Annotated in this window: 54 protein-coding genes (1 of these 54 only partly in view); 21 read left to right on the top strand and 33 right to left on the bottom strand. The window is 63.7% G+C overall.

Annotated features, from left to right (window positions below; genetic code table 11):
- Both purL and purQ read right to left on the bottom strand, forming a co-directional pair.
- Positions 1 to 1,760, bottom strand: partial view of a phosphoribosylformylglycinamidine synthase subunit PurL gene (gene purL / locus GSQ89_RS35405; protein WP_158932811.1) — the 5' portion only. Its footprint begins 439 nt before the window's first position; the window shows 1,760 of its 2,199 coding nt (coding positions 1-1,760); the start codon lies at positions 1,758 to 1,760; its stop codon lies off the left edge, out of view.
- A 9-nt stretch (positions 1,761 to 1,769) separates the two neighbouring features.
- Positions 1,770 to 2,453, bottom strand: coding sequence for a phosphoribosylformylglycinamidine synthase subunit PurQ (gene purQ / locus GSQ89_RS35400; protein WP_158932810.1), 684 nt, complete (start codon positions 2,451 to 2,453; stop codon positions 1,770 to 1,772).
- An 807-nt stretch (positions 2,454 to 3,260) separates the two neighbouring features.
- Between purQ and GSQ89_RS35395 the strand changes: the two genes are divergently transcribed.
- On the top strand, positions 3,261 to 6,869 hold the full coding sequence (locus GSQ89_RS35395) for a Hint domain-containing protein (protein WP_158932809.1): 3,609 nt from the start codon (positions 3,261 to 3,263) through the stop codon (positions 6,867 to 6,869).
- Between the two features lie 135 nt (positions 6,870 to 7,004).
- Positions 7,005 to 7,838: an HpcH/HpaI aldolase/citrate lyase family protein gene (locus GSQ89_RS35390; RefSeq protein ID WP_158932808.1), complete on the top strand. Its 834-nt coding sequence runs from the start codon at positions 7,005 to 7,007 to the stop codon at positions 7,836 to 7,838.
- 495 nt (positions 7,839 to 8,333) lie between these two features.
- Here GSQ89_RS35390 and GSQ89_RS35385 read toward each other — a convergent pair whose 3' ends face one another.
- The 7 genes from GSQ89_RS35385 to GSQ89_RS35355 all read right to left on the bottom strand — a co-directional run bounded on the left by GSQ89_RS35385 (position 8,334) and on the right by GSQ89_RS35355 (position 14,810).
- Complete coding sequence (locus tag GSQ89_RS35385; protein WP_158932807.1) at positions 8,334 to 8,708, bottom strand: VOC family protein; 375 nt, start codon at positions 8,706 to 8,708, stop codon at positions 8,334 to 8,336.
- A 79-nt stretch (positions 8,709 to 8,787) separates the two neighbouring features.
- Positions 8,788 to 9,492 (bottom strand): DUF2461 domain-containing protein, encoded by a 705-nt coding sequence (locus tag GSQ89_RS35380; RefSeq protein WP_158932806.1) that lies wholly within the window; start codon positions 9,490 to 9,492, stop codon positions 8,788 to 8,790.
- A gap of 214 nt (positions 9,493 to 9,706) precedes the next feature.
- The gene (gene purS / locus GSQ89_RS35375) at positions 9,707 to 9,949 is read right to left on the bottom strand and encodes a phosphoribosylformylglycinamidine synthase subunit PurS (protein ID WP_158932805.1); all 243 of its coding nucleotides are present in this window, start codon (positions 9,947 to 9,949) and stop codon (positions 9,707 to 9,709) included.
- Positions 9,946 to 10,710 (bottom strand): phosphoribosylaminoimidazolesuccinocarboxamide synthase, encoded by a 765-nt coding sequence (purC, locus tag GSQ89_RS35370; RefSeq protein WP_158932804.1) that lies wholly within the window; start codon positions 10,708 to 10,710, stop codon positions 9,946 to 9,948. The genes purS and purC overlap by 4 nt, the downstream gene beginning before the upstream one ends.
- Positions 10,711 to 10,891: 181 nt before the next feature.
- Positions 10,892 to 11,593, bottom strand: a complete 702-nt coding sequence (locus tag GSQ89_RS35365; RefSeq protein ID WP_158932803.1) for an NRDE family protein — start codon at positions 11,591 to 11,593, stop codon at positions 10,892 to 10,894.
- A gap of 60 nt (positions 11,594 to 11,653) precedes the next feature.
- The gene (locus GSQ89_RS39925) at positions 11,654 to 13,423 is read right to left on the bottom strand and encodes a Hint domain-containing protein (RefSeq protein ID WP_158932802.1); all 1,770 of its coding nucleotides are present in this window, start codon (positions 13,421 to 13,423) and stop codon (positions 11,654 to 11,656) included.
- Between the two features lie 112 nt (positions 13,424 to 13,535).
- Positions 13,536 to 14,810, bottom strand: coding sequence for an MFS transporter (locus GSQ89_RS35355; RefSeq protein ID WP_216856583.1), 1,275 nt, complete (start codon positions 14,808 to 14,810; stop codon positions 13,536 to 13,538).
- Here GSQ89_RS35355 and GSQ89_RS39845 point away from each other — a divergent pair.
- Positions 14,809 to 14,934, top strand: coding sequence for a hypothetical protein (locus GSQ89_RS39845; RefSeq protein ID WP_256367372.1), 126 nt, complete (start codon positions 14,809 to 14,811; stop codon positions 14,932 to 14,934). The two genes, GSQ89_RS35355 and GSQ89_RS39845, sit on opposite strands and share 2 nt — an antisense overlap.
- On the opposite strand, the gene GSQ89_RS35350 is transcribed toward GSQ89_RS39845, so the two are convergent.
- Positions 14,935 to 16,509 carry an ABC transporter substrate-binding protein gene (locus tag GSQ89_RS35350; RefSeq protein ID WP_158932801.1) on the bottom strand — a complete coding sequence of 525 codons (1,575 nt, stop codon included), beginning with the start codon at positions 16,507 to 16,509 and terminating at the stop codon, positions 14,935 to 14,937.
- A 123-nt stretch (positions 16,510 to 16,632) separates the two neighbouring features.
- Positions 16,633 to 18,000 carry a glutathione-disulfide reductase gene (gorA, locus tag GSQ89_RS35345; protein ID WP_158932800.1) on the bottom strand — a complete coding sequence of 456 codons (1,368 nt, stop codon included), beginning with the start codon at positions 17,998 to 18,000 and terminating at the stop codon, positions 16,633 to 16,635.
- Positions 18,001 to 18,194: 194 nt separating this feature from the next.
- Here gorA and GSQ89_RS35340 point away from each other — a divergent pair, with 194 nt between their 5' ends.
- The 4 genes from GSQ89_RS35340 (at position 18,195) to GSQ89_RS35325 (ending at position 23,057) form a co-directional block, all read left to right on the top strand.
- Positions 18,195 to 19,478, top strand: coding sequence for an MFS transporter (locus GSQ89_RS35340; protein ID WP_158932799.1), 1,284 nt, complete (start codon positions 18,195 to 18,197; stop codon positions 19,476 to 19,478).
- Between the two features lie 116 nt (positions 19,479 to 19,594).
- Positions 19,595 to 20,605 carry an ABC transporter substrate-binding protein gene (locus GSQ89_RS35335; protein ID WP_158932798.1) on the top strand — a complete coding sequence of 337 codons (1,011 nt, stop codon included), beginning with the start codon at positions 19,595 to 19,597 and terminating at the stop codon, positions 20,603 to 20,605.
- 1 nt (position 20,606) lies between these two features.
- Positions 20,607 to 21,713 carry a mandelate racemase/muconate lactonizing enzyme family protein gene (locus GSQ89_RS35330; RefSeq protein WP_158932797.1) on the top strand — a complete coding sequence of 369 codons (1,107 nt, stop codon included), beginning with the start codon at positions 20,607 to 20,609 and terminating at the stop codon, positions 21,711 to 21,713.
- Positions 21,714 to 22,142: 429 nt separating this feature from the next.
- Positions 22,143 to 23,057, top strand: coding sequence for a hypothetical protein (locus GSQ89_RS35325; RefSeq protein ID WP_158932796.1), 915 nt, complete (start codon positions 22,143 to 22,145; stop codon positions 23,055 to 23,057).
- Between the two features lie 52 nt (positions 23,058 to 23,109).
- On the opposite strand, the gene GSQ89_RS35320 is transcribed toward GSQ89_RS35325, so the two are convergent.
- Both GSQ89_RS35320 and GSQ89_RS35315 read right to left on the bottom strand, forming a co-directional pair.
- Positions 23,110 to 23,550, bottom strand: coding sequence for a cupin domain-containing protein (locus GSQ89_RS35320; RefSeq protein ID WP_158932795.1), 441 nt, complete (start codon positions 23,548 to 23,550; stop codon positions 23,110 to 23,112).
- 38 nt (positions 23,551 to 23,588) lie between these two features.
- The gene (locus GSQ89_RS35315; protein ID WP_158932794.1) at positions 23,589 to 25,241 is read right to left on the bottom strand and encodes a long-chain fatty acid--CoA ligase; all 1,653 of its coding nucleotides are present in this window, start codon (positions 25,239 to 25,241) and stop codon (positions 23,589 to 23,591) included.
- A 144-nt stretch (positions 25,242 to 25,385) separates the two neighbouring features.
- On the opposite strand from GSQ89_RS35315, the gene GSQ89_RS35310 reads away from it, so the two are divergent.
- Entirely contained in the window at positions 25,386 to 26,441 is a 1,056-nt protein-coding gene (locus tag GSQ89_RS35310) for a D-2-hydroxyacid dehydrogenase (RefSeq protein ID WP_158932793.1), read from the top strand.
- 123 nt (positions 26,442 to 26,564) lie between these two features.
- Here GSQ89_RS35310 and GSQ89_RS35305 read toward each other — a convergent pair whose 3' ends face one another.
- From GSQ89_RS35305 to GSQ89_RS35265, 9 genes are all read right to left on the bottom strand, one after another.
- Positions 26,565 to 27,485 carry a threonine/serine dehydratase gene (locus GSQ89_RS35305; RefSeq protein ID WP_158932792.1) on the bottom strand — a complete coding sequence of 307 codons (921 nt, stop codon included), beginning with the start codon at positions 27,483 to 27,485 and terminating at the stop codon, positions 26,565 to 26,567.
- A 103-nt stretch (positions 27,486 to 27,588) separates the two neighbouring features.
- Positions 27,589 to 28,344 (bottom strand): DNA repair protein RadC, encoded by a 756-nt coding sequence (radC, locus tag GSQ89_RS35300; protein WP_158932791.1) that lies wholly within the window; start codon positions 28,342 to 28,344, stop codon positions 27,589 to 27,591.
- A 52-nt stretch (positions 28,345 to 28,396) separates the two neighbouring features.
- Positions 28,397 to 29,203 (bottom strand): type I methionyl aminopeptidase, encoded by an 807-nt coding sequence (gene map, locus GSQ89_RS35295; protein WP_158932790.1) that lies wholly within the window; start codon positions 29,201 to 29,203, stop codon positions 28,397 to 28,399.
- A gap of 108 nt (positions 29,204 to 29,311) precedes the next feature.
- A complete protein-coding gene (gene polA, locus GSQ89_RS35290) occupies positions 29,312 to 31,990 on the bottom strand; it encodes a DNA polymerase I (RefSeq protein ID WP_254073535.1) in 2,679 nt (892 codons plus the stop codon).
- A gap of 109 nt (positions 31,991 to 32,099) precedes the next feature.
- Positions 32,100 to 32,300: a zinc-finger domain-containing protein gene (locus GSQ89_RS35285; protein ID WP_158932789.1), complete on the bottom strand. Its 201-nt coding sequence runs from the start codon at positions 32,298 to 32,300 to the stop codon at positions 32,100 to 32,102.
- 246 nt (positions 32,301 to 32,546) lie between these two features.
- Positions 32,547 to 33,062, bottom strand: a complete 516-nt coding sequence (locus GSQ89_RS35280; RefSeq protein WP_158932788.1) for a hypothetical protein — start codon at positions 33,060 to 33,062, stop codon at positions 32,547 to 32,549.
- 495 nt (positions 33,063 to 33,557) lie between these two features.
- A complete protein-coding gene (locus GSQ89_RS35275) occupies positions 33,558 to 34,178 on the bottom strand; it encodes a histidine phosphatase family protein (RefSeq protein WP_158932787.1) in 621 nt (206 codons plus the stop codon).
- Positions 34,175 to 34,990 (bottom strand): ABC transporter permease, encoded by an 816-nt coding sequence (locus tag GSQ89_RS35270; RefSeq protein WP_254073534.1) that lies wholly within the window; start codon positions 34,988 to 34,990, stop codon positions 34,175 to 34,177. The genes GSQ89_RS35275 and GSQ89_RS35270 overlap by 4 nt, the downstream gene beginning before the upstream one ends.
- On the bottom strand, positions 34,987 to 35,727 hold the full coding sequence (locus tag GSQ89_RS35265; RefSeq protein ID WP_158932786.1) for an ABC transporter ATP-binding protein: 741 nt from the start codon (positions 35,725 to 35,727) through the stop codon (positions 34,987 to 34,989). The genes GSQ89_RS35270 and GSQ89_RS35265 overlap by 4 nt, the downstream gene beginning before the upstream one ends.
- 95 nt (positions 35,728 to 35,822) lie before the next feature.
- On the opposite strand from GSQ89_RS35265, the gene GSQ89_RS35260 reads away from it, so the two are divergent.
- From GSQ89_RS35260 to GSQ89_RS35245, 4 genes are all read left to right on the top strand, one after another.
- Complete coding sequence (locus GSQ89_RS35260; RefSeq protein ID WP_158932785.1) at positions 35,823 to 36,539, top strand: metallophosphoesterase family protein; 717 nt, start codon at positions 35,823 to 35,825, stop codon at positions 36,537 to 36,539.
- Positions 36,540 to 36,838: 299 nt separating this feature from the next.
- The gene (locus tag GSQ89_RS35255) at positions 36,839 to 38,323 is read left to right on the top strand and encodes a PfkB family carbohydrate kinase (RefSeq protein ID WP_158932784.1); all 1,485 of its coding nucleotides are present in this window, start codon (positions 36,839 to 36,841) and stop codon (positions 38,321 to 38,323) included.
- Positions 38,324 to 38,646: 323 nt separating this feature from the next.
- A complete protein-coding gene (locus GSQ89_RS35250) occupies positions 38,647 to 38,982 on the top strand; it encodes a type II toxin-antitoxin system RelE/ParE family toxin (RefSeq protein ID WP_254073533.1) in 336 nt (111 codons plus the stop codon).
- 36 nt (positions 38,983 to 39,018) lie between these two features.
- On the top strand, positions 39,019 to 39,429 hold the full coding sequence (locus GSQ89_RS35245; RefSeq protein WP_254073532.1) for a helix-turn-helix domain-containing protein: 411 nt from the start codon (positions 39,019 to 39,021) through the stop codon (positions 39,427 to 39,429).
- Between the two features lie 478 nt (positions 39,430 to 39,907).
- On the opposite strand, the gene GSQ89_RS40450 is transcribed toward GSQ89_RS35245, so the two are convergent.
- Positions 39,908 to 40,045 carry a helix-turn-helix domain-containing protein gene (locus GSQ89_RS40450; RefSeq protein WP_158932783.1) on the bottom strand — a complete coding sequence of 46 codons (138 nt, stop codon included), beginning with the start codon at positions 40,043 to 40,045 and terminating at the stop codon, positions 39,908 to 39,910.
- A 320-nt stretch (positions 40,046 to 40,365) separates the two neighbouring features.
- Between GSQ89_RS40450 and GSQ89_RS35235 the strand changes: the two genes are divergently transcribed.
- The 7 genes from GSQ89_RS35235 to GSQ89_RS35205 all read left to right on the top strand — a co-directional run bounded on the left by GSQ89_RS35235 (position 40,366) and on the right by GSQ89_RS35205 (position 46,004).
- Positions 40,366 to 41,292: a 3-keto-5-aminohexanoate cleavage protein gene (locus GSQ89_RS35235; protein ID WP_158932782.1), complete on the top strand. Its 927-nt coding sequence runs from the start codon at positions 40,366 to 40,368 to the stop codon at positions 41,290 to 41,292.
- 143 nt (positions 41,293 to 41,435) lie between these two features.
- A complete protein-coding gene (locus GSQ89_RS35230) occupies positions 41,436 to 42,566 on the top strand; it encodes a thiolase family protein (RefSeq protein WP_158932781.1) in 1,131 nt (376 codons plus the stop codon).
- 15 nt (positions 42,567 to 42,581) lie between these two features.
- Entirely contained in the window at positions 42,582 to 42,983 is a 402-nt protein-coding gene (locus GSQ89_RS35225) for a Zn-ribbon domain-containing OB-fold protein (RefSeq protein ID WP_158932780.1), read from the top strand.
- An 8-nt stretch (positions 42,984 to 42,991) separates the two neighbouring features.
- Positions 42,992 to 44,005, top strand: a complete 1,014-nt coding sequence (locus tag GSQ89_RS35220; protein ID WP_158932779.1) for an adenosine deaminase — start codon at positions 42,992 to 42,994, stop codon at positions 44,003 to 44,005.
- Between the two features lie 114 nt (positions 44,006 to 44,119).
- Positions 44,120 to 44,353, top strand: coding sequence for a hypothetical protein (locus GSQ89_RS35215; protein ID WP_158932778.1), 234 nt, complete (start codon positions 44,120 to 44,122; stop codon positions 44,351 to 44,353).
- Between the two features lie 105 nt (positions 44,354 to 44,458).
- Positions 44,459 to 44,941, top strand: a complete 483-nt coding sequence (locus GSQ89_RS35210; protein WP_158932777.1) for a CHRD domain-containing protein — start codon at positions 44,459 to 44,461, stop codon at positions 44,939 to 44,941.
- Positions 44,942 to 45,020: 79 nt separating this feature from the next.
- Positions 45,021 to 46,004 (top strand): D-2-hydroxyacid dehydrogenase family protein, encoded by a 984-nt coding sequence (locus tag GSQ89_RS35205; protein WP_158932776.1) that lies wholly within the window; start codon positions 45,021 to 45,023, stop codon positions 46,002 to 46,004.
- A gap of 318 nt (positions 46,005 to 46,322) precedes the next feature.
- Here GSQ89_RS35205 and GSQ89_RS35200 read toward each other — a convergent pair whose 3' ends face one another.
- The 4 genes from GSQ89_RS35200 to GSQ89_RS35185 are packed head-to-tail and all read right to left on the bottom strand — an operon-like array spanning position 46,323 to position 50,523.
- Entirely contained in the window at positions 46,323 to 46,952 is a 630-nt protein-coding gene (locus GSQ89_RS35200; protein WP_158932775.1) for an NUDIX hydrolase, read from the bottom strand.
- A 15-nt stretch (positions 46,953 to 46,967) separates the two neighbouring features.
- Positions 46,968 to 47,750 carry an arginyltransferase gene (locus GSQ89_RS35195; RefSeq protein WP_158932774.1) on the bottom strand — a complete coding sequence of 261 codons (783 nt, stop codon included), beginning with the start codon at positions 47,748 to 47,750 and terminating at the stop codon, positions 46,968 to 46,970.
- Positions 47,747 to 48,253, bottom strand: coding sequence for an RDD family protein (locus GSQ89_RS35190; protein WP_158932773.1), 507 nt, complete (start codon positions 48,251 to 48,253; stop codon positions 47,747 to 47,749). The genes GSQ89_RS35195 and GSQ89_RS35190 overlap by 4 nt, the downstream gene beginning before the upstream one ends.
- A complete protein-coding gene (locus GSQ89_RS35185; RefSeq protein WP_158932772.1) occupies positions 48,250 to 50,523 on the bottom strand; it encodes a penicillin acylase family protein in 2,274 nt (757 codons plus the stop codon). The genes GSQ89_RS35190 and GSQ89_RS35185 overlap by 4 nt, the downstream gene beginning before the upstream one ends.
- 230 nt (positions 50,524 to 50,753) lie before the next feature.
- On the opposite strand from GSQ89_RS35185, the gene GSQ89_RS35180 reads away from it, so the two are divergent.
- Entirely contained in the window at positions 50,754 to 51,239 is a 486-nt protein-coding gene (locus GSQ89_RS35180; protein WP_158932771.1) for an Lrp/AsnC family transcriptional regulator, read from the top strand.
- Positions 51,240 to 51,315: 76 nt separating this feature from the next.
- Here the strand turns inward: GSQ89_RS35180 and GSQ89_RS35175 are convergent, their stop codons facing one another.
- Positions 51,316 to 52,452 (bottom strand): acyl-CoA dehydrogenase family protein, encoded by a 1,137-nt coding sequence (locus tag GSQ89_RS35175; protein ID WP_158932770.1) that lies wholly within the window; start codon positions 52,450 to 52,452, stop codon positions 51,316 to 51,318.
- 1 nt (position 52,453) lies between these two features.
- The gene (locus GSQ89_RS35170; RefSeq protein WP_158932769.1) at positions 52,454 to 53,659 is read right to left on the bottom strand and encodes an acyl-CoA dehydrogenase family protein; all 1,206 of its coding nucleotides are present in this window, start codon (positions 53,657 to 53,659) and stop codon (positions 52,454 to 52,456) included.
- 135 nt (positions 53,660 to 53,794) lie between these two features.
- Here GSQ89_RS35170 and GSQ89_RS35165 point away from each other — a divergent pair, with 135 nt between their 5' ends.
- Positions 53,795 to 54,262, top strand: a complete 468-nt coding sequence (locus GSQ89_RS35165; RefSeq protein ID WP_158932768.1) for an FKBP-type peptidyl-prolyl cis-trans isomerase — start codon at positions 53,795 to 53,797, stop codon at positions 54,260 to 54,262.
- A 45-nt stretch (positions 54,263 to 54,307) separates the two neighbouring features.
- Here the strand turns inward: GSQ89_RS35165 and GSQ89_RS35160 are convergent, their stop codons facing one another.
- The 4 genes from GSQ89_RS35160 to GSQ89_RS38895 form a co-directional block, all read right to left on the bottom strand.
- Positions 54,308 to 54,790 carry a DUF2721 domain-containing protein gene (locus GSQ89_RS35160; RefSeq protein WP_158932767.1) on the bottom strand — a complete coding sequence of 161 codons (483 nt, stop codon included), beginning with the start codon at positions 54,788 to 54,790 and terminating at the stop codon, positions 54,308 to 54,310.
- Positions 54,791 to 54,805: 15 nt separating this feature from the next.
- A complete protein-coding gene (locus GSQ89_RS35155) occupies positions 54,806 to 55,066 on the bottom strand; it encodes a hypothetical protein (protein WP_158932766.1) in 261 nt (86 codons plus the stop codon).
- Between the two features lie 654 nt (positions 55,067 to 55,720).
- Positions 55,721 to 56,215, bottom strand: a complete 495-nt coding sequence (locus tag GSQ89_RS38900) for an IS5 family transposase (RefSeq protein WP_216856582.1) — start codon at positions 56,213 to 56,215, stop codon at positions 55,721 to 55,723.
- Positions 56,124 to 56,468, bottom strand: a complete 345-nt coding sequence (locus tag GSQ89_RS38895) for a transposase (RefSeq protein WP_216856580.1) — start codon at positions 56,466 to 56,468, stop codon at positions 56,124 to 56,126. The genes GSQ89_RS38900 and GSQ89_RS38895 overlap by 92 nt, the downstream gene beginning before the upstream one ends.
- Positions 56,469 to 56,539 lie beyond the last annotated feature (71 nt).

The raw sequence follows: 56,539 nt of genomic DNA, 5'->3' as shown, positions 1-56,539 counted from the left end.
CGCAGCCAGAGGGATTGGCCGAGCCAGCCGGTGGTGGAGCCGATGAGGACGATGTCGAGCCAGGGGGGCAGGGCGAGGCCGACGGCTTGTGCGGCGTCATCCAGGACGCCGAGGCCGCCGATGGCGGGGGTGGGCAGGATGCCTTTGCCCTCGGTTTCGTTGTAGAGGCTGACGTTGCCGGAGACGACGGGGAAGTCCAGCGCCTCGCAGGCGGCGGCCATGCCGCGGATGGCGGCAGCGAATTGGCCCATGATCTCCGGCTTTTCCGGGTTGCCGAAGTTCATGTTGTCGGTGATGGCCAGCGGGCGGGCGCCGACGGCGGTGAGGTTGCGCCAGGCTTCGGCGACGGCCTGGGCGCCGCCGGTTTCCGGGTCGGCCAGGCAGTATCTCGGGGTGCAGTCGGTGGTGAGGGCTAGGGCGCGTTTCAGGCCTTCGAGCTTCACCACGGCGGCGTCGGCAGCGCCGGGGCGTTTGACGGTCTGGCCGCCGACGGTGCTGTCATACTGGTCCCAGACCCAGGCTCGGGAGCACAGGTCAGGGCAGGCGATCAGCTTCACCAGGGCGCCGGTCAGGCCGAAGCGGTCTTCGATGCGGGCGGGGTTCAGCTTTTCGGGTTTGGGGGTGTCGACGGTCGGTCTTGTGTAGAGCGGGGCTTGGTCGTTTAGCGGCGCCAGGGGGATGTCGGCCTCGGTTTGGCCGTGGTGGCGGACGACGATGCGGCCGGTGTCGGTGATGCGGCCGATGATGGAGAAATCCAGGTCCCACTTGGTGAAGATGTCGCGGGCGAGCTGCTCGCGATCGGGGCGCAGGACCATCAGCATGCGTTCCTGGCTTTCGGACAGCATGAATTCGTAGGCGGTCATGCCGGTCTCGCGCGCGGGCACGTGGTCGAGATCGAGTTCGATGCCGACGCCGCCTTTGCCGGCCATTTCGACGGCGCTGCTGGTCAGGCCGGCGGCGCCCATGTCCTGGATGGCGACGATGGCGTCGGTGGCCATCAGTTCGAGGCAGGCTTCGATCAGCAGTTTTTCCGTAAATGGGTCGCCGACCTGGACGGTGGGGCGCTTGTCCTCGGAATCGGCGGCGAATTCGGCGGAGGCCATGGTGGCGCCGTGGATGCCGTCTCGGCCGGTTTTCGATCCGACGTAGACGACGGGGTTGCCGATGCCGGCGGCGGCGGAGAGGAAGATTTTGTCCTTGCGGGCGATGCCGACGGTCATGGCGTTGACCAGTGGGTTGCCGTCGTAGGACGGGTGGAAGTTGATCTCGCCGCCGACGGTGGGGACGCCGACGCAGTTGCCGTAGCCGCCGATGCCACGGACGACGCCGTCGACGACGCGCTTGGTGCGCGGGTTTGTCGGGCTGCCGAAGCGGAGGGCGTTCAGGTTGGCGATCGGACGGGCGCCCATGGTGAAGACGTCGCGGAGGATGCCGCCGACGCCGGTGGCGGCACCCTGGTAGGGCTCGATAAAGCTGGGGTGGTTGTGGCTTTCCATCTTGAAGATGGCGGCCAGGCCGTCGCCGATATCCACAACGCCGGCGTTCTCACCCGGGCCGTGGATGACCCAGGGGGCTTTGGTGGGGAGCTGTTTCAGCCAGACTCGGCTGGATTTGTAGCTGCAATGCTCCGACCACATGACGCTGAAGACGCCGAGTTCGGTGAAGCTGGGGGTGCGGCCCATGATGGCGAGCACGCGGCCGTATTCTTCGGCGCTGAGGCCGAAGCTGCGGGCGAGGGATTCGTTGACGTCCTGGGTCATGCGGCCGGTTTACGCTGCCGCGAGGGCGTCGAATAGCGGCTTTCCGTCGGTGCCGCCCATTAGCGGGTCCACCAGGTCCTCGGGGTGGGGCATCAGGCCGAGGACGCGCAGGTTGGGGCTGAGGATGCCGGCGATGGAGCGGGCGCTGCCGTTCAGGTTGGCTTCCGGCGTGACGGCGCCGGTTCTGTCGGCGTAGCGGAGGGCGACGAGGTTTTCGGATTCGAGGCGGTCAAGGGTGGCGTCGTCCGCAAAATAGTTGCCGTCGCCGTGGGCCATGATCGCCTGGAAGGTCTGGCCGGTCTGGTAGCGGCCGGTGAAGATGGTGTCGGCGCGTTCCACCCGCAGGTGGCAGTTCATCGACAGGAAGCGCAGCGAGGCGTTGCGGAGCAGGGCGCCGGGCAGGATGCCGGCCTCGGCCAGGATCTGGAAGCCGTTGCAGACGCCCAGGACGTAGCCGCCTTTGTCGGCGTGGGCCTTGACGGCCTGCATGATGGGGGACTGGGCGGCCATGGCGCCGCAGCGGAGGTAGTCGCCGAAGCTGAAACCGCCGGGGATGACGATCAGGTCGACGCCGGCGATGTCGGTGTCCTTGTGCCAGAGCATCCTGGGCTTGGTGCCGAAGGAGGCCTCCAGGGCGATCGCCATGTCGCGCTCGCGGTTGATGCCGGGGAAGATGACGATGCCAGCTTTCATGGGACCCGTGATGGTGGTGCTGGCGGGGTATTAGCGTTGTTTGGCGGGAGGGACAATGAAGGGGGGGGTGGAGAACAGTGAGGTGGTGTCAAATGATCATATATTGGGCCAATGCGGCATGGGGAGAACCGCATAACGGCCGTTTTTAGTGAGTCGGGGCAGACGCTCAACGTCGTCGCCATCAGGTGGGTCACATCCCACCGAGGCTGTTATTCCGCGTGGTCATTGCCCGACGTGTGGCCAAGGCATGAACCGGCACGGATGAAAGGCCAGGCGATGCGCAACAATAACGCTTCAGGCCGTTGGCCCTATCCGGCCGTCATGGCCCGGCGTGTTGGAGCCACCCGGTGCGGCAGGTGCGGGAACAGCTGGCCGGGATCCTTCCCCAATCAAGTCGGTGGAGGGCCATGACGTAAAGAAGTGGCGGCCCGATCCGCTTGTGGTTTTGGAGTCCTACTGTGGACCAGCCCGACCAGCGCATACGAGAACGAGGGGCGAAGAAAACGGCTCTGTCTCAAAGCGCGATATATAGCTATATCAGAATAACTAAATTATGTAGAATCAATAAGATATACTTTGTGGATCGAAACAGAAAACCAAAGCGCCAGAACTGACCACTGATCCGCACGCGGTACATTCCATCATCTGCTCGGCCTCCTCGTCGCGGCTTATCGCCGCACCAGACAGCAATCGAACAGGGGCGGTGGCGCGAACGCTGACGGAGCCCATGACAAGGGCCCGGACAATTCGGATGGGCACAGTACCCACTGTGCTGTAACGAGGTGGTCGAGCAAATGGAACTGACTGATGACCGTCTCGATATCGGGTACTTATTCCGGCCTCGTCACCCTGTCCGGAGCGGCTGACGACCCGGCGACGATAACCGCGAACGGTCTGCTCAACGCCGGCCTCTACGCCTCGAGCCTCGCCGCGGTCTGGTCCATCACCAACGCCGGCACCATCCTTGGCCTCGGCGCCACGCTAAGGAGCGCCGGCACGGTGCTGAATATCGGCGATATCGCCGGAGCCCCGACGGCCAGTCCGGGGATTTACCTTTTCGCGGGCGGCGGGGTCATCAACTTCGGCCTGATCAGCGGACTCTATGGCATTCAAGCCCGCCTGGGTGCCGCGAACGTCCAGAATACGGGCCGCATCACGGGCGGCACGGTGGGGCGGTTCGGGCGGGGCATCGTCCTCGACGCGGGCGGTGGCGTCACCAATGAATCGTCCGGTGTGATCGGCGGGTATGACGGGATCGATGGCGGGTCCGTCGACCCGGTGACCGTGGAGAATTTCGGTAGCATCACGGGGAACGCGACTGCGTCCGGCGGCAACGGCATCACCCTCAATGCAGGCGGCCGTGTCGCCAATGAAATTTTCGGCGTGATCGGCGGGTATGACGGAATCGACAGCGAACTTGTCGACACGGTGACCGTGGAGAATTCCGGCAGCATCGCGGGGAATGCGACTGTGTCCGGCGGCAAAGGCATTCTTCTCGGTGCCGGCGGCGTTGTCACCAATCAAAGTCTCGGCGTGATCAGCGGGTATGACGGGATTTATGTCCTTGGCGGCGCCATGACGGTGGCGAACCTGGGGCGCATCGCCGGGAACACGACCGCCACCCACGGCAGCGGCGTGACGTTCATGATCGGTGGCGTCCTCACCAATGCTTACGGCGGCACCATCAGCGGACATGTGGGGGTCTATAGCGGCCACAGCGGCGCGACGATCGTGAATGACGGGCTGATCATGGGCTACGCGACAAAGTACGGCGGCAGAGGCGTCAGCTTCGACGATGGCGGCAACATCACCAACCAACAACTTGGCTCGATCAGCGGGAATTACGCGATTTTTGGCGGCGCCGGGGGCGCTGTGACCGTGGTGAATGCCGGACTCGTGGCCGGCGATATGACGTCCCGGTTCAACCGCGGCATCGTTTTGCAGGACGGCACAGTCACCAACACCGGTTCGATCATCGGGTTTGACGGCTTGTATGGCCGCGATGGGGGAGTCATAACGGTGGTGAATGCTGGCACCATCGCCGGGAACGCATCGCTGGGTGGCAACGGAATCAGACTCGGTGGCGGCAGCATCGACAATCAGCAATCCGGTTCGGTGAACGGATTTTACGGTCTTTTCGGCAGCGGTACCATAACCGTATCGAACGCGGGCCGTATTGACGGCAACCAGAATGTCACGGGTGCCGCGGGCATTATCATCGGAACCGGGAGCGTCACCAACCAGGATAGTGGCACGATCAACGGATTTTGGGGGATTTTGGGCGAACTCTCCAGCGACCCGACGGTGGTGAATTCCGGTTACATCGAAGGGAACACAGCGGCGTCGCGCGGCGTGGGCGTTTACCTCCAGGACGACGGCAGTGTCATCAACGACTCGTCCGGCACGATCATCGGGCGCACCGGGATCTTGGCCGGCGGTGCCTACGCCTCCATCGTGAACAGCGGCAGCATCCTGGGAAATGCGACGCTTGCCGGCGCCAGCGGCGTGAGCGTTGCAGTGCGCGGCAGCGTCACCAACCAGAGCAATGGGACGATCGGCGGCTATTACGGCGTCTTCGGCGGAACAATCGTGGTGAACGACGGCCTGATCACAGGCAACACGACAGCGCCGAACGGCAGGGGCGTTCGGTTCACCAATGCCAGCCTGAGCCTCACCAACCAGAGCCAGGGCACCATCAGCGGATATGACGGGATCCTGGCAGGGTCGGCGAGCGGTGTGACCATCACCAATGCCGGCACCATTATCGGCACCAAGGACGCCGTGATTTTCCGCAGCGGTACCGCGAGCCGCCTGATTATCGACCCGAATGCGGTTTTTGTCGGAACGGTGACCGGCCTCAACCTGGTCAATGCGGCGACGCTGGAACTTGCGTCTGCCGCCTCGGCCGGCACGCTGTCGCAGTTGGGCACACAGTTCGTCGATTTCAGCCAGGTCCTGGTGGATGAAGGGGCGTCGTGGACATTGGCTGGATCGAACACGCTTCCCGTCGGCGCGACGCTGAGCAACGCCGGAACGCTGACCCTGTTGGATGCCACGCTGACCGCCGACGCCGTGGTCAACAATGGCGGGATCGTCCTGGACCCGAGCACGATGACTGTTGCGAGCCTTGACGGGAGCGGTACGGTCACGATCGCGGCTGGTGGCACGCTGGATGTGCAGGGTACGGTCGCGAGCGGCGAAACGATCGTGTTCGGGGGCGCCGGCGCTTACCTGCATGTGCGTGCGCCAGACAGCTTCTCCGGCAGTATCGTCAATTTCGCGGCGGGAGAAACGATCGACCTGGCAGGCGTGGCGCCGGCGACGGTCGCCTATGCCGCGGGCCGGCTGAGTTTCGGCACCAGCGGCGGCTCGATCGCGCTCGCGGCCTCGCCTGAGGTTCCATTGGCCGGGTTCGCCAGCGCCGACGGGTCCGATGTCACGGTGCTTTGTTTCTGTACCGACACTTTTATCCTGACCGAAGGCGGGGAGCGCCCGGTGCAGGATCTTGTCGCCGGCGACCGGGTCGTCACATACGACGGCAGCGTGCGGCCGATCGTCTGGATCGGCATCGGCAAGGTGCTGGCGACCCACGGGCGGCGCAACGCGGCGACGCCGGTGATCGTGCGCAAAGGGGCGTTGGGGCCAGATATGCCGCATACCGATCTGCGCGTGACCAAGGGGCACGCGCTGTGGTTCGATGGACTGCTGATCCCGGTGGAATTCCTGGTCAATCATCGGTCGATTCTGTGGGACGATCGGGCACAGGAGGTGTCGCTCTATCACGTGGAACTGGCGACGCACGATGTGCTGCTGGCGAATGGGGCGGCCACGGAGAGTTACCGCGATGACGGCAACCGCTGGCTGTTCCAGAACGCTCGTTCGGGTTGGGAACTGCCGGCGCAGGCGCCGTGCGCGCCGGTGCTGACGGGTGGTCCGGCGGTGGACGCGGTGTGGCGGCGGTTGCTGGACCGTTGCGGTCAGCTTGTGGTGGGGCCGCTGACCGAGGAACCGGATCTGCATTTGCTGGTTGACGGACACCGGCTGAACCCCACGCGGGTGAGCGGGCAGGCGTATCTCTTCACGCTTCGGACGCTGCCCGGTTCGGTGCGGATCGTATCGCGCGCCGCTGTGCCGCAGGTTTTGGGTTTTGCCCGTGATCCACGCTGCCTCGGTGTGGCGCTGCGGCGCGTGTCGGTGGGATGGGGTGCCGAACTGTTGGTGACCGAGGCGGATGATCCTCGGTTTAACGAGGGCTTCCACGATTTCGAGCCGGAAAACTGGTGTCGCTGGACCTGTGGCGACGCGGCGTTGCCGGCCGCGTTGTTGGAGGGGTGGCCGGGACCGTTGCAGATCACGCTGACGCTGGGCGGGGTGACGCGTTATCCGGTTGGGGTGTGTGGGTCACGCGCGGCCTGAGGGCGATCGCGGGGTTCTGCGTCATGTTTTACGTCGGAGATATGGCGCGGCGGTTTCAACCTGGTCCAGCACTTGCGTACCCGTCGGGAAACCCCGACCATGTCACGGACCTCAACCCGCAAAGGGAATGCTGCCATGCGTCCGAACCGTCTCCGCGCCTTGCTGAATGCCGACCAGCCGACGCTGGGCACCCATTTGCTGTCGACCTGGCCGACGCTGGTGGAACTGGTGGGGTTCGCCGGGGCGTATGATTATGTCGAGTTCACCGCTGAATATGCGCCGTTCGGCATGGCCGACCTGGACAACCTGGGGCGGGCGCTGGAACTGAAGAACCTGACGGGGATGATCAAGATCGAGCAGACGCAGTGGACCCATCAGGCCATGCGGGCGATCGGGTCGGGGTTCCAGAGTATCCTGTTCGCTGACCTGCGCACGGTCGAGGACGCGCATGCCTGCGTGGCGGCGGTGCGGGCCGAAACGCCGGGCACCGGCGGGCGGCTGGGCGTCGGCATGCGGCGTGATGTGGGCACGGTGATGGAAGGCGGGTCTCCGGCCTATGTCGAGGCGCTGAATGACGTCGTGATCGCGATCATGGTCGAGAAGCGGGAATGCGTGGAGGACCTGGACAACATCCTGTCGGTCAAAGGTATCGACATGGTGCAGTTCGGGAGTTCCGATTACTCGATGAGCCTGGGGCTGACGGGGCAGCGGAACCATCCGGACGTGAAATCGGCGGAGCGGAAGACGATCGAGATGGCGCTGAAGAAGGGGCTGCATCCGCGGATCGAACTCGCCAACATCAAGGACGCGGCGCCGTATCTGGAGATGGGCGTGAAGCATTTCTGCATCGGCTGGGATGTGCGGATTTTGCACGAGTGGTGGCGGGTGAACGGCGAGGGGATGCGGGCGATGCTGGAGGGTGGCGCGACGAAGGCTCCGGCCCAGAAGGAACGTGTCGGGACGTATTAGTTTCCGCCGGCAGTCCGACCGGCGGGAGGGGGCGGCCACGGCTTCTCATTTTTAAGGCGGATTAAGCGGGATAAGGGGGGATGAAAGGGGATTGTCTTCGCGATCTGGCTTGGGCGGTGATGCGGCGGATTCCGATTTTGGGCTGACCGAAATTGATCTGTATACGCAACAATTTGTCGGTCGCTCGTGGATAGTTTCGGGTTGCGGCACGTGCACGTCGCTCAGCCCGGACTTTCGTATCTCGTGCGCAAGGGCATTCTCATAGACCGTCTCAACGAACCCATTGGCAAGCCGAAAAGCTCACCCAATGGCCTGCTCGGTCACCGGCGCCTACAACCGTACATCCCCTTTATCCATCTACATCCCGCTAATCTGCCTTATAAAAATTGTCTTGACGTCCGTATCGACATCTGGAGGGGCGCAAAGGCCTTACGCCGCTTATACTAACGCACCGTGAAGCCCTACGAACACGGACAACCCGTGGAGCGTTTCGATTTAGGCTCGGGCGAGATTGGAGGCGAAGCAGATCAGGTTGCCGTCGAGGTCGCTGACGATCAGGCTGCGCATGGCCCAGGGCTCGTCGCGCGGCGGCTGGCGGATGTTGGCGCCGGCGGAATGCAATTGCTGGTGCAGGGCATTGACGTCGGTGACTTCGATGAAGGCGCTGAGGAGATCCTCGCCGGCGGTGTGGTCGATGACGGGTTTGGTGACGCAACGGAGGGCCAGGATCGCCTCGTCGCGGGCGATATGGGCGTAGAACGGGACGTCGCCGTAGACGAAGAGCGGGTGAAAACCGAGCGGGCCGGTGTAATAGGCGAGGGCGGCGGGGAAATCTTTGACGAAGACGTTCGGAATGGCTGGTTTCAGCATCGGACGGTCTCCTGATCGCTTATTTCGTGGAGACTAATCGGTTCGGCTGTTTTTGCTTGTTACATACTGTGCCGAACTATCATCCGTCGACTGCTTGCCAACCGAAATCCAGTAGCGGCCGAACGGCGGTGAACCGATCGAGCAGGAGCGTCGGCAAGGACGAGGCGAGGACGTCGGCGTCGGTCAGCGCGTGGCGGGCGACCAGGTTCCGGCGTTTCAGGAATGGCTCGATGGGTGTGCCTTTGGCGGCCTCGCAGCCGCGTGGCAGGCGTTTGGTGCTTTCTTCGTCCGGATCAAGCGGCATGGCTTTGGCGTCGAGCGCTCGCACTACGTTCAGGAACCGTTTGGGGTCGGCGATGATCCGCTGGCGCAGGCGGTCGAGTTGGGGTGGTTCCGGGTGCCAGAATCCGGCGGCGGTGAAGCAGCCGCCGGGCTCGATGTGGATGTAGAACAGGCCGAACGCCAGTTTGGCTCCGGTCCGGCTGAGCGAGGCGCCGCAGTGGGTCTTGTAGGGTCGTTTGTCCTTGGCGAAACGGACGTCTCGGTGGACGCGGAATACGGCCTTTGCCGGATCGCCGGTCAGGGGCAGTTTGCGGGCGGCGGCGAGTGTCAGCAGGTCCGCGACCAGGGCCAGCATCGGGCCACGCACCAGTGATTCGTAGTCGTCGCGGCGGGGCTTGAACCAGGCGGGATCGTTGTTGGCGGCAAGGTTGCGCAGGAATTGCAGCCCCTCGGTGGGGAAGCCGGTGAAATTCATCACGGCGGGGGCGGGAGCGGGTGCCACTCGGGCTGCCTACGGACGGGGGACTAGTAATGTGAGGTGACGTTGATGCCGACCCAGCGGTTGGCCCGGTATGCCATGCTGATGAAGATCGGCTTCCATGCCTTCTGCATTCGAAAACACAGGCGTGGATGGCGGGCCTCCGCCCACCATGACGGGGGTACGACGGTGCCGGCGAGTCGAGGACAACGCCGATGGGGGCGAACATGCCACCCGCTTATCCCGCGACCGATACCTGGAAGCTTTCGATCACCGTGTTGGCCAGTAGTTTGCGCGCCATTTCCTCGGCGGTGGCTTTGGCTTTCTCGGGATCGGTTTCGGACAATTCGATTTCGAGGACCTTGCCGGCACGGACGTCGTTGACGCCGGTGAAGCCGAGGGTGCCGAGGGCGTGGGCGATGGCTTTGCCCTGGGGATCCAGGACGCCGGATTTCAGCATCACCGTGACGGTCGCTTTCACTGCATCAACTCCGGGCCTTTGAGGTCTCGGGTGCCGGCTTCCGGCAGGATGCCCAGGCGGCGGGCGACTTCCTGGTAGCCTTCCTCGACCTTGCCGAGGTCGCGGCGGAAGCGGTCCTTGTCCATTTTCTCGTTCGTCTTGCTGTCCCACAGGCGGCAGTTGTCGGGGCTGATTTCGTCGGCGAGGATGATCCGCATCTCCTCATTTTCCCACAGACGGCCGAATTCCAGCTTGAAGTCGACCAGGGTGATGCCGACGCCCAGCAACAGGCCGGACAGGAAGTCGTTGATCCGCAGGGTCAGCGCGACGATGTCGTCGAGGTCGGCAGTGTTGGCCCAGCCGAAGCAGGTGATGTGCTCCTCCGACACCATCGGGTCGTTCAGGGCGTCGTTCTTGTAGTAGTATTCGATGATGGAGCGGGGCAGGCGGGTGCCCTCGGCGATGCCGAGGCGGGTCGCCAGGCTGCCGGCGGCGACGTTGCGGACGACGACCTCCAGCGGGATGATCTCGACCTCGCGGATCAGTTGCTCGCGCATGTTCAGGCGGCGGACGAAATGGGTGGGCACGCCGATGTCGTGCAGGCGCATCATCAGATATTCGCTGATGCGGTTGTTCAACACGCCCTTGCCGGTGATGATGCCCTTCTTGGCGCCGTTGCCGGCGGTGGCGTCGTCCTTGAAATACTGCACCAGCGTGCCGGGTTCAGGACCCTCGAACAGGATCTTGGCTTTGCCCTCATAGAGTTGTCGGCGGCGGGCCATCGCGAGGTTCCTTTGGTGGTCACCGCGTCGCGCTGCGGCGCGGTTGTCATGATCGTGCCGGGGCACGTGGGCGTTTATCGTGCGGAGGCACGTGGGCGTTGATCGTGCCGGGGCACGTTGGAGGCTATCGAGCGGCGGGGCGGGTATAGCAGCGGTATCGCGGACGCAAAAGGCCGGGCTGCTACGGCAGTGTGACAGGCAGGAATGGCGCCTGGTGCGGCGGGCCTGCCGCGAACAGCCATATTGGGTCGCCTTCGGCCGGAAGCGCGATGAAAGAGGAGCTTACGGTGCCGAATCCGCCGCGGGGCTCCACGTTCAATTGTTCCGCCGGCCCGCCGCTCTGGTCCGACAGGATGGCCTTCCAGGTCTCCCAGTCGGGTTCCGCCGCCTGGAAGCGGGGCAGGTGGGCGGCGGTCCGCGGGCTGTCCATGTCGTTTGGATCGAGTGCGGTGACCATGGAGACGCCTGGCGGCAGGCGTTCGGCGCTGGGGTAGCCGTAACCGACACCTCGGACGAACCAGGCGCCCGAGCGGTCCGCGAGGACCATGTTGAAGCCTCGCCACAGGCTGGCGTCCAGGCTGGTGAGTGCCGCGGCGGCGGCGGTGGCCGTGGGGTGTTCCAGCGCCATCAGCGGCAGGTCGCCCCGGCTGCGCTTGCCGATGGCGGGACCCAGGGTGCCGGGCCGGTTCAATACGGTGGCGACGACTCCGTGGCGGTTGATGCCCATCCAGGTGCCGCCTGCGGTGCGGTCCCGGCCGGCGATGATGCCGGGTCGGTCGGGCCACCAGGCGGCGGGCGGGTCCCAGGGGCGGTCCATCCGTTCATCACGATTGGCGGCGAGGAGGATCTGGTCGGGGCGGACGAGGACGACGACGGTACACACAGGAACAACATGGCGTGTGACGGCGGGAAAGGCCAGGGTGGGGCGATACCAATTTGCGGCTCAGGCCGCGGTGCGTCCTGCGTCAACCGGAGAAGCGTACGCCGCCTGATCGACGGGCATCGGATAGCGGAGCAGGCCGTTGACTGTCAGCTCCACGGTCGCACCGGCGCGCCACGTCGACAGCAGCGCCGGCGGCAATACCGCTTCGCCGTTGGTCCAACGATGGCGTTCCGCTGGCTCAGGCCCGTGGAAGCCGGCGCCGAGGCTCTCGTCGTCCCATCCCACCTCTAGCCGCAGGCCTTGCTGCGCCAGCACGATGCCTCGCAAGGCGACACCGAGCCGGCGCTGATCCTGGGCGATGCCGAGCATCGACGGGATGGCGCTGCGTGAGACGATGCGCAGATCGGCGACCGGATTCGGCAGGCGGAAACGCCAGATTCCGGCTTCGGTCTGTTCGGCGTCCAGCCGTACGCCGTCGGCGAGCAGATGCAGGTCGGGATCGTCGGTCAGTGCCAGATCAGGTGGGCCGGCGCGATCGGACAGTTGGCGCCAGATCCGTCCGACCGTCGGATGATCGTGCAGCACCGGCGCATATGGTGGCATCGGCGGGACCAGCGGACGGGTCGCGGCATTTTGAAACTGCGCGCTGTTGCCGTCCTCGCGGTAACTCTCCGCGGCGACGCGCTCGGCCACCACCACGTCGTGGCTGTCCAACTCCAGGTGGTAATATTCCACCACCTGTGCTTCCTCGACCCAGGCGATCGAGCGGTGATTGATCAGTTCTTCGACGGGGATCAGTACGCCCTGCAGATACAGGCTGTGCCCGCGCGTGATGTAGAGGTCGCGGTGCGGCCGGAACTCACCCAGCGCGTGGCGGAGGATCACCACCGGGGTCGCTCGGTCGCGGTTGCGGGGGGTGACCAGCGTGCGACCGAATCCGACCCAGCGCAGCGGGCGGTGTGCGCCGGAAACAGTGGTGACCAGGTCACCAGGCCGCAGCGTCTCCACCGGCACCTCGCCGGCCGGCGTCAGGATATGTGTGCCGCGCAGAAAGCAGGGCGGTTCAAGGTCGATGGTGACCAAACCGCTGCCGGAATTCTCGGCCGCGACCAGCGTCTGGCTCGTACCGTTGTCCAACGAACCACCGCCGCCGCCGCCGTAGTAGCCGAAGCGGGCGTAGCCGCCGCCGCCGCCACCGCTGAAACCGCCGCCGCTGCCGCCGCCGTCGTAACCGCCGGCGCCACCGCCGCCGAATCCACCGGCGCCGTAGTTGCCGACGCCACCGCTGTATCCGCTGCCTCGGGCGTTGCCATTGGTGGGGAGGATGCTGGTTGACTTGCTGGTGGATCCGTTCCCGCCACTGTATCCACCACCACCGCCGCCATATTTGCCGCCGTTACCGCCGCCACTGCCGCCGACACCACCGGCACCACCGCTGTAATTGCCGGTTTGCCCGGAACCGCCGGTCTGGCCGCCGCCGCCCAGGAAGCCCGGCAAAGTTTTATTGAATGCGCTGCCGCCGCCGCCGCCGGCGATCACCAGCGGAATATCGACAGCGCTGCTGCCGTCGAACGTCTCGATGACGAAGGTGCCACCGCCACCACCACCGGCGCCGGCACCGCCACTACCGCCGGTATCGCCGACGACGACCTGTAGCACCTCGCCTTGCGTGAGGCTGAAGCTACCGCCGATTTCCGCACCGAGCCCACCGGCGCCGCCATTGCCGCCCTGGCCACCTTGGCCGCCGAAGGCTGTGATGTCGTAGGTACCGGTTGCCGCGACCGTGTAGGTTTGGATTATGCCAGTGGAAGTCAACGTCGTACCGGACATCGGGAACCTCTACAGTCGAGAAGGACACAACCGCACTAAACAGTTACGCCACCGTATGGAAAGTGCCCGCGTCTACGTTCACGCCTTCCCGATGATCGTTCCGGGGACCGGGTCAGCCTCCGGCTGGACGCAGCATCGGCCTGATTGGGTCGGACGCCGGTGCCCTGACGAACACCGCCACGCCTGCCGCGCCCAGCACCGCCACCGCGCCGATCAGCATGAAGGCGGCGTAGAAGGACCCGGTCGCCTGGACGATGAAGCCGGTGACCAGCGGGGCGACGATGCCGCCGCAGTTGGCGATGAAGTGGACGAAGCCGGACACGCCGCCGACCCGATCCTGCTCCACCGTGTCGAGGACGATCGCCCAGTAGGTGTTGCCGGTCATGTACATGAAGAACACCGACACGGTCATCAGGGTGATCGCGGCGGTCACGGTTTCGACGGTTCCGGCCATCGCGATGCCGGCGGCGGCGACCAGTAGGCACACCACCAGGACCAGCTTGCGGGCCAGGATCGCATTGCCGGTGAGACGGAAGATCAGGTCGCAGACCGGGCCGCCGACGAGCAGCCCGACGAAGCCGACCAGCCAGGGGATCATGGTGGCGAAGCTCATGCTGGCGAGGCTCAGATGGCGCGCCGAGACCAGATAGGTGGGGAACCAGGTCAGGAAGAAGAACAGGATGCAGGAATAGCCGAAGAACGCGAACGCGGTGGCCAGGATCGCCGGCCGCATCAGGAATTCGCCGAGTGGCTTGCGGGTGCCGCTTGGCGGCGGCTGGGTCTTCTGGCCGGCCTCGAATTCAGCGAGTTCCTCGGGGCTGACGCGGGGGTTTTCGGATGGATGGTCGGTGGCGATGGCGAACCAGGCGATCGTCCAGACGAGGCCGATCAGGGTGATGATGACGAACGCGACGCGCCAGCCGAAATTCAGTGCCAGCAGCCCGACCACTGGTCCTGATACCGCCGCCCCCAGTGGTGTGCCGGCGTTGCCGACGCTGACGGCGGTGGCCTGCTGGCCGTGGGGGAACCAGTTGCGGACGGTCTTGTTGAAGGTCGAGCCGATCGGGCCCTCACCCATGCCGAACAGGATGCGGGCGATCAGCAGCGAGGTCAGGTTCCAGGCGCCCGCGGTGAAGCCGCAGAATACCGACCACAGCACCATGGAGACGCCGAGCACGCGGCGGGGGCCGTAGTGGTCTGACGCGTAGCCGCCGACGAAGCAGAATATTGCGTAGCCGAACGAGAAGCTGCTGAACACGATGCCAAGCTGCGCGGCGTCGAGGTGGAGGTCGGCTCGCACCAGGGGGGCGGCGACACCGAGTGCCGACCGATCGAGATAGTTGATCATGCCGGCCAGGAACATCAGCGCGCCGAGTACCCAGCGCATGCGCAAGCCCATCATTGTCGTTTCCCCTGATCCTGTTGTCGGCGTTGGTTTGCCGGTCGTCCTTGATCGTCAAGCGTTATTTGCCGCCTTTGGTGAAGTCAAGGCCAAGGTCCGACATTTGTGACTACGCTTTCTTTGCTCCCCAGAACACCGGTGCCGATCCTTTCACCAATCCCGTCACGTTCGACCGCCATGCGGCGTGCGGCAGATATTGCCCCAACGGTATGCTGGGCACCGAGGTGAACGCCGCGGCCTGGAATGCGATTTCCTGCTTGCGGCGTTCGGCGTCGTTCGGGGCGTCTATCCATGCCTCGTAGGCGGCCTCCAGCGCCGGATCGTCGGGCCAGCCGAACCATGCCTTCGATCCGTTGCTGCGCAGCGTGTTGGCCAGCAGGGGATCGACATATTCGGGACCCGGCGCGCCGGCGGGGAACATCGACCAGCCGCCTTTGTCGAGTGGTTCCTTCGAGGGGCGCCGTTGCACGATGGTGCCCCAGTCGGTCATCTGCTCGTCCACGTTCAGGCCGGCCTTGTGGAACGCGTCCACCACCACCGTGCTGAACGCGTTGTAGGCAATCTGGTCGGTGGGGTGCATGAAGACGATCTTCTCGCCGCCGTATTTGGCCGCGTCGAGCATGCGCTTCACCTCATCGATGCTGTGCCGCTTGCGGACGAAGTCCATGCCGGCGTCGTTGGCGCACGGCGACGTCGGCAGGAAGTAGCCCATCGGCGCGCGCCACGTCGTCGGGTCGTCGCCCATCGTTGCCAGCATGGCTTCCTTCTGGTCGACGGCGGCGAACATGGCGCGCCGCACCCCGACGTTGCTGGTGGGCGCGTTCAGGTGATTGGGCCGCAGGATGGCGACCGTGCCGTAGAGGTCGAGCAGGCCGGTGGTGATGCCCGATTTTCCCTTCAGCATGGGGATCAGGTCGGGCTGGGGCAGTTCCACCCAGTCCACCTCACCCGCCGCCAGCGCATTGGCGGCGGTGGCGCTGTCGGGGATGACGCGCCATTCCACCCGATCCAGAAGTACGTGATGGCCGCCGGCGGTGTAGGAGGCGGGTTCGTTGCGGGGGACATAGCGGTCGAACTTCGCGAACGCCGCCGTACTGCCGGAGACGTATTCCTTCTCCAGAAACCGGAACGGCCCGCTTCCGACGATCTCGGTCACTTGCTTGTACGGATCGGTGGCGGCCAGGCGGGCCGGCATCATCACCGGTTGCGGTTGCACCTTCGACAGGAAATGCGCCAGCAGCGGGAACGGCTTGCGCAGCCGCCAGACCAGGGTGCGGTCGTCGAGTGCCTCGATCGCGTCGACGCGCAGGTTGATGGTGACGCCGACGGCATCGCGTTTCATCCAGCGCTGCAGACTGGCGAGGCAATCACGCGCGAGCACCGGTGTGCCGTCATGCCACATCAGGCCTTCACGCAGCTTCATCGTCCAGCGCTTGCCGTCGTCGTCGATCACGTGGCCCTCGACCATCTGCGGACGCGGGACGAAGGCCTGATCGCGGCCATACAGCATGTCGTAGACCATCAGCGCGAAATTGCGGGTGACCGTGGCGGTGGTCCAGACCGGGTCGAGGCTGGTCAGATTGGCCTGCGGCACAAAAATCAGTGGCTTGGTGCCGGCGGCGATGGCGGGGCGGGCCAGTGCCGTCAACGCCGTGGCGGCAGCCAGGAATGTGCGTCTTTTCATCGTTTCCTCCGGTTCGGTCTTTGCCGAACTTTTTGTCGTTGATCGTGGGCATCACGAAGAAACCCGGTCGGAGTTCTTCGTGATGCCAGTAATATTAGGTTGTTGTCAGTCGATGTGGGGTTTTTACTCCGCCGCCTTCGCCAGATCCGTTGTCCGGGTTCGGGTGCGCAGCGTCACGAATTCCTCCGCTGCCGTCGGGTGAATCCCGATGGTGCGGTCGAAATCCGCCTTGGTCGCGCCCATCACGACGGCGATGGCGATGCCCTGGATGATCTCCGCCGCGTCCTCGCCCAGCATATGCGCGCCGACGACCTTCTGCGTGGCTTTGTCCACCACCAGCTTCATCATCGTCTTGCGCGCCCGTCCCGACAGGTTGTGCCGCATGGGCGTGAAGCGGGTCACATAGACGTCTACCGGCCACAGCGCGGCGGCCTGGTCCTCGGTCAGACCCACCGTGGCGACCGGCGGGGTGGTGAACACCGCGGACGGAATATTCCGTAACGAAACCGTTCGCGGATGGCCGCCGAACAGCGAATCCGCTAGCGCATGGCCCTCGGCTGTCGCGACGGGGGTCAGGTTCACCCGATCGGTCACGTCGCCCATGGCGTAGATATGCGGCTGCGTGGTGCGCAACTGGTCGTCGACCTTGATCGCGTGCTTGGAATTCAGTTCGACCCCGGCCGCCTCCAGGCCGAGCCCCTTGACGTTGGCCCGCCGGCCGGTGGCGAAGAACACCATGTCGGTGGTCAGCGTCCGCCCGTCGCCCAGCGCCAGGATGCGGCGGTCGCCGTCCGCCTCCACCTTCGCGGGCGTGCTGTTGGGATGCAAGATGATGCCTTGCGCCGCCAGCGCCTCCTCCATCGATTCCCTGACGTCCTGGTCGAACCCGCGCAGTGGCAGCGGCTGGCGATACACCAGGTGCACCTCGGCCCCGAGCGCCCGGAAAATGCCGGCGAATTCGACGGCGATGTAGCCGGACCCGACCATGACGATGTGCCGGGGCATGGTCTTCAGGTAGAACGCGTCGTCGGAAATGATGCCCAGGTCCGCCCCCGGGATGTCCGGGCGTTCGGGATAGCCGCCGGTGGCGACGACGATATTCTTGGCGGTCACCCGCTTGCCCGCGACCTCCACGGTGTGGGGATCGACCAGCACCGCGCGTCCGTCGAATATCGTGGCCCCGGCACCCGACAGCAGCTTGCGGTAGATGCCTTCCAGCCGGGTGATTTCCCGATCCTTGGCGGCGATCAGCTTGCCCCAGTCATGCGGTCCCTTGGTGATGGTCCAGCCGAAGCCGGCCGCGTCCTCGGCCCAGCCGCCATACTCGCCGGCCTGCACCAGAAGCTTCTTCGGCACGCAGCCGATGTTGACGCAGGTGCCGCCCCAATGGCGTTCCTCAGCGATGCCGACGCTGGCGCCGTGGCCGGCGGATATGCGGGCACAGCGAACGCCGGCCGAACCGCCGCCGATGACAAACAGATCGAAGTCCATGCGGGTAGTCCTCTTTTGTTGGTCCCTAATGTGTGGCCTGGGCAATGATGGCGCAAGATTAACCACCGGCGCCCGGAAACCCGATGAAAACCGGTTGGAGCGGCCTTTGTCTTCAGGCACACTACCTAACGGAGGCGGGACTACATCCCGACATTCCATTACGATAACAAAACAAAAACTTGGGAGTCTTCAATATGTCTTATGTTTCGAAAGCGGGAGATGCTGTACCATGGTGGCGGGAACCCACCAAAGACCAATGGTACGCCTTCATCGCCGCCTGGCTCGGCTGGACCTTGGATGCCTTCGATTTCACCGTCTTCCTGGTCATCATGGTCGCCATCGCCAAGGAGTTCCATGAGCCGCTGACTGCCGTCACAATCGTCTTTACGCTGACCCTCTGGTTCCGGCTGTTCGGGGCGGTCGTGGCGGGCTGGATGGCCGACCGAATGGGTCGCAAGGCACCCCTGATGATCTCCATCCTGTGGTACTCGCTGTGCAACTTCGCCGCCGGATTTTCCCCCAGCTTCGTCTTCCTGCTGGTGGCGCGGACCTTACTGGGTCTGGGCATGGGCGCGGAGTGGCCGGCCGGTTGCGCGTTGGCGATGGAAACCTGGCCGCCTCGCTCCCGCGGGCTGATGTCCAGTATCCTGCAAGGGTCCTGGGCGTTGGGATACCTGCTGTCGGCACTGCTGTATGCTACGATATTCCAGTATATCGGCTGGCGCGGCATGCTGTGGATGGGCGTTCTGCCGGCCCTCGCAGTGGTCTGGATCCGCTTCTACGTGAAGGAACCCGAGGTCTGGGTGGAGAATCAGAAAATCCAGAAAGCGAAGAAAGCCGAAGTGAAGGCGCCGCTGATCGCGATCTTCCGGCGCAGCATGATCCTCAACACCATCACCGCCTGCTGGTGGATGGCGAGTGGTTTCATCGTTTACTACTCGGTGTTTGGCCTGTTCGCGACCTATCTGACGCGCGACCTGCATATGTCGCCGTCGGCGGTCGGGTGGCCGCTGGTGTTCACCAACGCGGCAACGTTCGTCGCCAGCTTCCTGTGGGGCGGTTTGTCCGACAAGATCGGCCGCCGCTGGGCGATGATCATTCCGGCGATCCTGGGCTTTTGCCTTACGCCGATCTATTTGCTCACCGCCGACTACACGACCATCGTGATCGCGTTCACCCTGCAGGGGGCCTGCGCGGGCGCGATCTACGGACAGAACCCCAGCTATCTGAGTGAACGCTTCCCCACCGAGGTGCGGGCCACCGCGGTGGCGTTCTGCTACCACCAGGGGGCGATCTTCGCCGGACTTGTCGCGCCGGTGTTGACTTATATCGCGGTCAACGAGGGCTTCGGTTTCGCGATGCCCATGCTGGTGCTGACGTCACTGGCGTTGATCAGCTTCGTCTGCTCACTGCTGGCAGGGCCGGAAACCAAGGGCAAGGTGCTGGTCGCCGACATGGAGATCCTGCCGGCCGAGTAACCGCGCCGGACGGGACGGGGTGGCCTTTTGTTTTGGCCACCCCGGTTCGGCGGGCTTGACGGGCAGACTGAACCGCATTCGTCTTCTCCCCAATGCAAGGGGAGGGGAACGACCGCATGCTGAACCGCCGTAGCCTGGGACTGGCGCTGCTCGCCAGCCCGTTCGTCAGCCGGCGCGTGCGGGCGGAGGATTCGATCGTCCGCATCTCCAAGCAATACGGCCTCGGCTACATGTCGATGATGGTCATGGAGCACGAGCATCTGGTCGAACGCCATGCCGCCAAGGTCGGGTTGCCGAACCTGCGCACCGAGTGGTCCGTGCTGGGCGGCCCGGGGCCACAGATCGACGCGCTGTTGGCCGGGCAGGTCGGCTTCATCGGGCCAGGTTCGACCACGCTGGCGACGTTGTGGGACAAGACCGCCGGCACCGGGCGGGATATCAAGGCGCTGTCGGCCTTGCAGTCGATGCCGTTCGTGCTGATGACCCGCAATCCGGCTGTCCATTCCATCACCGATCTGACCGAACACGACAAGATCGCGCTGCCCGGTGTCAAGATCACCGGCCATGCCCTGACTCTGGAGATGGCCGCCGCCAATCAGTGGGGATTTTCCGCGTACGACCGGTTGGACAGCCTGACCGTCACCTTGGCGCATCCGGATGCGATGGCCGAACTGCTGGGCGGACGGTCGGAGATCGACTGCCATCTGGCGAGTTCGCCGTTCTATTACTACGAACAGGCCGCTCCGGGTGTGCATCGGGTGTTCAAGTCGTACGACATCACCGGGGGCATGCACACGAATGGCGTCATGCTGACCTCCAAGGCCTATCACGACTCCAATCCGAAAGTCTGTGCCGCAGTGCTGGCGGCGCAGCAGGAGGCGAATGATTTCATTCGTTCGAATCCTCGGCCGACGGCGCAGATCTATCTGGAACTGACCGGCGACAAACACGCCAGCGTCGAGCAGATGGCCGGCTGGGTGGCCGATCCGGATGTCGTCTATACGACTGTCCCGATGAAGGTCATGGACTTCGCCGTCTTCATGCACAAGGTCGGGCGGTTGAAGCGCCAGCCGGACAGTTGGAAGGATATGTTCTTCGAGGAAAGCCAGGACGTGGAGGGAAGCTGACATGAAGATCACTCGAATCGAGGCCTTCCAGGTCGCCTGGGCCGCCACCGACAAGCCATCACAGCGCAGTGCCTTCGTCCGCATTCATACCGATGACGGTCTGATCGGCATCGGCGAGGCATCCCCCATGCAAGGCGGCCGAGCGTCGCTGGGCATGGTGGTGCACGACATCGCGCCAATGCTGGTGGGACGCGACCCGCTGGATCATGCCGTGCTGCTGGATCAGGCCATGCACACGCTGGTGAAACTGGGGCCAGAGGGTGCGCTGACCGGCGCGATGGCGGCGCTGGATATCGCGTTATGGGATCTGAAGGGCAAGCTGACCGGATTGCCGATCTACAAGCTGATCGGCGGTGCCTGGAAGACGGCGCTGCCATTCTACGCCTCGATCGGCGGCAACGGCGACCGCGATATCGACGCTGTCGTTCGCGTTGTCGAGGCTCGGTTACGCGACAGGCCGGCGGCGGTGAAGATCCGGTTCGATAACAATCGAACCACTCTGGATGCCGATATTCCAGGTGATATCGCCAAAGCGCGGGCGGTGCGAAAGCTGGTCGGCGACGGCTTTCCGTTGGCCTTCGATGCCAATAATTGTTACACGTCCGGCGGCGCGATCCGCGTCGGCCGAGCGCTGGAGGAATTGGAGTTCTGGTGGTTCGAAGAACCAGTCCAGCACTACCATATTCATGTGATGGGCGAGGTGGCGCGCAAGCTGGACATTACGGTATCGGCCGGTGAGCAAACCTACACGCTGGCGGGACTGGCCGACCTGATAGACGCCGGCGTGCGCATGGTCCAGCCCGACATCGTCAAGATGGGCGGCATCACCGGCCTGCTACGCTGTGCCGCCCTGGCGCATGCGCACGGCGTGGAACTGGTGCCGCACCAGACCCAGCCGATGATCGGCCACGTGGCAAACCTGCACGTCGTGGCCTCGCTGCTGCAAGGGACCAAGCCAGCCGAGTGGAACGATCCCTCAACCCGCACCCACGCTGTGTTCGACAACCCGCCGCTACCGATCGACGGGTTATTCCATTTGCCCACTGGCCCCGGTCTCGGCCTGACAATGAACGAGGAAGCCCTCGCTGCTCGGCGTGTGGAGATCTGACCCACGAACTCAATCGAAAACCGCTTGTTGATCGCGGCGAACGTCTCCGTCGCCTGGAAATAATCGCCGTTGCTGCCTGGAATGGTCCACTCCAGCAGTCGCCCCCGGTGTGCTGGCACTGTACCACCGGGTACGGACACCAGCGTGTTGGGTCTGATCGTTTGCTCCTGGCCATCGACGGGACAGCGAACCTCCAATTTGATGTTGAAGCAGGGCGGGCCGTCATTTAAGATATCGAAAGAACAGTTTGAATTCTTCCAACCCCAAGAATAGACGGCCACCCGACAATAGGGGCAGGTCGATTGCGCGGAAGCCGTGGTTTTACTGCAGCGTGACCCGATCCGAAGGACGCCACCAGCCGATTTATGCAGGTCACAAGCGCCGAAACAGGAGGCATGGATGAGTCAGTCGAATCAGATGCATTATCATGTGCCATTCACCGCGAACTCGAACCTGGTGAACGGTTTGCATGTCAGTGCTGCGCTGGGGGGCGGGGCGTCGCACGCTTTTCTGGTCGATACGGGATCGGTCGGGATATTGGTGCCTCGAACCGTCCTTGGCCCCGACTATCAGGCGTTCGATCCGTCTCAGGACATCGCATTCGGCTATATCAGCAGCGGCAAGACCTACCAGGGCCAGTGGGTCAAAGTGCCGGTCGTGATCGGCGTGCCGGCTGCGTGGGACGGGACGGGCGACTATCCGGTTGCCTACATTGAGGTTTTCGCGGTGGACCAGCCGGCCGATTTCACCGGCGGCGTGTTCGGTATCGGTTTCGGGATTGGTGGGCTGGCCGACGGAGGGCCAGCCCGCAACCCGCTACTGCATTTACGCCACCAGGGCACGCATCTTCGTCATGGCTACATCATCAGCACGCAGGGCCTCGATGTCGGCCTGGCCGCAAGCAATATGGAAGGCTTCTCGTTCATGAAACTCTCCGGCGATGCCTCTGGAAGGGATTGGATGCAGCCTTCAGGCAGTGTCGGTCTATCGGGCGATTTCAGTCCCGACGAGTATTACGCTGATCTGCCCTTTCTGATGGATACTGGCATCAGTGCAATGATTCTATGGGTCCGCGCCGAGTCCGTGCCCCCCAACTTGCCGAACGATACCGCGTTCCCCCCCGGTATCTCGGTGACCATATCGGCGCCGCCAGCGGATATGGCGAATGAACCGTCGCTGCAATATTCATTCGTCACCGGTGATAACAATGAAGTCTCGGCGCCATCACAGGTGGAGTGGCGCGTCGGGAGCGGCATCAATACAGGCAGAAACGTGTTGGCAGGTGCTGATTACCTCTACGATGCAACGGCGGGCCGTATCGGATTCCGGATCCCGCCGGCATAGAATGGGCAAGCGTAAGCCGCTCTCCACGACGGTCCGCTTGCGCGATCAGACCCTAACCAACAAACTCGGTCGAAAATTGCTTGTTTATCGCAGCGAATTTCTCCGGGTCGAAACCACCTTCGGCCTGCATCTTGTCCACCGCCTGGAAGTAGTCGCCGTTGCTGCCCGGAATGGTCCATTCCAGCAACCGGCCGGGCGTGCTGGCGATATTGGTGAAGGTGTGTACCGTGCCGCGCGGCACGAACACCAGCGTGTTGGGTCCGATGGTGGATTCCACACCATCGACCGTCAGCGAATAGGTGCCGTCCAGGACGTAGAAATATTCTTCCCGGTCCTGATGCAGGTGCGGCGGCGGGCCCTCACCCGGGGCGACGTCGGCGACGATCGCCGAGAACGTTCCGCCGGTGTGTTCGGCGCCCAGCATGATCTTCATATCGATACCGAATGGCCGGATGGCGGTGGCCTGATCCAGCGAGGTGATACGTGGCTGCATAGTGGTTGTCCTCGGTTTCAGGTCCGTCTTATCGCATATCACCGGCCGGCGGCGGTAGGGTTGTCGATCAGATAGTTCTGGTATGCCTGCCGGAGTGCCAGCTTGTTCAGCTTCCCCGTCGCGCCATGCGGCAGTGAATCGACCACCACCACGGCATCCGGATGCCACCATTTCGCCACGGCACCGTCATACAGCTTCATCAGATCATCCGTGTTGATCGAGTGCCCGCTGCGTGGGACGACCAGCAGCAGCGGACGTTCCTGCCAACGTTCATGCCGAGCATTGATGACCGCCGCCTCCGCCACGTCAGGATGGGAGACGGCGATGTTCTCCAGCATGATCGAGCTGATCCATTCGCCGCCGGATTTGATCACATCCTTGGAACGATCCACCAGCTCGACATGGCCGTCCGGGTCGATGGTGGCGACGTCGCCGGTGGCGAACCAGCCGTCCTCGGCTGCCGCGCCTTCGCTGCCGCGGTAGAGGTATTCCCGGCAGACCCAGGGGCCGCGGGTCAGCAGGTCGCCGAACGCCACGCCATCGTGCGGCAACGCGTTGCCGCCGGCATCGACGATTTTGATGTCGGCGCCGTAGATCGGGCGGCCTTGTTTCAGGCGTAACCGTGTCGCCGCTTCCGTGTCCAGGCCGGCGGTGGCCGGGACGGTGGCGTGGTGGGTGACGATCGGGCTGGTCTCGGTCATGCCCCACGCTTGATAGACGTCGACGCCGTAGGCACCGAAGCCCTCGATCAGGACGCGCGGGCAGGCGGAGCCGGCGACCATCAGGCGTTTCAGGTAGGGCAGGGTGGATCCGGACGAGCGCAACGCGTCTAGCACGCCCAGCCAGATGGTGGGCACGCCCCCGGAATAGGTGATGCGTTCTTCGTTCAGTGTGTTCAGGACGGTCTGGCCGTCCAGCCAGCGTCCCGGCAGCACCAGTGCGGACCCGCTCATGCCCGCGGCGTAGGGCCATGCCCAGGCGGCAGCATGGAACATCGACGTTGCCACGAAAATGCGGTCCATCGCCCGGAAGGCGTAGTTGTCGGCGGCGTTGGCGGCCAGGGCGTGCAACACGGCGGAGCGGTGACTGTAGAGAACGCCTTTCGGCCGGCCGGTGGTGCCGGAGGTGTAGCAGAGCGCGCTGGCGGTGTTTTCGTCGAAGTCCGGCCAGTCGAACGTCTCATCGGACTGCGCCATCAGGTCTTCGTAGCCATGCAATGTCATGCCGGCGGGCAATGCCAGGTCGGGCATCTCGGCCGAATCGGCCAGCAGCACGACGTGGCGGACACAGCCGGTCAGGTCGGGTGCGATCGCGGCGATCAGCGGCACGAAAGACAGGTCGGCGAACAGGACGGAATCGCCCGCATGGGTGATGATGTAGCTGATGTCGTCGGATGCCAGCCGAGGATTGATCGTGTGGCAAACCGCACCCATGCCGGAGATCGCCCAGTAAAGCTCCAGATGCCGGTAACCGTTCCAGGCCATGGTGGCGACGCGGTCGCCCTGGTTCACGCCCAGGCGGCGCAGCACGTTGGCGAGCCGGCGGGAGCGCCGTTCGATGGTGGCGTAATCGGAGCGATGGATCTGCGTCTCGCTGATGCGGGAGACGATTTCCGCGTTGGGGTGCCAGCGCGCGGCATGCTGGATGATTGAGGACAGAAGCAGGTTCTTCTGCTGCATGAGGCCAAGCATCGTGTCGCTCCCTGAAGCGCCTTCGTGTTTTTTGTAGGGGCGATTGTTGCACGACGGACCGTGGGAGCGAAAGGACCACTGTCTTTGGCCGCAACCGATCGTGGTCTAAGGTCCGGCGGTTCCTCTGTGATCGGGCAAGCATCCATGCAAACCGTCAACATTCTTAGCCTTACGCATCTCGGTGCGGCGGACAAAGCGCAGATCCAGGCTGTTGATCCGGCGGTGCGGCTGACCGACGCCGGCGGCTGGTTCGACGGCGAGTATCGCGAGACCTGGCCGGCCTTCACCGCGGAACGCTACCTCAAGCCGGGCACCACCGGCCGGGGAACGCGGGAGGAACGCGACCGGCTGCTCGCCGAGGCGGACATTGTCATTGGCGGATGGCCGTTTCCGCTCGATTTGCGGGCGCGAGCGCCGCGGCTGAAATGGCTGCATCAACGCCCGGCGGGCGCCAGCAACCTCTTGCGCGGTGATCTGTGGGGCAGTGATGTGATCGTAACGACATCCCGCGGGGCGGCCAACGCGCTGGCGATCGCCGAATACGCGGTGGCGGGGATCACGTTTATTGCCAAGGGCCTGCATCGCGCCGCCATCGATCGGGATGCGGAAACATTCGCCGCTCGGGCCTACCGGCCGCTGCTGCTGGACGGCAAGACCGCGTGCATCGTCGGTGCCGGCGGCATTGGCGGGCAGGTCGGCCGTCTGTGCGCCGCGCTGGGCATGCGGGTCGTGGGCACCCGCCGCCATCCGCCAACCGAACCGTTGCCGGCGGGATTTTCCTATGTCGGGGGCGCCGCGGACCTTGATCGGCTTCTGCCGGACAGCGATGTCGTGGTCATCTGCTGCCAGTGGACGCCGGAAACCGAACGCCTGTTCAACAAGGATCGTTTCGCTGCGATGAAGCCGGGCAGCATCCTGGTCAATGTCGCTCGTGGCGAGATCATTGACGAGGACGCATTGGCCGATGCGCTGGCCCGCGATCATCTGCGGGGCGCGGCGCTGGATGTCTATGTCGGTGAGTTCGAGCGTCCCCCGATCGCCTCGCTTTGGTCCGATCCGCGGGTGCTGATCACACCGCACATCTCGGGTGCCAGCGATGAGGAGCGGCATGGCGGCACAGATCTGTTCTGTGACAATCTAGGCGCCTGGATCGACGGACGGCCGATGCGGAACGTGATCGACTGGGAACGGGGGTATTAGTGTGTTACTGCGGCCGCGGTAGAGCGTGATCGCCTGGGGCCCGGAAGCCGTCCGCTTCCGACGCTTCGGTTTTTATTCAGCACAAATCGTCCAACATTTCGGCCCAGGCGTCCTTAGCGCCGATCAGCCGCTGATCTTTGCTGGATCGGTGTTCGCCCCGCAGACCACCACGCCAACCCGAGCGCCATCCGGCGGAACGAAACGTCCCGATAACAGTGCGGCGGCGGCGGTCGCGCCGCCCGGTTCGACGACCAGCCGGAACTGGTCCCACAGCAGGCGTTGCGCGGCAAGAATTGCCTCATCGGTCACCAGCACCGCTTGGCTGACGAAGCGTTGGGCGATCGGAAACATCAGCGCGCCGACCTGACGCGCGCCCAGGCTGTCGGACGCGAGCCCGCCCACGGGGGCATCGACCGGTTTTCCGGCGCGCAGGGCGTCGTGCAGGGCGGGGCAGCCTTCTGGCTCGACGCCGATGATCTCGGCGCTGCCGGCGTACCACGCGGCGACGCCGCCGATCAGCCCGCCGCCGCCGGCCGCGACCAGGATGTGGGTCAGGTCGGGGGCATCCTGCTCGAATTCCCGCCCGACCGTTCCCTGACCGGCCAGCACGTCGGCATGGTCGTAGGCGTGGACCTCCAGCGCGCCCGTTTCGGCCTGCCGGCGGCGGGAGGCGACCAGGGCCTCGGCATAGGTTTCGCCGCCTTGCACCACGTGCGCGCCATAGCTAGCGATGCGCGCCACCTTGGCCGCGGGTGTGGCGGACGGAACGAAGATCTCCGCGCTTATTCCCAGGCTGCGTGCCGCGTAGGCGACCGCCGCGCCGTGATTGCCGCCGGACGCCGCGATGACGCCCCCCGCCGGACGATCCGCCGACAGCAGCCGGTTGAACGCGCCGCGCGGCTTGAAGCTGCCAGCGTGTTGCAGCAGCTCCAACTTTAACGCGACAGGTGAACCTGTGCCCAAGCTCACGCGCAGTACAGGTGTATGTCGAACATACGCAGATATGCGGGATGCCGCGGCAGAAATTGATTTCCGGTTGCTCATGATTGCGGGACGCTGCCACGTGCGAGCATTCCCGACAAGTTGCGGGGTGCCGACCGGGGGGAAGGTCGGTTCCGGCCTGCCCGGCGGGCCTGGGCTGGGTTGTTCAGAACAGCTTCTCCGCCCGAAAGCTCAGCCACTTTCCTCGCCCGATGATGATGTGGTCATGCACGGCGATCCCCATTGTCGCCGCCGCACGCACGATATCCGTCGTCAGCACCACATCCTCTCGCGAGGGTGCCGGCTCGCCGCTGGGGTGGTTGTGCGCCAGGATCACCGCGCTGGCGTGCAGTTCCAGGCACCGCCGCACCACCTCCCGCGGATATGCCGGGGCGTGATTGATCGTGCCGGTTCCCTGCACCTCATCGGCGATCAGCTTGTTTTTGCCGTCCAGGAACAACACGCGAAACTGTTCGACGCGTTCGTGACCCATCGCCGCCATCAGGTAGTCCGTCAGCCGTTCCCAAGTCGACAGGACCGGCTGTGCCGCGATGTCCTGCCGCATCATCCGCAGTGCCGCGGCCTGGACCAGCTTCAATGCCGCCGCACCTGCCTCGCCGATTCCGTCGACGCCCATCAACTCGGTTGGCGGGGCGCCCAGGACGCCGCCGAAGGTTCGAAATCGAGCCAGAAGTGCGCGTGCCAGAGGCTTCGTGTCCCGCCGGGGCAGGGCGATGAAGAGGATCATCTCCAGCATCTCGTAATCCGCCAGCGCATCCGGCCCGGCCTTCAACAGCCGCTGGCGCATGCGCAGCCGATGGCCTTCGGCGCCAACCGGGGTGGAAGGCTCCATCGGCTGGGGCACCAGATCGGGCAGGAACGAAAATTCGGCCATACCGGCCGGCTTGGGCTCTTTGGACATGGGGCTCGCGGCAAAACGATCGCCGCGGACCCTAACCGCCAAATGTTGCCAATCAGCTAACGCCGAGCGGCGGCCTGTCCAATCCGGTGGGGGACAGGGTGAAGATCTCACAGCCGGTATCGGTGACGCCGATCATGTGCTCGAACTGGGCGGACAGGCTGCGGTCCCGCGTTACCGCGGTCCAGCCGTCGTCGAGCACCTTCACCTCCGGCCGGCCGGCATTCACCATCGGCTCTATGGTGAAGAACATGCCGGTGCGCAGGATCGGACCCTCACCGATACGGCCAAAATGCAGCACGTTCGGCGGTTCATGGAAGCGCCGGCCGATGCCATGGCCGCAGAAGTCGCGGACGACGCTGAAGCGGTTGGCCTCGACGTATGTCTGGATCGCATGGCCGACATCGCCCAGCGTCGCCCCCGGCTTCACCATCTTCAGGCCGCGCATCAGCGACTCGTACGTCACGTCGATCAGGTTCCGTGCTCGTGTGTTCGGTGTTCCGGCGGCATACATCCGCGACGAATCGCCGTGCCAGCCGTCCAGGATGACCGTGACGTCGATGTTGAGGATGTCGCCGTTCTCCAGCTTCCGGTCGCTGGGGATACCGTGGCAGACGACATGGTTGATGGAGGTGCAGATCGACTTCGGATAGCCGCGATAGTTCAGGCAGGCGGAAATCGCGCCATTATCAAGGATGAAATCGTCGCACAATTTGTCCAGCATCGCCGTGGACACGCCCGGCTTCACATGCGGCGCGATCATGTCCAAGGTCTGGGCGGCGAGCCTTCCTGCCGCCCGCATTCCGGCAAAATCGCCTGGCGCGTGTATCGTGATGCGCCTTGAGTCTGCTCCGCCGTCCATAACCTTGCTCCGCCTGCCTTCTTCCGCCGCTTCCTTGCAACATGCGCAACCACCCGGTCCGGCGCAAGGCCAACCTTGTAACCATACAGGGGTCGCCGGCGAAGCCGATCAGTGCGCTGCTGCCCATGTCCGGCCCGAACCGGTCTCCACCACCAGCGGTACCGACAGTACGGCGGCGGCTTCCATCACGCGCTTGGCCACACCGGCCAGAGCGTCGGCTTCGTCCTCCGGGGCTTCGAACAAAAGTTCGTCATGCACCTGCAACAGAAGGCGGGAGCGCAGGCCCTCGGCCTTCAGCACCGCGGGCAGCCGGACCATCGCACGCTTGATGATATCGGCCGCGCCGCCTTGCAGCGGCGCGTTGATGGCCTGCCGCTCCGCATACGCTCGCCGTGCGCCGTTCTTGTCGGCGATTCCGGGTACCCAGCAGCGGCGGCCAAAGGGCGACACCACGTAGCCGTTTTCGCGCGCCGTTTTCTTCGTCTGCTCCATGTACTCCAGGATACCCGGATAACGCTCGAAGTAACGACCGATGTATCCACGCGCCTCACCCGGCGTGATCCCCAACTGCCGGGCCAGCCCGAACCCCGAAATGCCGTAGATGATGCCGAAGTTGATCGCTTTTGCGCGCCGCCGGGTCATCGGGTCCATGCCCGCCATCGGGATGCCGAAGACCTCGCTGGCGGTGCGGGCATGGATGTCTTCGCCGTTGGCGAAACTGTCCTTCAGCACGGGCAGGTCGGCGACATGGGCCAGCAGCCGCAACTCGATCTGCGAGTAGTCCGCGCTGACAAGCACATGCCGCGGTTCGGCGATGAACGCGTGGCGGATACGGCTGCCTTCCTCCGTCCGGATCGGGATGTTCTGCAAATTCGGGTCGGTCGACGACAGCCGCCCGGTGGAGGCGATCGCCATCGCGAAGGATGTATGCACGCGGCCGGTTTCCGGATTGATGTCGGTCACCAGGGCGTCGGCGTAGGTGGATTTCAACTTCTGCAACTGCCGCCATTCCAGGATGCGGTTCGGCAGGTCGTGGCCCTGGTCCGCCAGGGCTTGCAGCACGGAGGAATCGGTCCCCCACGCACCGGTCTTCATCCGTTTGCCGCCCGGCAGCTTCTGTTCGTCGAACAGCACTTCCCCGAGTTGCTTGGGGCTGCCGACGTTGAACGGATGACCGGCGAGGTGATGGCAATCCTGCTCCATCACCGCCATGCGTTCGGCGAAATCGACCGACATGCGGCGCAGGTCATCGGCATCGACCTTCACCCCGGCGCGTTCCATGTCCAGCAGGATCGGCAGCAGGCGGCGTTCCACCTGCTCATACAGCGCCAGCCCGCCGTTCAGTCGCAGCCGGGGCTTCAGCGTGTCCCACAGCCGCAGCGCGACATCGGCGTCCTCCGCCGCATAGGCCGTGGCACGATCGATCTGCACCTGGGAGAACGGCACCCGATTGCGCCCGGTGCCGGTAACCGCGTCATAGCTGATCGGGGTATGTCCCAGATGCAACTGCGACAGCTCGTCCAGGCCATGTCCGTGCATGCCGGCCTCCTGCGCGTAGGAGATCAGCATGGTGTCTTCCACCGGCGCCGGCATCGGGAAGCCGGCGCGCGACAAGATCATCATGTCGAACTTGGCGTTCTGGAAGATTTTCAGCACAGACGGATCGGTCAGCAGCGGCCCCAGCACCTCGATCGCGTCGGCCAGCTTCAACTGCTCGCCCAGCACCTCATGTGCCACCGGCACATAGCAGGCGCGTCCCGCCGCGGTGGCCAGCGAAAACCCGATCAAACGCGCGCGCATCGCGTCCAGCCCGTCGGTTTCGGTATCCATCGCCACCCGGCCGATCGCCGTCGCTTCGGCCACCCAGGCTCGCAGCGCCTCGGCCGAGGTCACACTCTCATACGGCCCGAACCCGTGTTCGGGCGGCGGCGGCACCAGCCCCAGGTCAGGCTGCACCACCCTCTGCAGCGGGGCGTTCGCCTGAACCGGCGCGGGCGCCGGCCCATCCAGCCCCAGGCGACTGATCGTGCTGCGAAACCCCTGCGACGTCAGCCATGCCGTCAGCTTCTCCCGGTCCGCGTCCCGCTGGCCCAACTCGGAGACCGGCACCGGCAGCGGCGTATCCTCCCGCAGCAGCACCAGCGTGCGGGAAATACGCGCCTTGTCGGCATGCTCGATCAGCATGTCCCGCCGCTTCGACGGCTTCATGCCAGGCGCCGCGGCCAACACCGCCTCCACGTCGCCGAATTCGTTGATCAATTGCGCCGCGCCCTTCGGCCCGATCCCCGGCACGCCCGGCACGTTATCGACGGAATCGCCGATCAGCGCCTGCACCTCCACCATCTTGTCGGGGGTGACGCCGAACTTCTCCATCACCTCGGCCGGACCGATCGGCTTCTGCTTGATCGGGTCCAACATCTCCACGCCCGGCCGGATCAACTGCATCAGGTCCTTGTCCGAGGACACGATGGTCACCTGGCCGCCGTCATTGGTCGCCGACAGCGCATAGGCGGCGATCAGGTCGTCGGCCTCCCAGTCCGCCAGCTCGATCGCTGGCACGCCGAACGCCTCGGTCGCCTCGCGGATAAGCGCGAACTGAGGGATCAGTTCCTCGGGCGGCGGCGGCCGCTGCGCCTTGTACGCATCGTACAGCCGATTGCGGAACGTCAGCCGCCCGGCGTCGAAGATCACCGCGATATGGGTCCCGACATGCTCCTTCAACAACTTCGCCAGCATGTTGGTGAAGCCGAACACCGCGTTCACCGGCGTGCCGTCCGGCCGTGTCATCGGCGGCAAGGCGTGGAAGGCGCGGAAAATGAACCCCGATCCGTCGATCAGGATCAGGTGCAGCTTCTTGGCGGTGACCTCCGCCTCGACCGGGATCTCACCGGCGATGTCAATGTCCGCTGGCGTGATCGGCTCCCGGGTTCAGGACATAGAGACGCGAGCAGTACGGGCACATCACCTGTTCATCGGCGATGCGCAGGAAGACCCTGGGATGACCCAGGGCGCCATCGCCGCCGTCACAGGCCACGGTGCGTGACTCTACGTGGATGATCTCGGTCGGCGTGATCGCCGAGGCAGCACCGTCGAGCATGAGGTTCCTTTGGGTGGTCGGAAGGGTGCGCGATGATAGCGATGCGGCGGATGCTTTCAACCTTGGTTCGGTGAACGGGCCGAGAAATCGGGTTAGGCGGTCGGTGGAGGTCGAACTGGGCCGGGTGGTGAGGATTTTAGCAAGGAAGGCGCCTTACGCAGATGAACAAGAGATGAACGCAGATGCACGCGGATGGCGGAGGTGTGAATGGATTGGGAGATAGCCCGACCAAGGGACTGCATCGTGTCAATCGGATCCGCTACCCCTGAGCATTCCATTGAAATTCCAACACTGCATGACGCCCTGGGGCGTGGTAATGCCCTCTTTGGCAGCCCAACAGCTAGGGCCAAGCGTATCTCTCAAAAAGAACCGGAATTCGCTTGTATGTCTTTGCCCAAAAGTCAAAAAAGCGATACACCCCTCGATAACAAGAGACCCTTTCCGCTCCAAAATGTCAGCAATCATTTTCTTATCTTCAAAGCTGTATGGGATCCAAAATTTGACTGTGCCTGGATATATCGTGATGCCGCTGTGCGGGACAGGCTTTAGGCCTCTGCAAGTCGTGTTTTCCTGAAAGACGTCGGGGCCGTTGCCTTCGGTAATGTAGGGCGCGAGAAAATAGTTGAATGTGTAGACCCCGTTGGTGGCAGGTTCCCGGCCAACGTTCTCCACGTGAATTTGAAAGCCAATGGTGCTACCGTTCTCAAGAGGGCGATTGAGCACCATGAAGGACGGTGAAAGCCACGCTCGATTGGCTCTCATCGTGGAGTCATTGGCGCCTAATATACTTACATAGAGGGCGATCAGTCCAAGACACGCGGCGATAGAACCTCCCAAAGTTATTCCATTAAGCCACTTGGCTACCAGGATTTGCCGATTCCAGAATCGACGCTCGTGGGCGTGGTGCTCTTGGTCGTGGGATAGCAATCGTGGGCTCGAACGCAGTCCGGTCTGATTGTTTTGGGGCGGATGGATTGTCAGCGTTATCGACGATCTTTGAGGGTTGGCTGTGTTGCCCTACATTCTGAGTCTTGCTGCGCGAGTTTCGAGGGTGTTTCATCTATAATTTCGTTGCCTACAAATCCTCCAACTGCAACCCCTGTGATTCTCAAACCGACAGACACGGCGACAGGAACACCGCAGAACCCCGATATTTCCCGGCCAACCGGTACAGGCCCTACGTTCCAACTGATCATCACCTTACGCATTCGCCCGATTACCCTGACTGAACGGGATTCCGGCGTTCACTAGGTGGAATCAATACCCCGGCAACTCATTCACACACTGCACCCGCCACCCATCTACCGTCCGCTGCAACCGGGTCAACGACAGGTTCTGCACCGACATGTGCAGCGCGTTGTCCGCCTCGATCCGCAGCGCATGGGCGATCGCGCCACGGATTGCCCCGCCGTGGCTGACGATCACCACGTCCCGCCCGGCGTGCGTCTCGGCCAGGCGCTCCATCGCCGCGCCAACGCGGGTGATGACCTCGGCCATGCTTTCGCCGCCGGGCGGCTTCTCGCTGCCGGCCAGCGGCCAGAACGCGTGCGCGGGGTGCAGCAGCTTTGCTGGCAGTTCGGCGTGCGGCAGGCCTTGCCACTCGCCCAGGGACTGCTCGATGAGGTCCGGTTCCACGCCAAGTTGGGTCTGGGGATAGCCGTGGGCGAAGATCGTCTCCGCGGTGCGCCGGGTGCGCGACAGCGGTGTTACCAGCCAGTCGGCCGAACGTGGCAACCGAGCGGCCAGCGAGCGATACATCGGTGCCTGCTCCAGCAGGGTTGGCTCGCATAGCGGCACGTCCATCACGCCGTACAGGAAGCCGCGGGCGTTTTCCGACACCAGCGCGTGGCGGATCAGCCAGAAAGAGGTCTCCATCATTCACCAATGTTTATCAGGGCACCGCTCACACGGGCCGCATGGAATTGCCGCGTGAACAGCCACGCGGCACCGGCGATCCAGATCAAATTCAGCCCGAACGCGGCGGCCAGGTGGCCCCACAGTACCTCACCGTGCAGCAGCGCGCCTCGCATGCCTTCGAACACATGGGTTGTGGGCAGTGCATAGGACAGTGGCCGGACGAACGCCGGCAATACGGAGACCGGGTAGAATACAGCCGAGAACGGCGCCAGCCCGAACAGCACGCCCCATGCCAGTGGTTCGGCTCCGGCGCCGTGCCGCAGGATCAGCGAGACGACACCCAGCGCCACCGCCCAACCCATGATCATCAGGTTGATGAAGAACAGGATCAGCACCGGTCCCAGGGTGAACAGGTTGAACGCGTACAGCCCCCAGGCCAGCAGGATCGCCGGTACCACGCCGAGCAGCATGCGGATGATCGACATGCCGATCAGCGCTGCGATCAGCTCGAACGGACGCAGGGGGCTGACGAAGACATGACCCAGGTTGCGCGACCAGATTTCCTCCAGGAAGGAGATCGACATGCCCATCTGGCTGCGGAGCGTCACTTCCCACAGCAACACGCCGCCCAGCAGCGTGGCGCCCGCGATCAGCCCCGGATTGCCCAGCCGGGCGGCCAGGAAGCGGGCGGTGAAGCCCCAGATGCACATCTGCAGGATCGGCCAGTAGGCCAGTTCCAGCATGCGCGGCCACGACCGGCGGTACAGCGCGAGGTGGCGGTACATCAGGCCCCAAATGCGGCGGAACATGGGTTTTAAGTTGGGGGGTCTCATGCGGGGATTGCCTGCCGGCGATCGCGGGCGATGTCCAGGAACACCGCCTCCAGATCGTGCCGGCCGTAGCGCGTCAGCAGCTCGTCCGGGCTGCCGCGGTCGACCACCTTGCCCTGTTTCAGCATCACGACGTGCGAGCACAGTCGCTCGACCTCCGCCATGTTGTGGCTGGCGAGCAGGATCGTGCAGCCGCTCTCGGTGCGGTATTGTTCCAGCCAGGTGCGGACCAGGTCGCCGGTATCCGGGTCCAGGCTGGCCGTCGGTTCGTCCAGCAGCAGCAGTTCCGGACGGTTGATCAGGGCCTTGGCCAGCGCCACCCGGGTTTTCTGGCCGGCGGACAACTGGCCCGCCGGGCGATCCAGGATCGGCCCCAGGTCGAGTTCCCGGGCCAACACGGCGATCCGGTCGTCGACACGGGCCACATCGTAGAGGTGGCCATACACTCGCATGTTCTCCCGCACTGTCAGCCGCGACGGCAGGGCGACATAGGGCGAGGAAAAATTCATTCGGGCCAGCGCCGCGAATCGGTCTTTCGCCATGTCGTGCCCAAGCACGGTGATCCGGCCGGAGGTGGGAACCAGCAGGCCCAGCAGCATGGCGATGGTGGTGGTCTTGCCGGCGCCGTTGCCACCCAGCAGCCCGACCGTGGCCCCCGTCGGCGCGGCGAAGCTGATGTCGTCCACCGCCAGAACCGCGCCGTATCGTTTTGAGAGGTTCTCGACCTGAATCGCGTCCATGGGCGTCCGGATACGGCGCTTGCGGGCATCCGCCAAGAGACGATTGCCAAGAGGCGGTTGGCGGATGCCCGCTGTCGGCTGTAACTTGCGTGCCCATGATCGAACTCACCGCCGCCCCCGCGACCCTGCCAGCCGGACAGCGCGTCTATGCCGTGGGCGATATTCATGGCTGCCTCGACCGCCTGGTGGCCCTGCACGAGATGATCGCCGAGGACATGGCGGTTCGGCCGGTCGCCCATACCACCCTGGTGCATCTGGGCGACTATGTGGATCGCGGTGCCGACAGTGCCCAGGTGATCGACTGGCTGATCAACCAGCCGCCGGTGCCCGCCGACGCCAGCGTCAACGTGATGGGCAACCATGAGTTCATGATGTTGTCCGCGCTGGCCGGTGTCGACAAGGAGGCGCCGAGCCACTGGATGACGAACGGCGGTGCGGACTCGCTGCTGAGTTGGGGTATTTCCCGCACCGTACCGCCGACAGAGTGGGCCAGCCGCATTCCACGCCAGCATTTGCTGTTTCTGCGGGATCTTGAGATCAGCCATCACATCGGCCCGTATCTGTTCGTGCATGCCGGAATCCGGCCCGGTGTGCCGTTGCACAAGCAGTCGCGCCAGGACATGATGTGGATCCGGGAGCCGTTCCTGTCCTCGCGCGCCAATCACGGTGCGGTCATCGTGCATGGACATACCCCGAAGCGGGAGCCGGTCGTCCAGCCGAACCGCATCGCGATCGATACCGGCGCGGTGCTGGGCGGGGCGCTGACCTGCGTGGTGCTGGAGGAGGACCGGCTGGGCTTCCTGCAAAGCTGATTGGGAGCGTGCCGCAGCGGCGCGTGGTTCGTTTGCGCTGTATCCAGCGGTAGACGACGAAGATTGCGATGCTGGTTCCAGTCGCTTTCGCCGATGAGGGGCAACGCCGAGGAAATAGGCTAAACTTGTGGCGCGATATCCCTAAATCTTGCATAAAAATGTGGCTAGACTGTCTAGTATCTCGTGATACCCTCATACTTAAGTTTTCCACGATTGCGCGATCACGATGCTTGCTTCTTGTCGCGGCCACACGCGAAGATAAGTTGCATCGTCGCGACGCTCCTATGACAGCAGGTTGAATGAACCAAATAACGCTAGGTTCCGTGCCGCGCCCGGATGAACCGCAACCGGATCTCGCCGCCGCGGTCCGCCGTCTCGCGCATACCAACGTACTGGTTATCGGCGACGTGATGCTGGACCGCTACACCTTCGGCGAGGTCAGCCGCATCAGCCTGGAAGCGCCGGTCCCCATCCTGGCGATCGAGCGGGAGGTCGCGCTGCCCGGCGGCGCCGGCAATGTGGTGCGCAACCTCACCGCCCTGGGGGTGGCCACCGCCTTCATCTCCGTCGTCGGCGATGACCAGGCCGGATCGGACCTGACCGGCCTGGTCGGCGGCCAGCCGAACGTCGAACCCTGGCTGCTGGTCCAAGGCGGCCGTACCACCACGCTGAAAACCCGCCTGATCGCCGCCGGCCAACAATTGCTGCGCGCCGACCGCGAGCAGACCGACCCGATCCACCCGAAGCTCGCCGAACGCCTGCTGCGCATCGCAATGGACGCCATGGCCGCCACCAGCGTCACCGTGCTGTCCGACTACGGCAAGGGCGTGCTGTCCGCCGACGTGCCGGCGAAACTGGTGGAGGCCGCACGCACCACCGGCCGCAAGCTGATCGTCGATCCGCGCGGCAGCGATTTCTCCCGCTACGCCGGCGCCGACGTGGTGATGCCGAACCGCCAGGAACTCGCTGCCGCCACCCACATGCCGGTGGACACCGAGGCGCAGATCGTCGCCGCCGGCCAGCATCTGCGCGCCCAACATGGCTTCGGCGCCGTCGTGGTGACCCGCGGCAACGACGGCATGACGCTGGTGGACGCCACCGGGTCCCAGCATTTCCCGGCCGAGGCGGCGGACGTCTTCGACACATCGGGGGCAGGGGACACGGCCCTCGCTGCCCTGGGCGCGGCGCTGGCCGCCCAACTGGACCTGCCGGTCGCCGTGCGGCTGGCCAACCTCGCCGCCGGCATCTCCGTCGGCAAGGTCGGCGCGTCAGTGGTGCGGGAAGCCGATCTGCTGTCCGCGCTGACCCCGCAGCACAGCGCACTACGGAAAATCGTCACCCGTGAGGAAGCGGTGGAGCAGGCCGAACGCTGGCGTCACCGTGGCTGGCGGGTCGGTTTCACCAACGGCCATTTCGACCTGCTGCACCAGGGGCACATCGCGCTACTGGAGCAAGCCCGCGCCTCTTGCGACCGCCTGATCGTCGGCCTGAACGCCGACACCAGCGTCCGCCGCCAGAAAGGCAGCCCCCATCCGGTCCAGCCCGAGGCCGCGCGCGCCGCCGTCCTGGCGAGCTTCGCCTGCGTCGACATGGTGTGCCTGTTCGAGGAGGACTCCCCGGAATCTTTGATCGAGGCCCTGCGCCCCGACGTCCTGATCAAGCGCGCCAATGACGCGGCTGACGACGCCGTCGATGCCGACCTGGTCCGCGGCTGGGGCGGCCGCGTGCTGCGGATCGACCTGCCGCGTGAACAGCTTGCGACAATGGCGTCGCTGAAGGTGTGAACGGCTGATTCTGACCGTTGGGTCAGGGCTTGCTGACACCTCCATGGCCCACAACCTGCACCTCTCAAGAATGAAGCGCTCTCACACGCAGGCCGGCGGTAGGGAAATAACACCAGCGATCGCTAAAGTTGACTCTTTGACAGCCATCGTCCGCCCGTCACGCCGATGAAGATCGGCGTCCACGCCTTTTCTCGCTAAAACAAAGGCGTAGATGGCGGCCTGCACCCACCATGACGGTTGTTAGGCAATGCCAGAGGTTAACGTCAACGGTGGCTGCTACAATATGTCTTTAAAAACATATATTGTTCTGCAATAGCGAGCCGATGGCCTGGGCAGTGATTTTTCACGAGGCATTCGACGCCGAGTTTCTTGAATTGCCCCGTGAGGTGCAGACGATGCTGGCGGCAAAGGCGCGCTTGCTCGAGAGCATAGGGCCGATGCTGGGACGCCCGCATGTGGACACACTCAAGAACTCGAGACACGGCAACATGAAGGAGCTTCGTTTCGATGCCGCTGACGGCGTGTGGCGCGTCGCTTTTGCCTTCGATGTTGCTCGACAGGCCATCGTTCCAGTCGCCGGCGACAAGTCGGGCAGCGTCGAGGCTCGGTTTACCGCAATCTCATCGCAACCGCCGACAAGCGGTTCGACGACCATCTGACACGCCGGAAAACAGGAGATTGATATCGCAAGGACATTGGATGAAGTCATTGCCGGGCTGCCGGCCGACCAGCAGCAGGACATCGCGGCGAAGGCTGCTCAACTGATCGAGGACGAGATGACGCTGCGCGATTTGCGCAAGGCACACGAACTCACCCAGACGAGAATGGCCGCAGCCCTCCATATTTCGCAAGATGGGGTCTCGCGAATCGAAAAGCGCAGCGACTTCCTGCTGTCGACGCTCCGCTCCTATGTCGAAGCCATGGGCGGGCAATTACGCCTGATTGCCGAGTTCCCCAACCGCAAGCCGGTTACCATCTCCGGCCTCGATAGTCTCGACACGGACGTAAAGCCCCCCGGCGGGGACGCAGGGGAAGGCATACGGAGGTCAATACGTCACAGTTATAGCCTTTTATTGATGAAATCTGTTATCAATAATAGAATATAGGAGGCACGTATTGCGCCATCCGCATAGAATGCGAGTTGAGGTGCGCTTCCGAAGGTCCTCCAAGCTTGCGCCCCCTATATACCGATCCAAGCGATCAAACCGATCGACATGATTGCGGCTGTAGCCATAGTCAAAATGTCGCTTAGACAGGGACGACTCATTTTGAGGTCTTTAAATTTCCAGAACATAGCTAAGAGAAAAATGATTCCGCCATGAAAACCCCACGTCGCGACAGTCGACGCTAAATACTCTGAGTGCGTAACATAGAAGTATTATTTATGTTCGTTAAGTAGATACGCGAAGCCCTTGGTGGGGTTAGGCTGCTCCGGTCTGCTCATGGGGAAATAAAAGCTGAACCAGAGCACCATCCCGACACTTCCGAGGCTGATACCCATGAGTGCGCCAGCGGCGCGCCGGAGAAATCCAACTTTGCCAGACGATGGTCGCTTCATCTCCATGAGTCCCAATTCCATCAGTCCTATCGCAGTCTCGAGATCGTGGTTTGGCTGACATTGTAGCCGCGGGCAACACTGCGCCGCGACTCGCCTGTTTCGACCCGCTTGCGCGCCTCCTTCTGCTGGTGCGGGGTCAGAATCGGCTTGCGCCCAAACTTCACACCCCTGGTCTTCGCATCGACCCGGCTGCGCGCGGTACGTCCATGACGCGGTGGAGTTGAAGCTTGGCGACTACACCAGACAAGGCGAGCATCAGCTCGGCAAAGTCGGACGTAGTGTCAACGACTGGCTCAGCCAATGAGCGCAAGCCAGCCCCGCACGCTACAGGTCGCGCGCAATTACCAGAAGGTCGGTGCCTCAACTCACCTACAGCCCATCGCGTCCGCCAGAATTCCAACCTGACGCACCCCAACCCCACCCCCTGGCCCTCCCGCCCCGCCTGCGGCAAAGTCCGCCGCACCGAATCCGCGGAGGAAACGCCATGGCCAAGATCATCATCAGTTGCGCCGTCACCGGTGCCATCCACACCCCCAGCATGTCGGAGTACCTGCCGATCACGCCGGAGGAAATCGCCCGCTCCTCCATCGAGGCCGCCGAGGCCGGCGCCGCCATCATCCACCTGCACGCCCGCAACCCGGTCGACGGCTCGCCGACCCCCGATCCGGCCGTGTTCATGCAGTTCCTGCCCACCATCAAGCAGAGTACCGACGCGGTGATCAACATCACCACCGGCGGCGGCCTGACCATGACGCTGGACGAACGCCTCGCCGCCCCGCTGGTCGCCAAGCCGGAGATGTGCAGCCTCAACATGGGCAGCATGAACTTCAACATCTCCCAGGCCGGCAACCGCATCAAGCAGTGGAAGTTCCCGTGGGAAAAACCCTACCTGGACGCCACCGACAACTTCATCTTCCGCAACACCTTCAAAGACATAGCCGGCATCGTCGAACGGCTCGGTAAAGGCCACGGCACCAAATTTGAATACGAATGTTACGACATCGGCCACCTCTACAACCTGGCCTACTGCCTCGATCACGGCATCGTCGAGCCACCGCTGTTCGTCCAGTCCATCTTCGGCATCACCGGCGGCATCGGCGCCGACCCACGCAACCTGCTGTTTGCCAAGGAAACCGCCGACCGCCTGTTCGGCGACCAATACGTCTGGTCCGTCCTCGCCGCCGGCCGCCACCAGATGGCCTTCACCACCATGGCCGGCATCCACGGCGGCAACGTCCGCGTCGGGCTGGAGGACAGTCTCTACATCGGCAAAGGCCAACTCGCGAAAAGCAACGCCGAACAAGTCGCCAAAATCCGCCGCATCCTCGAAGACCTCAGCCTGGAAATCGCCACCCCCGCCGAGGCCCGCGAAATGCTGAACCTGAAAGGCGGCGACCGCGTCGGCTTCTGACCGCTCAAGCGGCCTGTCGCGGCGACCACACCGTTACCCTATCGTCATGGCCGGGCAAAGCCCCGGCCATCCCCGCGCGGCTGTGCTTCCCCATTTGGCCCCAACCTCCACCCCCTGTATCATCCCTCCCACGGAGGAACCGCATGTACGACCTGAACGAACTTAAGGACAAAATCGCCGTTATCGGCGTTGGCAACACGAAGTATGGCAACTTCCCCGAGATCGACGATTATGGCCTGGCCGCACACGCGTTCCGTAACGCGGTGAACGATTGCGGGATCGACAAGAACAAGGTCGACGGCCTACTTGTATCGCGTATTCCGTATTATGCGCGCATGGGGGAGGTTCTGGGCATCAACCCGCGCTGGACCATCACGCTGCCCGGCCACGGCCGCATGTCCGGCATGGGCATCATCGAGGCCGCCGCGGCGATCGCCTCCGGCCAGTGCGATTATGCGGCGCTGCTTTATGCGAATATCGGGCGGTCCCGGCGGGTGAACTATGGCGGCGACGAGAGCCCGGGTACCTGGGACCCGTGGGGGTTCACCTCACCGGGCGCGGCGCATGCGATGGCGTTCCGCCGGCATATGGAGATGTATGGCACCACCACGCGGCAACTGGCGGAGGTTTCGGTGTCGATCCGCTATCACGCGTGCCTGAATCCCGACGCGGTGATGCGCAATCCCATTACCATCGAGGATCACGAGAGCGCCCGTTTTATCACCGCACCGTTGCGGCTGCTGGATTACTGCCTGATCAACGACGGCGCCGTCTGCCTGATCCTGACGTCCAAGGAACGCGCGAAAGATTTTGCCAAACCGCCTGTTCTGATCTCCGGCTGGGGTGCGCAGGACACCTATAGCCCGTCGTCGATCGCCAATTTCGACATGGATTTCTGGTATCCCGCGATCAGTGCCGCCGGCAAACAGGCGTATGAGATGGCCGGGGTGACGCACAAGGATGTCGATGCGCTGATGTGCTACGACAATTTCTCGCCGACCGTGTTGTTCAGCCTGGAGGGGCTGGGTTTTTGCGGGCAGGGCGAGTCAGGTGCGTTCGTGGAGGATGGGGCTTTGAGTCTGGGCGGGCGACTGCCGGTGAACACCGATGGCGGGCATCTGTCGAACTCCTACATGCAAGGATGGGCCTTGAACGTTGAGGCGGTGCGGCAGCTTCGCGGTGAGTGTGGCGCCCGACAGATTCCCGACTGTGAGGTTGTGCAATATGTGCAGTCCACGCCTTGCACACGGTCCATCATCTATACGCGCGGCTGAAGGAGGAACGAGCCGATGACCTACAACAAGCCACTGCCGCGTCTGGATACGTTGAACAAGCCGTTCTGGGCGGCGGCAAAAGAGGGGAAGTTGCTTTTGCAACATTGTCCCTCATGCGGGGACACGCGATTTCCGCCGGGACCGGTCTGCCCGAAATGCCTGGCGGGGGATCAGGACTGGATCGAAGCCTCGGGGAAGGGAACGCTGGAATCCTGGATCGACATGCACCGGGCGTATTGGGATGGGTTCAAGGACGATCTGCCCTATCGGGTTTGTCTGGTGCGGCTGGAGGAAGGACCGGTCGTGGTCAGCAACCTGACGGACAAGACCGAGAACCTGCGCATGGGTGCCCCGGTGAAGGTGATGTTCGATGCGGTATCAGAAGACCTGACGCTGCCGAAGTTCTCGCTGGTTTGAGACGCCACATGTCAGACCTCGATGCGTTCATCCGGGGCATACCCAAAGCCGAACTGCACATGCACCTGGAGGGCAGCATCGAGCCGCAACTCATGCTGGATCTCGCTCAACGTAACGGCCTGAAGTTGCGTTGGGACACCGCCGCCGCATTGCGCGCGGCCTATCAGTTCACCAATCTGCAATCGTTTCTCGATCTCTATTTCGAAGGTTGCCGGGTGCTGATCCACGAACAAGATTTTTACGATGTTACCGCGGCGTACCTGGATCGGGCTCATCAGGATGGCGTGACGCGGGCGGAGATTTTCTTCGGCCCGCAAAGCTTTACCGAACGCGGCGTCGGTATTGCCACAATGATGAACGGTATTCTGCGCGCGATCGATGATGGTGCCCGAAAACACCGGATCAGTGCCGCTCTTCTGGTCAGTGCCCACCGTCATCGAAGTGAAGCGGACGCCCTCGCACTGCTTGAACAGATCGTGCCCTGGCGTGACCGTGTTGTCGGAATCGGCATGGGCGGTGCTGAGGTTGGCAATCCGCCGTCGAAGTTCGAGAATTTCTTCAGGGCGTGCCGGGATCGCGGGTTCCGCACCACTATTCACGCCGGCGAAGAGGGGCCTGCCACTTACGTCCGGCAGGCGTTGGAACTGGGAGTCGATCGGATCGATCACGGAATTTCTTGCCTGGGTGATCCTGACCTTGTCCGCGATCTGGCCGAACGGAAAATCCCGCTTACGGTCTGCCCTTTGTCGAATTTCAGGTTGAAGGTCGTTCCGTCCCTGGCGCAACATCCGCTCAAGGCATTAATGGACGCGGGCGTGCACGTCACGGTCAATTCCGACGACCCGCCTTATTTCGACGGCTATGTCAGCGAAAACCTGATCGCATGCCAACGCGCCCTGGACTTGTCGCGGGATGACATTGTTACGCTTGCCCGCAACAGCTTCAAGGCCGCCTTTATCTCCCCCGATGAAGTGGCCGGTGCGCTGGCTGCAATCGATGCCTATGTCGCGAATTTTCGGTGAGGACCGCCGATCGCCCCCATACCCTGAAGGTATTGAACTATCCATCGGAATGCATTGGACATCGCACCCTGCCCGGCGGCATCCTGGCCGTGCCGTTTTGCATGGAAACCTGCCATGTCCTCCGACATCCTGACCCCGCTGACCCTTGATTTCCTCGCCTGGCTCGCGGCCGAACCCCGAGACTACGTCGACGTCATGGACGCGTGGCGCACCTCTTGCCCGCGCCTGACGGTGTGGGAGGACGCGATCGACGCCAATCTTATCACCCGCGTCCACATCCCCGGTCACCCCGTCCGCATTCAACTGACACCGCGCGGCGAAGCCCTGTTGGCCGAGCATCCAAGGTAACGCGCCCCCTGGACGCATCGTGGCCAGTCTGGAATGATATCGAACCGCGCACTGTATTTGCTGCCATTCCGTGACGGCGCGGGAAAAAACCCAAGGGAGACATCAATGCTGCGTGCTTCACTTCTGGCGACCGCGCTTACGCTTAGTCTGGCAACCGCCGCTTCGGCGGCAATGCTGCATTTCACCGCCTCGCTTGACGGGAAGACGGAGGTTCCGCCCACCAAGAGCACCGGCTATGGCGATTTGCTGGCCACGCTCGATACATCGACGAAAACCCTTAACTACACGCTGACTTTTGGTGGCCTGACCGGTCCTGCCACCGCCGCCCATTTCCACGGTCCGGCGGCGCCCGGTGCGAACGCTGGCGTGGCGGTGGCGATCGGCAAGGCGCCGACCAGTCCGGTGTCCGGCAAGGCCACGCTGACCGACCCGCAGATCGCCGATCTGGAGGCCGGCAAGTGGTATGTGAACGTCCACACCGCGGCGAATCCGGGCGGCGAAATCCGCGGCCAGGTGAAACCCGACACCATGGCGATGCCGGCCAAATCCAAGGGTAAGGCCATGGCGATGCCTGCTACCAAAAAGTAAGCCCTCGTTTCGGCTGGACGGCTGGTGCCATCGCGGCACCGGTCGTCCGTGCCTTCCTTCAATAGGCCGGGGTCGGACAATGAACATCACCATCCTTGACGATTATTTCGACACCGTCCGCACCTTGCTGTGCTTCACTAGGCTGCAAGGCCATGACGTCACCATCTGGAACGATCACGTCCAGGATACGCCGATCCTCGCCGAACGGCTGAAGGACGCCGAAGCCCTGGTGCTGATCCGGGAGCGAACCAAGATTCAGCGACCGTTGATCGAGCGTCTGCCCAACCTGAAACTGATCAGCCAGCGCAGTGTCTATCCTCACATCGACATCGATGCCTGCACCCGGCAGGGCATTATCGTCTCCTCCAGCCAACATGCTGATACCCCGTCCTATGCCGCCGCCGAACTGACCTGGGCGCTGGTCCTGGCTGCAGCGCGCCAGTTGCCGCAGCAAATGGCTGCGCTGAAAGCCGGCACCTGGCAGATCGGCGTCGGTACCTCCCTGCGTCACAAGACGCTGGGGATTTTCGGATACGGAAGGATTGGTGCGACTGTCGCCGGTTACGGGCGGGCGTTCGGCATGAACGTGCTGGTCTGGTCGAACGAAACGTCGCTGGAACGGGCTCGCCGGGATGGGTACACCGCGGCTGCATCCAAGCAGGCGTTCTTTGAAGACAGCGACGTCCTGTCGTTGCACCTGCGCCTGTTCCCGCCGACGCGCGGGATCGTTACGGCCACAGATCTTGCTCAGATGAAACCAACCGCGATCCTGGTCAACACCAGCCGAGCGGGGCTGATTGAAGAGGGGGCGCTGGAGCGGGCGCTGCGGAATGGGCGTCCTGGCATGGCGGCTATTGATGTCTACGAGAGAGAACCTGTCACAAACGGAAACCATCCCCTACTCACTATGGATAGGGTGATCTGTACCCCGCACATCGGGTACGTCACGCGAGAGGAGTACCAGACCCAGTTCTCCGACATCTTCGATCAAATCGACGCCTACGCCGCCGGAAAACCCACCAACGTCGTCAATCCGGACGCCCTGACCGTCAGTCGAACGTGATTGCATATCTAACGGCGACGGTCACGCCCTGATCACGTTGCCAACGATATCAATCCGGCGGTCTCTCGAAAAAAGGGGAACGCGGATGGCGAAACTCAGTCTCATCTTTCTGCTGATGCTCGGTGCCGTGATCGTGTCGGTTATGGCGACGCAGACGGCCCTTCAGGCGGGCGTGGATCCGACCACCCTCTAGTGTCCTGCTCCAGAAATTCGTTGCATTCTACGACGTATTTCTGGGATCGGCAGGCCACTGAAAACAAAGAGCTAGTGTCCCGAATCTGAAGTTCGCCAGAGCGGGCGAACTTCAGATTCGGGACACTAGTCGAATTCCGTTGCCAATGCCGGGTCTCGCCAATGCGCGAACATTCGGCTGATGTGATGGGGCAGCGTTCGGCGCAGCGATAGGTTTGCCGGCACGTCGGTCTCGGGGAACCAGGCCACCTCGCTGGTTTCCAGGCTGGTGCGCGGTGAGCCACCTTCCAGCGCGCAGATGAAAAACAGCCGCACCACGGAAAACGCCGTCGGAGGATGGGTGTGACGCGAACGATCCCATACCGCCGCCAGTTTCACCGCCCGGACGTCGTAGCCGGACTCCTCGAAGACTTCCCGCACCACCGATTGTGCCGGAGTCTGGTTCACATCCGCCCATCCGCCAGGGAGCGTCCAACGGTTTTCGTCGGCCGTTTCGCGCACCATCAGGATGCGCCCCGACGTATCGAACACCGCGGCACGCACGCCGACTTTTGGGGTGGCATAGCCTGTTTCGGTATCGAACAATCCCTCGATCCGCCCCAGATCGGCGCCCGTGTGGTCGGCCATGATCCGAGCGGCCAGGCGGCGCAGGGCGGTGAAACGATCCAGATCGTAGGGGTCTTTGCTGAACGTCAGGCCGGTCTGCGCAATGGCCTGGACCTCACGCGCCCAAATTAGCCAATCAGGGTCGGGCATGGCGGCCAGGACGGTTCAATCCGCCGATTCCGACACCATTGCGACCTCGGTCGCGGCCTCACCGGCGATTTCGCCATCCGTCAGCACCCGCCACGTTCCGTTCACCAGCACCTCACTGGGGCGGAACCTGGCCTTGTAGGCCATCTTGCGGCTCTCCGGCACCCAGTAGCCCAGATAGACGTATGGCAGTCCCAACGCCCGAGCCCGAGCGATCAGCCATAGAACGGCGAATGTGCCAAGCGAGCGTTTTTCCAGCGCCGGGGCGAAGAAGCTGTACACCGCCGACAGCCCATCCCCCAGTTTGTCGGCAAGGCAGGCGCTCAACAACCGGTCCTGCTCGTCGCGGAACTCGATGATGAATGTTTCGATCGGTGTGTCCTCGACCATCGCGCGATAGTCGTAGAAGCTCATGCTCGCCATGTCGCCGTCGCCGTGACGCACCTGCTGGTAACGCTGGAACAGTTGGTATTGTTCGGCGGTGGCCCGAGCGGGGACGCGATAACCTTCCAGGCCGGCATTCGCCTTGGCGATGCGGCGCAACGTGCGATCCGGCTGGAACCCGTTCACCGGAATCCGAATCGGCACGCACGCCTGGCACGACGGGCACACTGGCGCGTAGGCGATGTTGTGGCTGCGGCGGAATCCGGCTCGGGATAACCGGTCGTGCAACGCCTCGGCGTCCGGGCCGACGATCTCGGTCACCACCTTGCGTTCAGTGCGTCCCGCCAGATACGGGCAGGGCAGGGGAGCCGTCGTGTAGAAGAATTGCGGCCGGCGGTGTGGTTTGTACATGGTCATCGGGCGGACGTTCCACCGCCCATGTTCCAGCCTCCGCCCGGTTCGGTCAATGTCCGCATGGCCCTGACCCGCACGACGACCAGCCCGCTCACAAGGTCGTGCAGCGTGCGGTGCCGCCGGGTGAATAGCGCCACCACCAGCAACAGGCCCGAGGTCGCCAGCGTCAGGTAGAACAAGAGAACCGAGACCAACGCCTGCACCGCCGTCGGCGGCCCCATGTCGTAATCGCGCCGTACTGTCAGTCCCGTCATCTGCTGCCCGGGCGTGGCACTGGACGATCCCAGCAGGGAGAGGAAATGATAACAGAACGGCACGAATGGCAGGATGCTCATGGCTCCGAAGCCCAGGCCGAGGGTCAGCAGCCCGAACATCACCAGGATCCACCACAGGACCCAGACCAGCAGGGCGATCAGGAAGACATCGAACACCCAGGCCACGCAGCGGCGCGACATGACGCCGCCGGTCAGGAAACCATCATCCAGATAGGGGTTGGCATAGCTCATGGATTCAATCTAACCGTTCCGGAGATGCTGGCCGCCGCCGGCCCCAGGGTTATTGTAGCACCGTCGCGCCAGCGTATGGCAAAATCTCTCGCATGGGCACTGAGCGGATTGCCCGATTGACCGGGGGTGATCATGAACAGGCTGCGGTCGAGATCGGCGAGGTCGTAGACTCCGCGATACGCCGCCCCATGCACCGACTGGAACGCGGCATTCGGACCGCCACGATCGACCGTGTTGTCGTCGCCCGGGCTGGGAACGGTGATGGTGGTCAATGAGCCGAGCACGGGGAGCGAGCGTAGAATGGGGTGCGCGAACACCGCGGGATGCGCATCCCCCCAGCGCCAAGCCGAGGGATCGGTACCGAAGCGGGTGGTCAGGTCCTTCATGGCCTGGATCAGCGAGTCGCGCAGCATCGGTGTGCAATCCCCGTCGCACCAATGCGCCCCCGCCGGCGACAGGACGGAGGCCAGGAAATCCGACTCCGGCGCTCCGAGGCCCGTCGTCAGGCCGGCGTGCCGCAGCACCGCCGCGTAAAATGCATCCATCCAGGCGTTGAAGATCAGCGGCGCCGGGGAGTTCATCACCGCCGACCCATCCCAGCCGCGCAACAGGTCCAGCGCGTTTTTCGGTGCGTCCTTGACCGCGAGCAGCACCGGCAGCACCTGGCGGGCGAAACCATCGACGACGTCGGTCTGCATGGCAGCGAAATCCGCTGGGGTATGACGATCCGACTGGGCCAGCATTTCGCGGATCCGTTTCGCTCGCCAATCGTCGAACGTGTCGCGATCCATGAAAACCGGGAAATCGGGCGGCCACACTGGCTCATTCCCATTCACCAGCCGGCCGCTGTCCGGCGAGACAATGTGCGGCAACTGGTCGCCAGACGCCCAGCCGGTCCAGTCGTGCGACCCGTCGTCGCCCGGTACCGGCGCCGACCCGTCGCCGGCCTTGCGGATCGGCACCCGCCCGGTGACGAACAGCCCGATGGTCTTGGCATCCGCCACCAGCAGATTCTGCACCGGCGAGGTGATCTGCGCCGCCGCGACCCCAGCCGCCTGCACCGACGTCGCTCGGTTCAGCGCTAGCAACCCGGCGGCCGCGGTGTCGCCGGGCTGCAGGTTGCCCATCGCCACCGCCATGATCGGCCCAGCCGGGTTGTCGAGATCGCTGATCACCGGGCCATGCCGGGTTTCCCGGACCGTCCGCACCACATCGGGCTGGCCGCGGACCTTGATCCGTTCCTCTCGCACCACGAACGGTTTCGGCCCGTCCGGAGTCTGGTATTGGCCCGCTCCGGCTGGCTTCTCGATGAAAATGTCCTGCACGTCGGCGCCGGTGGAGGTGAACGTCCAGGCGATCTTGCTGTTGTGCCCCAGCACGAGGAACGGCACGCCGGGCGCGGTCGCCCCCGCCAGCACTTGGTTTGGCAGGTCGATGCGCGCCAGGTACCAGATGCCGGGAAAACCGAACGCCAGATGTGGGTCGCCGGCCAGCAACGGGGCACCCGTCGCGGTATGCCGCCCATCGACGGCCCACTCATTCGACGCGGTCTGGGGCAGGGTGTAGGGCGCCGGAAAGCGTGGCAGGACAGAGGCTAGGCGACCGGCGGCCGCGGCAAAGCGCGTCAGTGGCCGATTCATCGCGTCCGGGGTGGGAAGGGCGGGCTGGGCCGGCCAGAGTTGGTCCAGGTCAGAAGCCGAGACGTGGCCGGCCAGGGCCTGGCGCGCCAGTTCCTCCCGCCAGTTCATCGACAGCCATAACCCCATCGTCTTCGCCCATAGCAGGCTGTCCTGGGCCTCCCAATGTTCTGGCGGACCGAGCAGCAGGAATTCCGGGGCGGCGAAGCGGCCTTTCAGGTCGATCCAGGCGTTCACGCCGCGCGCGTAAGCCTGCAGGATCGCCTGCGTGTCGGCCGGCAACGTCGAGAAGTCCGCCACGGCGTGCTGACGCAGGCCCAGCGTGCGCATCATCCGGTCGATCGGCAGCGTCGCCGGTCCGGCGATCTCCGACAGCCGGCCCGACGCCGCGCGCCGCATCAGCTCCATCTGGAACATGCGGTCGCGTGCGTGAAGGAAGCCCAGCGCCGTGGCCGCATCCTGTTCCGATCCGGCGCGGATGCGGGGAACCCAGTCGGCGTCGTAGGTGATATCGACCGGGCCGGACAGGCCGGGGACCGAAACCGTCTGTTGCGTGTTCGGCATGGTCAGCCACAGCGCACCGGCGACCAGAGCCGCGAGCAGGAGGACCAGAACGCCAATCGCAGCCAGCACACGAGCGATTCGTCGGAGGAACGGTGTCATGGGCACCAAAGTGATCGCGCGGACGGGCGCTGGGAAGCGACGAAAGTGTGAAACCGGGTTCGGCCCTGTTTTTCATGGAAAATCTGTGGATAGCGTCTGGATATTGACAAAGGGCGATATTTTCAGCTTGCGAGACTGGCGGTACGCAATAAGATTATACGTCTCGTCGCGGCCAGGAAACGTCTGTTCAACAAGATCACATGAAGCCGCCCAACTCAGATGCGCCAATTCTGCTGGATGCGATCGACCGTCGCATCCTCGCCTCCTTGCAGGAAGATGGGCGCATGACCAACGTCGACCTGTCGAAACGGGCCGGCATCTCGGCGCCGCCATGCCTGCGCCGGGTCCGCGCGCTGGAGGAAGCCGGCGTCATTCGTGGCTACCATGCCGACACCGATCCGCAGAAGCTGGGGTGGGAGATCACGTTCTTCGCGATCGTTGGATTGGAAAGCCAGAAAGAAGCGGTCTTGTCTGCGTTCGAGCTGTTGGTCGGCGGCTGGTCCGAAGTGCGGGAATGCCACATGATCCGTGGCGGCGGCGATTTCCTGCTGAAGCTGGTGGCGAGGGATACCGCGCATGAAAACCAGTTGACCCAGAAGCTGACGGGCTCCCCTACCGTCAGCCGCGTGCAGACGCTGCAAACGATCCGCACCAGCCGCAGCCTGGCCGGTGTTCCGTTCGGGTAGGGTTTACTTCCGTGCAATGGTTCGGAACGCTGTCACCGTCATGGCCGGGACACGCTCGGCCATGACGGATGGGCCGTTACCCTACCTCCGCCGCCAGTCTCGCGAGATAGTAAGCCGGATCGCCGAACAGCCGCTCGATCACCATGCAGCGGCGGAAATAGTGCCCGACCGCGTATTCCTCGGTCATGCCGATGCCGCCGTGCATCTGCACCGCGCTTTGTGACACGTAGCGCCCGGCTTGTCCGATCCCCACCTTCGCCAAGGCGATGTCGTGCGCCCGAGCGGCCTGGTCCGGATTGTCGATCGACATGGTGGCCAGCATGGCCATGCTACGGCCTTGCTCCTGCGTCATGAACATGTCCGCCAGACGGTGCTGCACGACTTGGTAGGAGCCGATCGGGTTGCCGAACTGAACGCGGGTTTTGCTGTATTCGAGGGTCATTTCGTTCATTGCCTCCATCGCGCCGACGGTTTCCCCGGCGGTGGCGGCGATGCCGGCCTCGATGACGCGCTGGATGATGGGCAGGCCCTTGCCGACCTCACCCAGGACGTCGGCCGCGGATACCGAAACGTTCGACAGGGAGATGTCGGCCGCACGCGTATCGTCCCGGCTGAGGTAGCCGCGGCGGGCGACGCCTGATGCGGTGGCATCCACCAGAAACAGCGTGATGCCGTCTTCGTCGTAGCGGTCGCCGCCGGTGCGGGCGCTGACGATGATCTTGTCGGCCGCCTCGCCATGCGAAACGATCGTTTTCGATCCGTCCAACACCCAGCCGGAGCCGTTGCGTTTGGCGGTTGTTACAACGTCGGTCAGGTCGTAGCGGGCCTGCCGTTCGTTGTGGGCGAAGGCCAGTTTCAGACTGCCCTCGGCGATCGCGGGCAGGATTGCCTGCTTCTGTTCCGCCGATCCGGCGACGTTCACTGCGGTGCCACCCAGCACGATGGTGGGGAAATACGGTTCCAGCACCAGCACACGGCCGAACGCCTGCATCACCAGCATGACTTCCTGCGCGCCGCCGCCGAAGCCGCCGTATTCCTCGGCGAACGGCAGGCCCAACAAGCCTTGTTCGGCGAACTGCGACCAGATGGCGGGGGAATAGCCCTCCGGCAGGGCCATATAGGTTTTGCGCTGAGCGAAACTGTAGGTGTCGCCCAGCATGCGCGTGACGCTTTCGACCAGTAGCCGCTGATCGTCGGAGGGTTCGAAGTCCATTTTACAGTCCCAATACCGCTTTGGTCAGGATATTCTTCTGGATTTCATTGGTGCCGCCGTAGATCGAGGCGGCGCGCAGCATCAGGTAGCCACCGGTGCCGGCGCTGCTGGCCTCCATCAGTTCATCCGGCTCGTTCATGGCTTCCAGTTCCTGGGCCCAGATCGGCGTCGCGTAAGGGCCGGCGACATCGACGGTCAGTTCCGAGGTGGCTTGCAGCAGTTCGGTGCCTTTTACCTTCAGCACGGAGGATAGCGGGTCGGGCTTGCCGGCACCCTTCGCCTTGTCATAGGCCGAAACGACGCGGTACTGGGTGATCTCCAGCGCCTTCATGTCCACCTGCAACTGGGCGACACGCTGGCGGAACATTGGGTCCTCGATCAACGGTTTGCCGCCGAAATTGACTTCGCGTGCCATCGAAACGGCTGAGGAGACGCGTTCGCGGGATTTGCCCAGGCGGGCGATGCCGGTGCGTTCGTTGCCTAGCAGGTATTTGGCGACGTCCCAGCCTTTGTTCTCGGCATGGATACGGCGGTCTACCGGCACCTTGACGTCGTCGAAGAACACTTCGTTCAGGTGATGGCTGCCGTCGATCGAAATGATCGGGCGCACCGTGATGCCGGGTGTTTTCATATCCACCAGCAGGAACGAAATCCCCTCCTGCCGCTTGCGGGCGTTCGGATCGGTGCGGACCAGAAGGAAGCACCAGTCGGCATTGTGGGCTGTGGAGGTCCAAATCTTCTGTCCGTTCACCACGTAATGATCGCCGTCCAGTTTCGCGGCGGTCTTCAGCGAGGCCAGGTCGGACCCGGCACCGGGTTCCGAGAATCCCTGGCACCACCAATCGTCCAGGTTGGCGGCGCGCGGCAGGAAGCGCTTCTTCTGTTCCTCGGTGCCGAATTGCAGGAGGACAGGGCCGAGCATTGTGATGTTGAAGGAGAGAAGCTCGGGCGCCGGGGCCATGAGGTTCTCTTCCAGGAAGATCATCTTCTGGATCGCCGTCCAGCCCGGGCCGCCCCATTCCTTCGGCCAGGACAGCGCCGCCCAGCCCTTCGCGTTCAGGATTCGCTGCCACCGCACGGTGTCTTCCTTGCGCGGCGGATGCCCCAGTTTCATCCGGTCACGCGTGTCCGCGGGCAGGTTTTCGCGAATGAACGTGCGGACTTCCTCGCGGAAGGCCAGTTCTTCCGGGGTGAAGCGAAGATCCATGGATGTGTCCCTCCTACTGGTGAGTAAGCTTACGCAGGTCGAACCGGGCGCGCAATCCGGCGGGTAGCGGCGGCCGGACGGATGGGTTAACAGAGCCGCTCGTTCACACGCGGCGCGGTTGCAAGGAGTTGACGGATGCGGACTGTTTCATGGATCGGGGCCGTGGCCCTGGCCGGTCTCATGACCGCATCGATCGGCTGTTTCATCGCCGTCGCCCCCACCGCCGCACAGGCTCAGAAAGTTGGCAAAATGATCACGACACCATCGGGCCTGCAATACGAGGACACTGTCGTCGGCACCGGCGCCACGCCCAAGTCTGGGCAGATCTGCGTCATGCACTACACCGGCTGGCTGTATGAAAACGGCGCCAAGGGGAACAAGTTCGACAGTTCGCTCGACCGAGGACAGCCGTTCGAGTTTCCGATCGGACAGGGCCACGTCATCCGCGGCTGGGATGAGGGTGTCGCGACGATGAAGGTCGGCGGCAAGCGCACGCTGATCATTCCGCCGGACCTTGGCTATGGTGCGCGTGGGGCCGGCGGGGTCATTCCGCCCAATGCGACGCTGCTGTTCGAGGTCGAACTGCTGGGTGTGAAGGGCTAGCATCCGATTGCGGTGAGTCGGAACGGACGTCCCGAACCGGCGCCGCTATTTTGGGTGAGGCAGCGAGCCTTCCCGGCGCAGGCCGTGCCAGGCCAGCACGCTGTCGGCCAGGAAGGCGACCAGCGCACACGCCGTGCAGCCCAGCGCCAGACCAAACAGCACATATAGCCAGTTGGCGATCGCCGTGTCCCGCATGCTGCCGAGAAACAGCACGAACGCTGCGCCGCACGTCGACGCTCCGCCGATCGCGCCCAGGACCACCGAACTATCCAGCACCACCGTGCGGCGCCGCAGTCGCACCAGATGCGCTCGCAGCCAGACCTGCTGGTCGGGGTCCGCCTCGCCGCGCAGCAGGGTCGTCACGTATGCCCGGTGATCGGACACGCGGCTCAGCCGGGTGTTGAAGACGTTCAGCAGCGTCCCGATCCCCGACAGCAGGAACACCGGGGTCAAAGCCACCTGGACGATGTGGGCGATGCTGTCCACGCCGTCCATCGCGTCGAGCCCTGGCACGATGCCAGCCGTCATCGCTGCCCCCTTCTGTCAACTGGTCGGCGTCGGGCCGATCGTGCAGCGGTCGTGCGACGGAACCACCAGCGTGCCGGTCTGCCCGCGATTCGCCGGGTCGGGAAAGCTGAGGACCGTTTGGCCGTTCACCTGGTCGCCCAGCACGTCGACCGAACGGGCACCCACCAGGGCGCTGCTGCCGCCGCAGGTGACGGAGACGGTCGATGCCGGCTTGTCACCCCCGCAGTTGGTCAGCAGCAGCGGCAGACATAGCCAGGCCAGGTACCGAAGGCGCATCTTGGGTCTCCATCCGTTCCGTCACGCGGGGGCCGCGAATCGCCGGGATGGGCATCGCGTAAACCGGTTTTTAACCTATCATCAAACACGCCGCTGCCGAATCATTTCGCGGTGTTGGTGGACATATGGTCTGGATGCCGGCCGCCGGTCTCGGTTTGGGTCAAATAATCCGAGCAGAGTGGGGGGAGCGGCGCCAGGTATTGGTGCACCACCGCCGTTGCTCGCGGTCATTTGTCCGTCGCATAGAGCAGGGAGATATCCGGGCGCGAAACCTGACGGGCTGCTTGCCTGGATGGTTTTGGGGCACGATTCACGCATCGGGGCGCTGCAATCAGGATTGGACGGCGTTGGCCTTGACGAGAACACGATTGTCTTCACCCCGGACCACAGTGACGAATGGCGGACGAAGGACAAGCGCTTCTGGATGGCGAGGCGGTCGCTTGTGAAGATCGACGCCTTGAACGTTGATCAAGCGAGGCTGGAGCGTCCGGGTACGACAGTCGCGCTGCCGCCGCAGCGTCAGGCACTCTGAGCAGACGCGGGCACACATCATGTATTCTTCCATCTGGGTCTGGAGCACGAGGCGCTGAAGTTCCGAAAGGAGGTCTTTGCCCTCGGCCAGCGTCAGCCCAACTTGTTAGGCTCTGGACTCAATTAAATCCACCACAGCAGGATGGAAGCCAGGACTACAGTAGCGCAGAAATTTCTAGCAAGTTTGTCGTAACGGGTGGCAACCCGACGCCAGTCTTTGAGGTGTAAGAACGCTCGTTCGATGATGTTGCGGCCCTTGTAGGCATTCTTGTCGAACGGATGGAAATGCTTGCGGGTCGGGTTTTGTTTGATCACCGGGGTGGTTCCGCGATCGGTGAGAAATGCGCGGAAGGCATCGCTGTCGTAGGCTGCGTCGCCGAGCAATGACTTTGCTGGCCGCAGCGGTTCGATCAAAGTGGTCGCCGGTTTGATGTCGTGACGATTGCCACCTGTCAGTTCGAACCCGACGATGCGGCCACCGCCATCGACAACCGCGTGGATTTTCGTGGTTCTGCCCCGGCTGCGTTCAATGGCCTGTTTTTGGCCCCCCTTTTCCGCCGGCAGCGCAGCGATGAGCCTTGGCGGTCGTGCTGTCGATGCATTGAATGTCCGTGGCATCGAACACCACCAGCTTTGCCAGGATCGCGGACCAGATCCCCGCCTTCGACCAGCGATTGAACCGATTGTAGACGGTGGCGAGCCGGCCGTAGTCCAGCGGACAATCCTCCCAGCGGCAACCGATCTTCAGGACGTGGATGATACCACTGATCACCTCACGGTTCCGCTGTGGATTCACCCCACGCCGCTTTTTCGGAGGCGCCGCCTCGATTGCCGCAAGTTGCTGATCGGACAACCAGAACAGATTCGACATCCTCGCTCCCTCCATCAGGAAGCTTCGAATCGAACTCCACCGAGACACGTCAATCGGTAATTGGGTTTCGA

Source organism: Acidisphaera sp. S103, from assembly GCF_009765975.1.
Lineage (GTDB): Bacteria > Pseudomonadota > Alphaproteobacteria > Acetobacterales > Acetobacteraceae > Rhodopila.
This window is presented reverse-complemented; position numbering and strand designations above follow the sequence as displayed.

Bases quoted from the DNA above. Each gene is read 5' to 3' on its own strand.
- GSQ89_RS35250 (WP_254073533.1), top strand. From the start codon at position 38,647: ATGGCCTGGGCAGTGATTTTTCACGAGGCATTCGACGCCGAGTTTCTT.
- GSQ89_RS35305 (WP_158932792.1), bottom strand. From the start codon at position 27,485: ATGAGCAACCGGAAATCAATTTCTGCCGCGGCATCCCGCATATCTGCG.
- GSQ89_RS35350 (WP_158932801.1), bottom strand. From the start codon at position 16,509: ATGAAAAGACGCACATTCCTGGCTGCCGCCACGGCGTTGACGGCACTG.
- radC (WP_158932791.1), bottom strand. From the start codon at position 28,344: ATGTCCAAAGAGCCCAAGCCGGCCGGTATGGCCGAATTTTCGTTCCTG.
- GSQ89_RS35395 (WP_158932809.1), top strand. From the start codon at position 3,261: ATGACCGTCTCGATATCGGGTACTTATTCCGGCCTCGTCACCCTGTCC.
- GSQ89_RS35335 (WP_158932798.1), top strand. From the start codon at position 19,595: ATGCTGAACCGCCGTAGCCTGGGACTGGCGCTGCTCGCCAGCCCGTTC.
- GSQ89_RS35195 (WP_158932774.1), bottom strand. From the start codon at position 47,750: ATGACCATGTACAAACCACACCGCCGGCCGCAATTCTTCTACACGACG.
- GSQ89_RS35275 (WP_158932787.1), bottom strand. From the start codon at position 34,178: ATGATGGAGACCTCTTTCTGGCTGATCCGCCACGCGCTGGTGTCGGAA.
- GSQ89_RS35255 (WP_158932784.1), top strand. From the start codon at position 36,839: ATGAACCAAATAACGCTAGGTTCCGTGCCGCGCCCGGATGAACCGCAA.
- GSQ89_RS35200 (WP_158932775.1), bottom strand. From the start codon at position 46,952: ATGCCCGACCCTGATTGGCTAATTTGGGCGCGTGAGGTCCAGGCCATT.
- GSQ89_RS35180 (WP_158932771.1), top strand. From the start codon at position 50,754: ATGAAGCCGCCCAACTCAGATGCGCCAATTCTGCTGGATGCGATCGAC.
- GSQ89_RS35220 (WP_158932779.1), top strand. From the start codon at position 42,992: ATGTCAGACCTCGATGCGTTCATCCGGGGCATACCCAAAGCCGAACTG.
- GSQ89_RS35330 (WP_158932797.1), top strand. From the start codon at position 20,607: ATGAAGATCACTCGAATCGAGGCCTTCCAGGTCGCCTGGGCCGCCACC.
- GSQ89_RS39925 (WP_158932802.1), bottom strand. From the start codon at position 13,423: ATGTCCGGTACGACGTTGACTTCCACTGGCATAATCCAAACCTACACG.
- GSQ89_RS35160 (WP_158932767.1), bottom strand. From the start codon at position 54,790: ATGACGGCTGGCATCGTGCCAGGGCTCGACGCGATGGACGGCGTGGAC.
- polA (WP_254073535.1), bottom strand. From the start codon at position 31,990: ATGACACGGCCGGACGGCACGCCGGTGAACGCGGTGTTCGGCTTCACC.
- GSQ89_RS35355 (WP_216856583.1), bottom strand. From the start codon at position 14,810: ATGCGCTGGGTACTCGGCGCGCTGATGTTCCTGGCCGGCATGATCAAC.
- GSQ89_RS35155 (WP_158932766.1), bottom strand. From the start codon at position 55,066: ATGCGCCTTCGGTACCTGGCCTGGCTATGTCTGCCGCTGCTGCTGACC.
- gorA (WP_158932800.1), bottom strand. From the start codon at position 18,000: ATGGACTTCGATCTGTTTGTCATCGGCGGCGGTTCGGCCGGCGTTCGC.
- GSQ89_RS35215 (WP_158932778.1), top strand. From the start codon at position 44,120: ATGTCCTCCGACATCCTGACCCCGCTGACCCTTGATTTCCTCGCCTGG.
- GSQ89_RS35235 (WP_158932782.1), top strand. From the start codon at position 40,366: ATGGCCAAGATCATCATCAGTTGCGCCGTCACCGGTGCCATCCACACC.
- purQ (WP_158932810.1), bottom strand. From the start codon at position 2,453: ATGAAAGCTGGCATCGTCATCTTCCCCGGCATCAACCGCGAGCGCGAC.
- GSQ89_RS35205 (WP_158932776.1), top strand. From the start codon at position 45,021: ATGAACATCACCATCCTTGACGATTATTTCGACACCGTCCGCACCTTG.
- GSQ89_RS35385 (WP_158932807.1), bottom strand. From the start codon at position 8,708: ATGCTGAAACCAGCCATTCCGAACGTCTTCGTCAAAGATTTCCCCGCC.
- GSQ89_RS35170 (WP_158932769.1), bottom strand. From the start codon at position 53,659: ATGGATCTTCGCTTCACCCCGGAAGAACTGGCCTTCCGCGAGGAAGTC.
- GSQ89_RS35190 (WP_158932773.1), bottom strand. From the start codon at position 48,253: ATGAGCTATGCCAACCCCTATCTGGATGATGGTTTCCTGACCGGCGGC.
- GSQ89_RS35315 (WP_158932794.1), bottom strand. From the start codon at position 25,241: ATGCTTGGCCTCATGCAGCAGAAGAACCTGCTTCTGTCCTCAATCATC.
- GSQ89_RS35265 (WP_158932786.1), bottom strand. From the start codon at position 35,727: ATGGACGCGATTCAGGTCGAGAACCTCTCAAAACGATACGGCGCGGTT.
- GSQ89_RS35225 (WP_158932780.1), top strand. From the start codon at position 42,582: ATGACCTACAACAAGCCACTGCCGCGTCTGGATACGTTGAACAAGCCG.
- GSQ89_RS35310 (WP_158932793.1), top strand. From the start codon at position 25,386: ATGCAAACCGTCAACATTCTTAGCCTTACGCATCTCGGTGCGGCGGAC.
- GSQ89_RS35285 (WP_158932789.1), bottom strand. From the start codon at position 32,300: ATGCTCGACGGTGCTGCCTCGGCGATCACGCCGACCGAGATCATCCAC.
- purC (WP_158932804.1), bottom strand. From the start codon at position 10,710: ATGGCCCGCCGCCGACAACTCTATGAGGGCAAAGCCAAGATCCTGTTC.
- GSQ89_RS35260 (WP_158932785.1), top strand. From the start codon at position 35,823: ATGATCGAACTCACCGCCGCCCCCGCGACCCTGCCAGCCGGACAGCGC.
- GSQ89_RS35340 (WP_158932799.1), top strand. From the start codon at position 18,195: ATGTCTTATGTTTCGAAAGCGGGAGATGCTGTACCATGGTGGCGGGAA.
- GSQ89_RS35320 (WP_158932795.1), bottom strand. From the start codon at position 23,550: ATGCAGCCACGTATCACCTCGCTGGATCAGGCCACCGCCATCCGGCCA.
- GSQ89_RS35210 (WP_158932777.1), top strand. From the start codon at position 44,459: ATGCTGCGTGCTTCACTTCTGGCGACCGCGCTTACGCTTAGTCTGGCA.
- GSQ89_RS35165 (WP_158932768.1), top strand. From the start codon at position 53,795: ATGCGGACTGTTTCATGGATCGGGGCCGTGGCCCTGGCCGGTCTCATG.
- GSQ89_RS38900 (WP_216856582.1), bottom strand. From the start codon at position 56,215: ATGCCACGGACATTCAATGCATCGACAGCACGACCGCCAAGGCTCATC.
- GSQ89_RS38895 (WP_216856580.1), bottom strand. From the start codon at position 56,468: ATGTCGAATCTGTTCTGGTTGTCCGATCAGCAACTTGCGGCAATCGAG.
- GSQ89_RS35390 (WP_158932808.1), top strand. From the start codon at position 7,005: ATGCGTCCGAACCGTCTCCGCGCCTTGCTGAATGCCGACCAGCCGACG.
- GSQ89_RS35280 (WP_158932788.1), bottom strand. From the start codon at position 33,062: ATGAGAGCCAATCGAGCGTGGCTTTCACCGTCCTTCATGGTGCTCAAT.
- GSQ89_RS35230 (WP_158932781.1), top strand. From the start codon at position 41,436: ATGTACGACCTGAACGAACTTAAGGACAAAATCGCCGTTATCGGCGTT.
- GSQ89_RS39845 (WP_256367372.1), top strand. From the start codon at position 14,809: ATGCGCAAGCCCATCATTGTCGTTTCCCCTGATCCTGTTGTCGGCGTT.
- GSQ89_RS35175 (WP_158932770.1), bottom strand. From the start codon at position 52,452: ATGGACTTCGAACCCTCCGACGATCAGCGGCTACTGGTCGAAAGCGTC.
- map (WP_158932790.1), bottom strand. From the start codon at position 29,203: ATGGACGGCGGAGCAGACTCAAGGCGCATCACGATACACGCGCCAGGC.
- GSQ89_RS35270 (WP_254073534.1), bottom strand. From the start codon at position 34,990: ATGAGACCCCCCAACTTAAAACCCATGTTCCGCCGCATTTGGGGCCTG.